Source organism: Pseudoglutamicibacter cumminsii (assembly GCF_003143995.1).
GTDB lineage: Bacteria > Actinomycetota > Actinomycetes > Actinomycetales > Micrococcaceae > Pseudoglutamicibacter > Pseudoglutamicibacter cumminsii_B.
This window is the reverse complement of sequence record NZ_QFWG01000002.1, coordinates 57672-114569: the sequence shown is the minus strand read 5'-3', so window position 1 is coordinate 114569 and position 56898 is coordinate 57672. Positions and strand designations below refer to the sequence as shown.

At 61.1% G+C, this 56898-nt stretch carries 57 protein-coding genes (2 of these 57 running past the window's edge); 23 read left to right on the top strand and 34 right to left on the bottom strand.

What is annotated here, in order from left to right:
- The 4 genes from paaB to CAY35_RS02285 form a co-directional block, all read right to left on the bottom strand.
- A protein-coding gene (gene paaB / locus CAY35_RS02300) for a 1,2-phenylacetyl-CoA epoxidase subunit PaaB (protein ID WP_101630390.1) crosses the window boundary here: on the bottom strand, positions 1-295 show its 5' portion. 35 nt of this gene lie to the left of the window's left edge; 295 of the gene's 330 nt are visible here — the first part of the coding sequence; the start codon lies at positions 293-295; its stop codon lies off the left edge, out of view.
- Entirely contained in the window at positions 295-1266 is a 972-nt protein-coding gene (gene paaA, locus CAY35_RS02295; protein ID WP_101630389.1) for a 1,2-phenylacetyl-CoA epoxidase subunit PaaA, read from the bottom strand. Before paaA ends, paaB begins: the two co-directional genes overlap by 1 nt.
- 256 nt (positions 1267-1522) lie before the next feature.
- A complete protein-coding gene (locus tag CAY35_RS02290) occupies positions 1523-2242 on the bottom strand; it encodes an amino acid ABC transporter ATP-binding protein (protein ID WP_309136520.1) in 720 nt (239 codons plus the stop codon).
- A 95-nt stretch (positions 2243-2337) separates the two neighbouring features.
- Positions 2338-3888 (bottom strand): ABC transporter substrate-binding protein/permease, encoded by a 1551-nt coding sequence (locus CAY35_RS02285; protein WP_258265593.1) that lies wholly within the window; start codon positions 3886-3888, stop codon positions 2338-2340.
- Between the two features lie 393 nt (positions 3889-4281).
- On the opposite strand from CAY35_RS02285, the gene CAY35_RS02280 reads away from it, so the two are divergent.
- From CAY35_RS02280 to CAY35_RS02250, 7 genes are all read left to right on the top strand, one after another.
- Positions 4282-5715 carry a hypothetical protein gene (locus tag CAY35_RS02280; protein WP_146191897.1) on the top strand — a complete coding sequence of 478 codons (1434 nt, stop codon included), beginning with the start codon at positions 4282-4284 and terminating at the stop codon, positions 5713-5715.
- A 119-nt stretch (positions 5716-5834) separates the two neighbouring features.
- Positions 5835-8027 carry a S9 family peptidase gene (locus CAY35_RS02275; protein ID WP_109303153.1) on the top strand — a complete coding sequence of 731 codons (2193 nt, stop codon included), beginning with the start codon at positions 5835-5837 and terminating at the stop codon, positions 8025-8027.
- A 281-nt stretch (positions 8028-8308) separates the two neighbouring features.
- Positions 8309-8773: a hotdog fold thioesterase gene (locus CAY35_RS02270; RefSeq protein WP_101630386.1), complete on the top strand. Its 465-nt coding sequence runs from the start codon at positions 8309-8311 to the stop codon at positions 8771-8773.
- A 79-nt stretch (positions 8774-8852) separates the two neighbouring features.
- Positions 8853-10166, top strand: a complete 1314-nt coding sequence (locus CAY35_RS02265; protein WP_101630385.1) for an AMP-binding protein — start codon at positions 8853-8855, stop codon at positions 10164-10166.
- A gap of 185 nt (positions 10167-10351) precedes the next feature.
- Positions 10352-10993, top strand: coding sequence for a TetR/AcrR family transcriptional regulator (locus tag CAY35_RS02260; RefSeq protein ID WP_109303152.1), 642 nt, complete (start codon positions 10352-10354; stop codon positions 10991-10993).
- A gap of 54 nt (positions 10994-11047) precedes the next feature.
- A complete protein-coding gene (locus CAY35_RS02255; protein ID WP_109303151.1) occupies positions 11048-11758 on the top strand; it encodes a hypothetical protein in 711 nt (236 codons plus the stop codon).
- Between the two features lie 186 nt (positions 11759-11944).
- Entirely contained in the window at positions 11945-13591 is a 1647-nt protein-coding gene (locus CAY35_RS02250; protein ID WP_109303150.1) for a thiamine pyrophosphate-dependent enzyme, read from the top strand.
- Positions 13592-13773: 182 nt separating this feature from the next.
- On the opposite strand, the gene paaZ is transcribed toward CAY35_RS02250, so the two are convergent.
- From paaZ to CAY35_RS02230, 4 genes are all read right to left on the bottom strand, one after another.
- Positions 13774-15897: a phenylacetic acid degradation bifunctional protein PaaZ gene (gene paaZ / locus CAY35_RS02245; RefSeq protein ID WP_109303149.1), complete on the bottom strand. Its 2124-nt coding sequence runs from the start codon at positions 15895-15897 to the stop codon at positions 13774-13776.
- Between the two features lie 233 nt (positions 15898-16130).
- Entirely contained in the window at positions 16131-16985 is an 855-nt protein-coding gene (locus CAY35_RS02240; protein WP_109303148.1) for a 3-hydroxyacyl-CoA dehydrogenase family protein, read from the bottom strand.
- Positions 16986-16999: 14 nt separating this feature from the next.
- The gene (locus CAY35_RS02235; protein ID WP_109303147.1) at positions 17000-17782 is read right to left on the bottom strand and encodes an enoyl-CoA hydratase/isomerase family protein; all 783 of its coding nucleotides are present in this window, start codon (positions 17780-17782) and stop codon (positions 17000-17002) included.
- A gap of 3 nt (positions 17783-17785) precedes the next feature.
- Entirely contained in the window at positions 17786-19015 is a 1230-nt protein-coding gene (locus CAY35_RS02230; RefSeq protein ID WP_109303146.1) for a thiolase family protein, read from the bottom strand.
- A 210-nt stretch (positions 19016-19225) separates the two neighbouring features.
- Between CAY35_RS02230 and CAY35_RS02225 the strand changes: the two genes are divergently transcribed.
- The 6 genes from CAY35_RS02225 (at position 19226) to CAY35_RS02200 (ending at position 24977) form a co-directional block, all read left to right on the top strand.
- Complete coding sequence (locus CAY35_RS02225; RefSeq protein ID WP_109303145.1) at positions 19226-20509, top strand: dicarboxylate/amino acid:cation symporter; 1284 nt, start codon at positions 19226-19228, stop codon at positions 20507-20509.
- 28 nt (positions 20510-20537) lie between these two features.
- A complete protein-coding gene (locus CAY35_RS02220; RefSeq protein ID WP_109303144.1) occupies positions 20538-21002 on the top strand; it encodes a PaaI family thioesterase in 465 nt (154 codons plus the stop codon).
- 11 nt (positions 21003-21013) lie between these two features.
- A complete protein-coding gene (locus CAY35_RS02215) occupies positions 21014-21733 on the top strand; it encodes a lysoplasmalogenase family protein (RefSeq protein WP_109303143.1) in 720 nt (239 codons plus the stop codon).
- Positions 21734-21820: 87 nt separating this feature from the next.
- Positions 21821-22780: a 1,4-dihydroxy-2-naphthoyl-CoA synthase gene (locus CAY35_RS02210; protein WP_101630374.1), complete on the top strand. Its 960-nt coding sequence runs from the start codon at positions 21821-21823 to the stop codon at positions 22778-22780.
- 4 nt (positions 22781-22784) lie between these two features.
- Positions 22785-24032 (top strand): AMP-binding protein, encoded by a 1248-nt coding sequence (locus tag CAY35_RS02205; RefSeq protein WP_258265592.1) that lies wholly within the window; start codon positions 22785-22787, stop codon positions 24030-24032.
- A gap of 51 nt (positions 24033-24083) precedes the next feature.
- Positions 24084-24977 (top strand): 1,4-dihydroxy-2-naphthoate polyprenyltransferase, encoded by an 894-nt coding sequence (locus CAY35_RS02200; RefSeq protein WP_109303142.1) that lies wholly within the window; start codon positions 24084-24086, stop codon positions 24975-24977.
- A gap of 76 nt (positions 24978-25053) precedes the next feature.
- Here CAY35_RS02200 and CAY35_RS02195 read toward each other — a convergent pair whose 3' ends face one another.
- Positions 25054-25389 carry a hypothetical protein gene (locus tag CAY35_RS02195; protein WP_146191896.1) on the bottom strand — a complete coding sequence of 112 codons (336 nt, stop codon included), beginning with the start codon at positions 25387-25389 and terminating at the stop codon, positions 25054-25056.
- Positions 25390-25450: 61 nt separating this feature from the next.
- On the opposite strand from CAY35_RS02195, the gene CAY35_RS02190 reads away from it, so the two are divergent.
- From CAY35_RS02190 to CAY35_RS02180, 3 genes are read left to right on the top strand one after another with little or no spacing between them, the layout of a single operon-like run.
- Positions 25451-25903 (top strand): PLD nuclease N-terminal domain-containing protein, encoded by a 453-nt coding sequence (locus tag CAY35_RS02190; protein WP_109303288.1) that lies wholly within the window; start codon positions 25451-25453, stop codon positions 25901-25903.
- Complete coding sequence (locus CAY35_RS02185) at positions 25903-26187, top strand: hypothetical protein (RefSeq protein WP_101630371.1); 285 nt, start codon at positions 25903-25905, stop codon at positions 26185-26187. Before CAY35_RS02190 ends, CAY35_RS02185 begins: the two co-directional genes overlap by 1 nt.
- The gene (locus CAY35_RS02180; RefSeq protein WP_101630370.1) at positions 26188-26550 is read left to right on the top strand and encodes a hypothetical protein; all 363 of its coding nucleotides are present in this window, start codon (positions 26188-26190) and stop codon (positions 26548-26550) included.
- A gap of 105 nt (positions 26551-26655) precedes the next feature.
- On the opposite strand, the gene ccsB is transcribed toward CAY35_RS02180, so the two are convergent.
- The 6 genes from ccsB to CAY35_RS02155 are packed head-to-tail and all read right to left on the bottom strand — an operon-like array spanning position 26656 to position 31615.
- Positions 26656-27801 (bottom strand): c-type cytochrome biogenesis protein CcsB, encoded by a 1146-nt coding sequence (ccsB, locus tag CAY35_RS02175; RefSeq protein ID WP_109303140.1) that lies wholly within the window; start codon positions 27799-27801, stop codon positions 26656-26658.
- Between the two features lie 24 nt (positions 27802-27825).
- Complete coding sequence (gene resB / locus CAY35_RS02170) at positions 27826-29484, bottom strand: cytochrome c biogenesis protein ResB (RefSeq protein ID WP_258265591.1); 1659 nt, start codon at positions 29482-29484, stop codon at positions 27826-27828.
- Complete coding sequence (locus tag CAY35_RS02165) at positions 29481-30296, bottom strand: cytochrome c biogenesis CcdA family protein (RefSeq protein ID WP_109303139.1); 816 nt, start codon at positions 30294-30296, stop codon at positions 29481-29483. The genes resB and CAY35_RS02165 overlap by 4 nt, the downstream gene beginning before the upstream one ends.
- Positions 30293-30928 (bottom strand): TlpA family protein disulfide reductase, encoded by a 636-nt coding sequence (locus CAY35_RS02160; RefSeq protein ID WP_239541497.1) that lies wholly within the window; start codon positions 30926-30928, stop codon positions 30293-30295. The genes CAY35_RS02165 and CAY35_RS02160 overlap by 4 nt, the downstream gene beginning before the upstream one ends.
- Positions 30929-30947: 19 nt before the next feature.
- The gene (locus CAY35_RS09920; RefSeq protein WP_309136517.1) at positions 30948-31220 is read right to left on the bottom strand and encodes a histidine phosphatase family protein; all 273 of its coding nucleotides are present in this window, start codon (positions 31218-31220) and stop codon (positions 30948-30950) included.
- The gene (locus tag CAY35_RS02155) at positions 31181-31615 is read right to left on the bottom strand and encodes a histidine phosphatase family protein (RefSeq protein WP_309136516.1); all 435 of its coding nucleotides are present in this window, start codon (positions 31613-31615) and stop codon (positions 31181-31183) included. The genes CAY35_RS09920 and CAY35_RS02155 overlap by 40 nt, the downstream gene beginning before the upstream one ends.
- 188 nt (positions 31616-31803) lie before the next feature.
- On the opposite strand from CAY35_RS02155, the gene CAY35_RS02150 reads away from it, so the two are divergent.
- The 3 genes from CAY35_RS02150 (at position 31804) to CAY35_RS02140 (ending at position 33943) form a co-directional block, all read left to right on the top strand.
- Complete coding sequence (locus tag CAY35_RS02150) at positions 31804-32355, top strand: YceI family protein (RefSeq protein WP_109303138.1); 552 nt, start codon at positions 31804-31806, stop codon at positions 32353-32355.
- A gap of 92 nt (positions 32356-32447) precedes the next feature.
- Entirely contained in the window at positions 32448-33206 is a 759-nt protein-coding gene (locus CAY35_RS02145; protein WP_109303137.1) for a hypothetical protein, read from the top strand.
- 38 nt (positions 33207-33244) lie between these two features.
- Complete coding sequence (locus tag CAY35_RS02140; protein ID WP_109303136.1) at positions 33245-33943, top strand: hypothetical protein; 699 nt, start codon at positions 33245-33247, stop codon at positions 33941-33943.
- An 89-nt stretch (positions 33944-34032) separates the two neighbouring features.
- Here the strand turns inward: CAY35_RS02140 and CAY35_RS02135 are convergent, their stop codons facing one another.
- The 8 genes from CAY35_RS02135 to CAY35_RS02100 form a co-directional block, all read right to left on the bottom strand.
- Positions 34033-36459, bottom strand: a complete 2427-nt coding sequence (locus CAY35_RS02135) for an ABC transporter permease (protein WP_146191895.1) — start codon at positions 36457-36459, stop codon at positions 34033-34035.
- A gap of 4 nt (positions 36460-36463) precedes the next feature.
- On the bottom strand, positions 36464-37153 hold the full coding sequence (locus CAY35_RS02130) for an ABC transporter ATP-binding protein (RefSeq protein ID WP_219930434.1): 690 nt from the start codon (positions 37151-37153) through the stop codon (positions 36464-36466).
- Positions 37154-37214: 61 nt separating this feature from the next.
- Positions 37215-37574 carry a peptidase inhibitor family I36 protein gene (locus CAY35_RS02125; RefSeq protein ID WP_109303134.1) on the bottom strand — a complete coding sequence of 120 codons (360 nt, stop codon included), beginning with the start codon at positions 37572-37574 and terminating at the stop codon, positions 37215-37217.
- 220 nt (positions 37575-37794) lie between these two features.
- Positions 37795-38028 (bottom strand): glutaredoxin family protein, encoded by a 234-nt coding sequence (locus tag CAY35_RS02120; RefSeq protein WP_109303133.1) that lies wholly within the window; start codon positions 38026-38028, stop codon positions 37795-37797.
- Between the two features lie 118 nt (positions 38029-38146).
- Positions 38147-38245 (bottom strand): 30S ribosomal protein bS22, encoded by a 99-nt coding sequence (locus CAY35_RS02115; RefSeq protein ID WP_009882927.1) that lies wholly within the window; start codon positions 38243-38245, stop codon positions 38147-38149.
- Positions 38246-38371: 126 nt separating this feature from the next.
- On the bottom strand, positions 38372-38599 hold the full coding sequence (locus CAY35_RS02110; protein WP_101630362.1) for a helix-turn-helix domain-containing protein: 228 nt from the start codon (positions 38597-38599) through the stop codon (positions 38372-38374).
- A 216-nt stretch (positions 38600-38815) separates the two neighbouring features.
- A complete protein-coding gene (locus tag CAY35_RS02105) occupies positions 38816-39298 on the bottom strand; it encodes an ArsR/SmtB family transcription factor (protein ID WP_181377449.1) in 483 nt (160 codons plus the stop codon).
- Between the two features lie 96 nt (positions 39299-39394).
- Entirely contained in the window at positions 39395-40582 is a 1188-nt protein-coding gene (locus CAY35_RS02100) for an acetoin utilization protein AcuC (RefSeq protein WP_375231735.1), read from the bottom strand.
- Between the two features lie 104 nt (positions 40583-40686).
- Between CAY35_RS02100 and CAY35_RS02095 the strand changes: the two genes are divergently transcribed.
- Together CAY35_RS02095 and CAY35_RS02090 are read left to right on the top strand one after the other, a co-directional pair.
- Entirely contained in the window at positions 40687-42111 is a 1425-nt protein-coding gene (locus CAY35_RS02095; RefSeq protein WP_109303131.1) for a TrkH family potassium uptake protein, read from the top strand.
- A 25-nt stretch (positions 42112-42136) separates the two neighbouring features.
- A complete protein-coding gene (locus tag CAY35_RS02090) occupies positions 42137-42775 on the top strand; it encodes a potassium channel family protein (protein WP_101630443.1) in 639 nt (212 codons plus the stop codon).
- 67 nt (positions 42776-42842) lie between these two features.
- On the opposite strand, the gene proC is transcribed toward CAY35_RS02090, so the two are convergent.
- The 6 genes from proC to CAY35_RS02060 form a co-directional block, all read right to left on the bottom strand.
- The gene (gene proC / locus CAY35_RS02085; protein ID WP_109303130.1) at positions 42843-43667 is read right to left on the bottom strand and encodes a pyrroline-5-carboxylate reductase; all 825 of its coding nucleotides are present in this window, start codon (positions 43665-43667) and stop codon (positions 42843-42845) included.
- Positions 43664-44503 (bottom strand): sugar phosphate isomerase/epimerase family protein, encoded by an 840-nt coding sequence (locus CAY35_RS02080; RefSeq protein ID WP_109303129.1) that lies wholly within the window; start codon positions 44501-44503, stop codon positions 43664-43666. Before CAY35_RS02080 ends, proC begins: the two co-directional genes overlap by 4 nt.
- Before the next feature lie 8 nt (positions 44504-44511).
- A complete protein-coding gene (locus tag CAY35_RS02075) occupies positions 44512-45528 on the bottom strand; it encodes a Ppx/GppA phosphatase family protein (protein WP_101630357.1) in 1017 nt (338 codons plus the stop codon).
- Between the two features lie 8 nt (positions 45529-45536).
- A complete protein-coding gene (gene topA / locus CAY35_RS02070) occupies positions 45537-48404 on the bottom strand; it encodes a type I DNA topoisomerase (protein WP_109303128.1) in 2868 nt (955 codons plus the stop codon).
- 197 nt (positions 48405-48601) lie between these two features.
- Positions 48602-49366 (bottom strand): winged helix-turn-helix domain-containing protein, encoded by a 765-nt coding sequence (locus CAY35_RS02065; protein ID WP_109303127.1) that lies wholly within the window; start codon positions 49364-49366, stop codon positions 48602-48604.
- 117 nt (positions 49367-49483) lie between these two features.
- Positions 49484-51181 carry a DUF7059 domain-containing protein gene (locus CAY35_RS02060; protein WP_109303126.1) on the bottom strand — a complete coding sequence of 566 codons (1698 nt, stop codon included), beginning with the start codon at positions 51179-51181 and terminating at the stop codon, positions 49484-49486.
- A 97-nt stretch (positions 51182-51278) separates the two neighbouring features.
- Here CAY35_RS02060 and CAY35_RS02055 point away from each other — a divergent pair, with 97 nt between their 5' ends.
- Together CAY35_RS02055 and CAY35_RS02050 are read left to right on the top strand one after the other, a co-directional pair.
- A complete protein-coding gene (locus CAY35_RS02055; RefSeq protein WP_109303125.1) occupies positions 51279-51977 on the top strand; it encodes a GNAT family N-acetyltransferase in 699 nt (232 codons plus the stop codon).
- Positions 51978-52131: 154 nt separating this feature from the next.
- Positions 52132-54549, top strand: a complete 2418-nt coding sequence (locus tag CAY35_RS02050) for a DEAD/DEAH box helicase (protein WP_109303124.1) — start codon at positions 52132-52134, stop codon at positions 54547-54549.
- A 15-nt stretch (positions 54550-54564) separates the two neighbouring features.
- Here the strand turns inward: CAY35_RS02050 and CAY35_RS02045 are convergent, their stop codons facing one another.
- The 5 genes from CAY35_RS02045 to CAY35_RS02025 form a co-directional block, all read right to left on the bottom strand.
- Entirely contained in the window at positions 54565-54993 is a 429-nt protein-coding gene (locus CAY35_RS02045; RefSeq protein ID WP_109303123.1) for a hypothetical protein, read from the bottom strand.
- A 10-nt stretch (positions 54994-55003) separates the two neighbouring features.
- Positions 55004-55342: a TadE family type IV pilus minor pilin gene (locus CAY35_RS02040; protein WP_180754742.1), complete on the bottom strand. Its 339-nt coding sequence runs from the start codon at positions 55340-55342 to the stop codon at positions 55004-55006.
- A gap of 160 nt (positions 55343-55502) precedes the next feature.
- Positions 55503-55688: a DUF4244 domain-containing protein gene (locus CAY35_RS02035; RefSeq protein ID WP_101630348.1), complete on the bottom strand. Its 186-nt coding sequence runs from the start codon at positions 55686-55688 to the stop codon at positions 55503-55505.
- 158 nt (positions 55689-55846) lie between these two features.
- On the bottom strand, positions 55847-56266 hold the full coding sequence (locus CAY35_RS02030) for a type II secretion system F family protein (protein ID WP_181377448.1): 420 nt from the start codon (positions 56264-56266) through the stop codon (positions 55847-55849).
- 173 nt (positions 56267-56439) lie between these two features.
- On the bottom strand, positions 56440-56898 hold the 3' portion of the coding sequence (locus CAY35_RS02025; protein ID WP_146191894.1) for a type II secretion system F family protein. It continues 240 nt past the right edge of the window; only the last 459 of its 699 coding nucleotides appear in the window; the start codon falls outside the window, past its right edge; its stop codon occupies positions 56440-56442.

The following is a 56898-nucleotide window of genomic DNA, read 5'->3' as shown; positions in this document are numbered from 1 at the left end:
ACATGGCGTGGCGGTAGTCCTTGCCCTTTGGCGATTCGAAGAATGCGCCCTTGTCCTGTGGGTCCGATGCGATGATGTCGTCGGACTGCACGACCCACAGGGACACGCCTTCGTTGCGGCGGGTGTAGAGGTCGCGTGCGTTGCGGACTGCCATTTCGGCGTCTGGCGCGTGCAGGGAGCCGGCGTGCACGTGGGACAGGCCACGGGACGAGCGGACGAAGACCTCCCACAGAGGCCATTCGTTGGTTTCTGCGAGCGATGCTCCGGTTGCGTTAGTTGGGTTCTCTGCGCTCATCAGGCTGCCTTCCTCACGTTTTCCTGCTGCTTACGTGCGTATGCTGCGGCGGCCTCACGTACCCAGGCGCCGTTTTCGTGTGCCTGGCGACGGTGTTCGAGGCGCTGAGCGTTGGCTGGGCCACCGCCCTTGACGACGCGCCAGAACTCGTCCCAGTTGAGTTCCTTGTGGATCCACTTGCCGGACTCTTCGTCGTAGCGCAGCTCTGGGTCTGGCAGGGTCAGGCCGAGGAACTTGACCTGCTCGGCGATCATGCCGACGAAGCGCTGGCGCAGGTCGTCGTTGGAGAAGCGCTTGATGTTCCAAGCCATGGACTGCTTGGAGTGCTTCGAGTCTGCATCTGGTGGGCCGAACATGCAGAGTGCTGGTTCGTAGAAGCGGTTGATGGCGTCCTGGGCCATCTGCTTCTGCTCCTCGGTGCCGCGTGCGAGTGCGAGCAGGGCTTCGAAGCCCTGGCGCTGGTGGAAGGACTCTTCCTTGCAGACGCGGACCATGGCGCGGCCGTACGGTGCGTACGAGCAGCGGCACAGTGGAACCTGGTTGGCGATCGCTGCGCCGTCAACGAGCCAGCCGATCGCGCCGATGTCGCCCCAGTACTTAGCTGGGTAGTTGAAGATCGAGGAGTACTTCGCGGTGCCGTCGAGCAGCTGCTCGACGAGCTCGTCGCGTGGAGTACCGAGGGTTTCTGCAGCCGAGTACAGGTAGAGGCCGTGGCCGGCTTCGTCCTGGACCTTGGCGATCAGGATGGACTTGCGCTTGAGGCTTGGTGCGCGGGTGATCCAGTTACCTTCCGGCTGCATTCCGATGATTTCGGAGTGTGCGTGCTGGGAGATCTGGCGCACCAGCGTCTTGCGGTATGCCTCTGGCATCCAGTCGCGTGGTTCTACGCGGCCGTCTTGTGCGATCAGGGCCTCAAACTCGGCTTGCGGATCGAAGTCCTGGCCGGTTTGCTCGGTCACGGTGGTGCTCATGATCAGCTCCTGCTTCCGATGAATAAGGTTTATGAGGGGCCAGCGCGATTTACTGACCGTTCGTTCAGGATATGTGATAACACTCTCACAAGGCAAGTTATTTCGCCTTGCTCAAGCTTCATCACTGTCTTAATGATCGCCGTGGGCCGACTCTCTTGTAAACATCATGGCGGCCGTTCAAACAACGATGCGGTGGCGGCACATTCTGTATGTGCCGGCCACCGCATCGTTATGTGGACCGCTTACAAAGGCTTTGTTAGAGCACCTTAGCGAGGAAGCTCTGCGTGCGTTCCTGTTGCGGGTTACCGAACAGCTGCTCAGGCGTGCCTTCTTCGCAGATGACGCCGTCGGAGAGGAAGAGCACGCGGTCGCAGACCTCGCGGGCGAAGCCCATCTCGTGGGTCACGAGGATCATGGTCATGCCTTCTTGAGCGAGGTCACGGATGACCTGCAGCACTTCGCCGACCATTTCAGGGTCGAGCGCGCTCGTCGCTTCGTCGAACAGCATGATCTGCGGTTCCATCGCGAGCGCTCGAGCGATCGCCACGCGCTGCTTCTGACCACCAGAGAGCTGCTGTGGGCGGGCCTGCGCCTTATCCGCCAGACCGACGCGCTCAAGCAGTGCCGCCGCTTTCTTGCGGGCTTCCTGCTTGTTGTAGCGTCCCAGCTCAACCGGGGCCAGCATCACGTTCTCTTCAACCGTCATGTTGGGGAACAGGTTGAAGTGCTGGAACACCATGCCGATGTTCTGGCGCACCTTGTTGATGTTGACCTTGGGGTCGGTGATGTCTTGGCCGAGGACCTTGACGGTTCCGCCCGTGGTTTCCTCAAGCCGGTTGAGGCAACGCAAGAACGTGGACTTACCGGAGCCCGATGGGCCGATCATCGAGATCACTTCGCCGCGCTTGACGTTGAGGTTCATCCCCTTGAGGACTTCGTTCTTGCCGAAGGCCTTGCGCAGGTCGGTGACTTCGATGACGGTCTCGGCCGCCGCATCGCCCGCCGCCTGCGCAGGTGCGTCCTGCGCAACGGTTGCGGCCTCGTTTACTTCATTGCTGTGTGGTTGGGTACTCACTTGTTCACCTTCTTATCCACGAGGTCAGCGATCCACGTGAGGATGGTGATGACCACGAAGTACATGATGCCGACGATGATGAGGGTTTCGGTCACGCGGTAGTTCGCTGCGTAAATCTGCTGTGCCTGGTAGAGCAGTTCGGCGAAGCCGATAGTCAGCAGCAGCGAGGAGTCTTTGAGCGTGATGACGAACTGGTTGATGATCGACGGCGTCGAGATCTTGACGGCCTGCGGCACGACTACGCGGCGCATCGACTTACCCCAGCCCATGCCGAGGGAGCGTGCAGCTTCCATCTGGCCTGGGTCGACGGCCTGGAGGCCACCGCGGACGATCTCAGTGAGATAGGCACCGGCGTTGAGCGACAGCGTCGCGACACCTGCCATGAAAATATCGCCTTGAACCTTCAACAGCTGCGGTACACCGAAGTAAAACAGGAATGCCCAGACCAGCAGCGGGGTTCCGCGGAAGATCGCGACGTAGGCGCGCGCGATACCGCGCAGCACGGCGCTGTTGGAGATGCGCATGAAGCCGAAGATGAGGCCCAGCGCCATAGCGATCACGAACGATACGCCGGTGATGATGAGGGTGTTGATCAGACCCTTCTGGAGTGCTGGCCAGGACTGCTTGAGCAGACCGAAGAAGTTGCCCGCGCTTTCAGCCTCTTCCGGGTCGAGGTACTTGTTCATGATCTTCTGGTATTCGCCAGAAGACTTGAGGTTTGCAAGCCCGCGGTTGAATGCCTTGAGCAGGTCCTGGTTCTCGCCCTTCTTGACGGCGAAAGCGTAGTCACCGCCAGGAATCTTAGGGGTCACAATCTTGAGGCCCGAGCCCTGGGTGATTCCGTAACGCAACACAGGGTCGTCGTCGAATACGCCGACCGCGGAGCCGTTCTTGACGGACTGGACCATTGCCGCGGACTGGTCAAGCGGCTTGATCTTGAAACCGTACTCCTTGGCAAGCTTCTTTGCGGCGCGCTCACCTTCGGAGCCGCCCTTGGCAACAACGGTCTTGCCTTTGAGGTCTTCGTAGCCCTTGACGTCGTTGTTGCTTTCGTCGATCGCCATGACTGAGCCGGACTCGTAGTACGCGTCGGAGAAGTCGAAGATCTTCTTGCGGTCATCGGTCACGCCCATGCCTGCAATCACGCCGTCGGCCTGACCCGAGGTCAGGGACGAAACTGCGGCCTGGAAGCCGAGCGATTTGAGGTTGACCTTGAAGCCCTGGTCTTCTGCGATCGCGTAGAGCAACTCCATGTCGATGCCGGTCATTTCACCGGTTCCTGGTTCGCGGAACACGAATGGAGCGAAGGTCGTATCGGTTGCGATCGTGAAGGTCTTGCCTTCTACCGACTCGTCTTTTTTCTCCGTTGAAGATACGGCGGCCGATGCGGTGGCCGGCTGGGGTGCGGGTGCTGCCTGGGCTGTTACTGCAGGCGTCAGGATCGCCGCTACTAGCGCAACAAGCATGGCCCAGATGGTCATCCGCTTGAGCGAAAGCTTGCCTTCCTGATTCCGCGTCCCGGATGCATCAGAGTGCGAGTAACTCATGTCGGGTCCGTTCTTTGGTCTCACATTTGATCCGCTGTTTGCATAACAGCGGCCCACACCCGAGGCGATGACGAACCAACGGCATTCACCCTTGGGTGAGGATGGTCACAGGTTTGTAAGCCTAACGGTTCTGATATTGCCATTCCACCTGCGATGATAGAGAAACGAGCTATTTGACCGTCTATTGATGCCAGTTTTGCCATCATACTGAGGGTTGAGGAAAGAGGTCTCATGCCTGTAAATCCGTGGGATACAGCGATGCGGGGAGGCTGGCTGCACACCCGTGATCATGGATCTTGCGTCATCGAGCCTCGTAACATTCGAGCTTCTGTGTGGCTTGCGCGTGGCTCTGCCCATTATCAGTTGCAAACCGATGCCTCTCTTTGTGACATCTTGGTCGCTATTGCTTCTCACGGCCTAGTCGGCGATGGCGCAGGTGCGGTCGATGCGCATGTTGATGTGCGCGCGACGTCCAGTTGCATCTCTTTCTCGGGCCCGTGCTCAGCTGTTGGAGCTGCTTGGGAACGGCTGGTTGGCCTGAGCTTGCATGACGCAGACCTCGACGCCGCGATCAAACCATCCCCACAGGTGTCATTGACGCACCACACCCCTCGCCACTGGCTCGCTGACGCGGCGGTCCGGACCGGCATCACTCAGTGGACGGCCGAGGCGCTTTCGCTCACGAACTCACACGATGACAACACGCTGTCACATCAGGTGCTTGCGGACCTCTTCGGGTCAGACGTTGCCCGACTCTGCAGGCTCACAGGACCCGACGCGCCCGAGGACCTCAACCTCGCAAGCCTCAGCAACGAAGCTCCCACTGACACCGATGACGGGGCATCGGCGTCTGTGCTTCGTAACACCGTTTTGGGCGCCGGCTCAGGTAAGTCCGGAAACCCTCAGCGCGCCGGAGTCTTCGCGATGAAACCTTCCAGGGTCGCGTTCACGGCCCTACTCCCCCATTCGGAAACCGGGCTCGCAGCAGCCCACGCGATCCGCACCCAGCTCGCCGCCTACTTCGCGGAGCAAGCCTCAGAGGGCGTGGAGCTTGAAGTCACGGCCCTCGGCGGCACCCTCGGCGTCACGGCACTGACCCCTCGCCCCGTATCCGACGTACAACGTGGCCAGATGGTCGCACGCGCCTTCGCGCACCCATCGGACGCCCTGCTCACCGAAGCCATCGAGGCCATCCAGCCCGCCAACGAGCACGCCACCTCCCCTGTGTTCTCCCCGGCGTTCTCCCCCGAACGGGTGTTCAGTTCCCGCCCGTTCGAGCCTGAGGTCCGCGCGGATGCTGTCGCGAAGGTTGTGGGGATGGCACGCAAGACGGTCCACTTGCCGTGGAGCGAAACCACCGCCCCTCACGGTTGGGAGTGGATTGTGTCGCCGCTGCATATCGACGCGTTCCCTACCGAATACCGCGGCTGGGACACGGATGTGCTCGCGACGATCGGCAAGGACACGTTCGCTGTGGCCCGCATGGCGCCCGGCAGCACGAACCAGGTTGAGTCTTTGCACGGTTTGTCCACCACGATCCCCTGCGTTGTGCTCGAGGACGAGGCCGGCCCGCACACGTGGGTCGATTCCGCGATGCGTTCGGTCGTGTGCGCTCCGGAGACCTTCCACGGCCAGCTGCGCGAGGACCTGGACAAAATCTTCGCGCGTGCTCCGCGTCTAAAGGCCCCATCGCCCGATGCGGTGGTTGCCGCTCGCGCGCACGCCGCTCAAGGTAGGCGGCGGCGCAAGCGCGCGCTCATCGGCGGCGGCGCGGGTGTAATCGCATTGTCGGCTGCCTGCGTGATCGGTCTGCTGACTCTGACGTAGCCGCGCTGTGCCGCGTTCAGTGGCGTCCCGCACCCCGCCACGATATGCCAGACCCGCCCCGCTATGCCGTAAGCGGAGTTTGTTGACGCTTTCGGGGATTTCTTTATTAGATAAGTCCCATGACTACGAATCCTGAATCTTCTACACCGCTGCAGCCTTCAACACCGCAGCCACCGGTAGCTGAGAAGCGCCCGGTTTCGGCGACGCATCACGGCCACACCCGCACCGATGAGTACGAATGGTTACGGAACTCGGAAGATCCTGAGGTCATCAAGCACCTCGAGGCCGAGAACGATTACGCCGACGCCGTGACCGCTGAGCAGAAGCCGTTGCGGGACGCGATCTACGAAGAGATCTCTGCACGCGTCGTACAGACGGACGTTGCGGTTCCTAAGCGTTCGCGCGGATGGTGGTACTACTCCCGCACAGTCGAGGGTTCGGCATACCCGATCCACGCACGCGTCAAGGCCGCCGACACCGGCGATCTCGCCGCCGACTGGACACCACCGGCACTCAAGCCAGGCGAGCCAGTCGAGGGCGAAGAAATCCTCGTGGATGGCAACGCTCTGGCCGAGGGCCACACGTTCTTTGCGCTCGGCGGCCTCGACGTGTCCCTCGACGGCACCAAGCTCGTCTACGCCGCGGACTTCACGGGCGACGAACGCTTCACTGTGTTCGTTAAGGACCTCACGACAGGGCAGTTGCTTTCCGACCGTATCGAGGGTGCGTTCTATGAGCCTGTTTTCACCCCGGACGGGCAGCGCATCGTCTACACGGTCGTAGATGAGACGTGGCGCCCGTATCAGCTCAAGGTCCACACGATCGGCACGGACGCATCCGAAGACACTCTCTTGTACCAAGAGGATGACGTCCAGATGTGGCTCGGTGCGGAAACGAGCGATGACGAGCAAGATCTATTGATCGTGGCTGGCAATTCCGAATACGCCGAGACCTGGATCTGGGAAGGCATGGAGGCCGGAACCGAGCCGCGTCTTCTGGTTTCGCGCGAGGAGCGCATCCTCAACAGCGTGACCCCGGTGACGGTCGATGGCCGCCGCCAGGCGCTCATTCTGCACGATGCAGACGCCCCGAACGGCCGCCTCGACATCGCGGACCTCGCCACGATCACGGACCGTTCCACGTGGCGCCCCGTGATCGCCGAGCACCCCGAGACCAAGCTCAACGATCTCGAAGCAACCAGCACCCACATCGTGCTTTCGGTTCGCGCGGAGACGACCCCGCGCGTCCGCATCTTCCCGCTGACCGCGCTCAGCGATGAAGCCCTTGCCGCCGGTGCTGAGCTGGAGTTCTGGGAGCCGCTTATTGAAGACGCGGGTGACGCCCCGGTTGCGGTCGAAGCGAGCTCGAACAGCTTCGAGGCACCTGTGATCCGCTTGCAGAAGGCCAGCGATGTCGTTCCGAATCAGGCCTACGATGCGGACCCAGTCACGCGCGAATGCCGGCTTTTGCACACCGCGCCGGTCAACAACTACAAGCCGGAGGACTATGTTGCGACCCGCGAGTGGGCTACCGCCCGCGATGGCGAGCAGATCCCGCTCACGGTGCTGCGGCGTCGTGATGTGAAAGCCGACGGCACGGCCCCGACGATCGTGTACGGGTACGGCTCCTACGAGATCTCGAACGACCCCCGCTTCGGCTACATGATCCCGAGCCTGTTGGACCGCGGCGTCGTGTTCGTGACCGCGCATATCCGTGGCGGCGGCGAGCGCGGCCGGCACTGGTACCTCGACGGCAAGAAGCTCAAGAAGGAGAACTCCTTCAACGACTTCGTGGATGCGACCCGCTGGCTCATCGAGGCCGGATGGGCTGATCCGAAGCGCATCGCAGCATTCGGCGGCTCGGCGGGCGGCCTACTCATGGGTGCCGTGCTGAATCAGGCGCCGGAGCTGTATCAGGCGGTCTTGGCGGCGGTTCCGTTCGTTGACCCGCTGACCTCGATCCTCGACCCGGACCTTCCTCTTTCGGCACTCGAATGGGAGGAGTGGGGCAACCCAATCGAGGACGAAGATGTCTACCGCTACATGCTCGGATACTCCCCTTACGAGAACATTACGAAGCAGGATTACCCGCTCATCGCGGCCCGCACATCGCTGCATGACACGCGCGTCCTCTACGTTGAACCAGCTAAGTGGGTTCAGCGTTTGCGCGAGTACACGACCTCCGGCAAGCCAGTGCTGTTCACGTGTGAAATGCACGGCGGGCACGGCGGAGCGTCCGGGCGTTACGAGATGTGGAAGGACCGCGCGTGGGAGTACGCGTTCATGCTCAGCGCGATCGGCATCGCCGAGTAGGAGCAATCGATTGCATAGACAGGGCTGAATCCCTGAATTTACTCGCTGAATTATGACTGGCCCGGCAACGTGATTTTTGACACGTTGCCGGGCCAGTCTTAAGATCGAATAACCGACCGTTCGTTCAGGCTGGGTGGTTGGACGTGCTTCAAAAGCGTCCCATAAACCCCGTCACAACACCGGCCGGTATAGCCCTACGCGCCGCTCGCCGGCGTACACCGACTGACCATGCACCGCTCACAACAGCGTGTGAATGTACACCGATGTGAAAGAGTACGTCGATGACTGAAACGAACACCGAGCTCGGCTCGCGTCTGGCTGAACACCACAAGATCCTCGAGTTCGATCACTGCACCCACTGGATGGGCATCGAACCGATCAAGGCTGAGCCCGGCTACGCAGAAATCGAGATGACCCCCCGCAAGGAGATGCTCAATGGATTCGGCATCGTCCAGGGCGGAATGCTCTTCACGTTCGCTGATGTCGCGTTCGCGATGGCCTGCAATGAACCAGCCGGCTCCGAAACCAGCTACACGGTCGCGCAGGGCGTCGACGTCAACTTCCTCAAGCCAGGCCTACCCGACCTTCCGATGCGAGCCGTTGCCCGCGTCGTCAACCAATCCGGCCGTTCCGGGCTCTACGACATCACCGTGACCCAAGAACGCGCCGACGGCAGCACCGAAACGCTCATCGAGTTCCGCGGCCGCTCGCGCACCATCAACGCGGCCCCGCCAACCGTGCGCTAAAGCCACCCGCCGCATCGCACGGCACCAGACCTTTACAGACCTTCGTACAGACGCCCCTATCTCCCCGCCAGGAGGAAACATGTCAAAGATTGTCCTATCCGATCAGGGCCAGCTCGATCCCGAAGAGAAAATGAGCGTGGACCAGATCCGCGAAATCCAGACCGAGCGCACCGCCAAGATCCTCAAGTACGCGTACGAAAACGTTCCGCTGTACACCAAGAAGTTCGACGACCAGGGCGTACACCCTGACGACTTCAAGGAACTCTCCGACCTCGCGAAGTTCCCATACACGACCAAGGAAGACCTGCGCATCACCTACCCATTCGGCATGTTCGCCGTGCCAATGGAGCAGGTCGCCCGCATCCACGCTTCCTCCGGCACCACCGGCCGCGCAACCGTGGTCGGCTACACCAAGAACGACCTCGACACGTGGGCACGCCTCGGCGCGCGCTGCTTCCGCATGGCCGGTGTCCGCCCGGGTATGAAGGTCCATAACGCCTACGGTTACGGCCTGTTCACCGGCGGCCTCGGCGCACACGCCGCGATCGAAGCGGCTGGCGCAACCGTCATCCCGATGTCCGGCGGCCAGACCGACAAGCAGATCACCCTGATCGAAGACTTCAAGCCAGACGCGATCGCAGCGACCCCTACCTACCTGCTGACCATCGGTGATGCGATGCAGAAGAAGGGCCTCGACCCACGCAAGACCTCGCTGCGCTACGCAATCCTCGGCGCCGAGCCATGGACCCAGGAAATGCGCGACGAGCTCGAGGACATGTTCGACCTCAAGGCATCCGACATCTACGGCCTCTCCGAGGTCATGGGCCCAGGCGTTGCCGGCGAAAACTACGAGTTGCAGGACGGCTCCCACATTTGGGAAGACCACTTCGCTCCAGAAATCATCGACCCATTCGATGAGCGCCGCCAGCTCGGCGACGGCGAAGAAGGCGAACTCGTCTTCACGACGCTGACCAAGGAAGCCCTCCCGATCATCCGCTACCGCACGCACGACCTCACCCGTCTGCTGCCAGGCACCGCACGCGAAGGCCACCGCCGCATCGGCCGCATCTCCGGCCGCTCCGACGACATGATCATCCTCCGCGGCGTGAACCTGTTCCCATCGCAGATCGAAGAGCTCATCTTCAAGGTTGAGGGCCTCTCGCCGCACTTCCAGCTCGAGATCACCCGTCCAAAGCGTATGGACGAGCTCACCGTCAAGGTCGAGCGCCGCGACGACTGCACGAGCGACCGCGCAGATGAGGCAGGCAAGGAACTGCAGCGCCTCATCAAGATCCACATCGGATCTTCGTGCCGCATCGACGTTGTCGAGCCAGCCACCCTGGAACGCTCGATGGGTAAGCTCAAGCGCATCTACGACCTGCGCAACAAGTAAAACCCGCCTTACCCGCAACGGTTAAGCCAGCGCGGGTAGGACAGCGCGGGAAGAACAGCGTGGAGGGGTGGATCCGTCACAACCGACGGACCCGCCCCTCCACACGCTTAAACCCGAAACGTTAATAAACCCCAACTCCAGGACTGCGCTAGAATCGAGCATTCTGCATACCAAGGACGGCACACATGACGAGCACACCCGCCACCAACCCGCGCTCCGAAGCGAGCGGGACCACTGGCGCGCGCCGCGGACGCCCCGGCTACAACACCGCGACCGTGCTCAGCATCTGCGTGGACATGTTCACCAAGCACGGCTACGACGCCACGAGCATGGGGATGCTCGCCGAACGGCTCGGCATCTCTAAGTCCGCGATCTACCACCACGTGCCGTCCAAACTCGACATCCTGCGCCAAGCCCTCGACGCCGCGCTCGACCCGCTCGAAGAAGCGTTCCGCTACCACATCGCCAACCCTGAGCCCACGGCACTGGCGACACTGCGCGCGCTCATGTCGGAAACCATCGAAGTGCTCGTGGAACGCCGCCCCTACGTCCTGTTGTTGCTGCGGCTGCGTGGCAACTCGGAGGTCGAAGTCGCGGCGATGCAGCGCCGACGCAAACTCGACCGGCTCACCGCGAGCATCGTCGAACAAGCGATCGAAGAAGGCAGCATCCGCGGCGACCTCAACCCCGGCAACGTAGCCCGCTACATGTTCGGTACCATCAACTCCCTCGTTGAGTGGCTTCGCGTGGACGATTCGATGTCGACCGAGAGCGCCAAACGCGGCGTTCTCTCGCTCCTCTTCGAAGGCCTCGAAACCTCGCGCTAACCCCGCCGCTAGCCCTACATAGCCCGACACAGCCCCCAGATAGAATGGACCCTCGTGGATCAACTGATTTCTGAGCTTTCCGGCGCACCCGCAGGTAGCGCGGCCTCCAACCTAACCCTGCTGAACATCGGCTTCTTGCTGTTCGTGGCGATCGGCAACCTTTTGCTCGCCCACCGCAACGAACTCGGTTGGTGGTTCAGCATGCTCGGAACATTCTTCGGGTTCATCGCCGTGGCCCTCTACCCGGGCAGCGCCAACTGGATGCTGTTGCTTGGCGCGCTGCCGCTCTTCGCGGTCGGCGCAGTGGGTCTCGCGTTGTGGAGCAAGCATCCGCTCGCTGGTAAGTTCACGCGAGCCGTGCCTGTCGCGAACTTCTCGATCATGGGCGCGATCATGCTGCTCGTCTACACGGGTGTTGCGGCCCTGCTCCAGTTCGGCCCTGACCTCGCACATCCGGATCTGATCTTCTCTGAGATCATGCACATCGCATGGCTCAACTTCGCCCTCAACGCGCTCATCATGGCTGGCCTGCTGGGTGTCGGTTTCGGCTCGCGATGGGCGTGGTCGCTCATCGCGATCGGCGGCATCGGCATGACAGTGGCTTCCGCGCTGTTGCCTCGCCTGACCGGCGGTCCGCAGCCTCTGCTCGCGCAGCTGTTCGGCATGATCCTGCTGACCATCAGCGCGATCTATGCGTGGCTCATGTGGTTCCGCCCCACCCCGGAGCCGCTCCCGCAGGTAGAAGACGACGAGGACGAGTTCTAAAGCCCGGCTCTCACATCCTGACCTGTTGGCAACATTTATGTCTTCATTAGAAATCTCTACAAGTTAAACCTCGTCACACTAGACACGATTTCAGCTTTTTGCGCCAAAACCTGCAAAAGTGTCTGTAACGCAAGAACCACCTGAGCCAAGTGGGCCGGTGGCAGTCACACCTAGTGGGAGGTCTCTATGTCTAAGCCGCAGGCAGTCGAACAATCTGCTGGCCACCTCATTGTTGAATCACTCAAGGCCCACGGCGTCAAGCGCACCTACGTGGTCCCGGGTGAAAGCTACCTCGACGTGCTCGATGGCCTCTACAACTCCGGCATCGAAAGCATCGTGTGCCGCCACGAAGGCGGCGCAACCTACATGGCTGAAGCCGAAGGCAAGCTGAACGACGTTCCTGGCGTAGCGATGGTGACGCGCGGCCCAGGTGCCGCTAACGCCCACGTCGGCCTGCACACCGCATGGCAGGACTCGACGCCGCTCGTGCTGTTCGTCGGTTTGATCCCGTTCCAGCACCGCGACCGCGAAGCGTTCCAGGAATTCGACCCTAAAGCGTGGTTCGGCACCGGCGCCAAGCGCGTCATGGTCCTCGACCACCCAGAGCGCGCATCCGAGATCGTAGCCGAGGCCATGTTCGCCGCGGTTTCAGGCCGACCTGGCCCCGTCGTCGTCGGCCTTCCGGAAGACGTGATCCGCGAAAAGGTCACCGTTCCAGTTCACCCGCCAATCCCGGTAGCGACCGGCGGCATGACCGTTGAAGACTGGAAGGCGCTCAAGTCCGCGCTGCTCGAGTCTGAGAAGCCACTGTTCGTGTTCGGCGGCAACGACTGGACCGACGAAGGCGCCAAGGCCTTCACCGCGTGGCTCGAAGACCACCAGCTCGCGGCCGCCGCTGAATGGCGCTGTGAGGGCCTCGTACCGTTCTCTTCCCCGTCCTACGTTGGACCGATCGGTTACGGCCGCCCACGCCCAACCTATGACCTCCTCGAAGAGACCGACCTGCTCGTGTTCGTCGGAACCGTGCCGGGCGACGTCATCACCGACGGCTTCAACATCCGGCAGAACTGGGAACAGAAGAACTTCATCGTCTCGATCGACCCATCACTGCGCGGCCGCTCCGGCCCAGTGACCCACCAGATCGTCGCGAAGCCAGACACGTTCGTGCGCGACCTCGTCCGCATGGACCTCGACGTCAAGCCAGAGTGGAAGGCCTTCACCGAGCGCATGCGCGGCGAGCAAGAGAAGTTCGCTACCCTGCCTGGAGCCTCGACCCGCAACGAGCAGGCAACGATGGACGCCCTCATGGCGCACCTCGTACCTGCCCTGCCGGAGAACTCGATGGTGACCCTCGGCGCCGGCGAGCACACCAACTGGGCGCACCGCTACTTCCCTACCGAGTTCTACACCGCGATGATCTCCGCACGTAACGGCTCGATGGGTTACTCGATCCCATCCGCTGTGGCCGCGAAGCTCGACAAGCCAGAACGCTTCGTCGTGACCATCGCAGGCGACGGCGAGTTCCTCATGAACGGCCAAGAGCTCGCAACCGCAGCCCAGTACGACGCCGCGATCCTCGTGGTCGTGATGGACAACGCTGAATACGGCACCATCCGCACCCACCAGGAACGCCAATACCCAGAGCGCGTCTCCGGAACCCAGCTCAAGAACCCGAACTTCGCGAAGATGGCGGACGCGTTCGGCGGCAAGGGCTTCCTCGTCGAAACCAACGACCAGCTTCCAGAAGCCGTCAAAGGCGCCGTAGAGACCGTTGAAGGCGGACAGTTCGCGCTGATCCACCTCAAGGTCCCACAGCGCCACAAGGCTTACTAAGCGGCGGAGCCGTCGCGGCATATTAAGCGGCGGAGCCGTCGCGCTTATTAAGCGACGCTGACGACGTGGGCCGGCCACCGTTGCTGGTGGCCGGCCCACGTATTTAATCCGCGAAGGCTTAAACGTGTGAGGGGCGTGCCAGCTATGTAGCTGGCACGCCCCTCACACGTTTCTATGGAAGATTACTTCCAGTCTTTGTAGGTCGTGTTTTCCTTTTCAACCAGGGTCAGCACGTCGTAGGTTGCTACGATCTCGCCGTTCTGGTTGTGGAGCACGGCATCCCAGGCGACCTCGCCGTATTCGTCGGTCACGCGTGGGGTGATGCGCTTAGCGGTCAGGGTCACGCGAACCGAGTCATCGATGCCCACTGGGGTGATGAAGCGCAGGTTCTCGAGGCCGTAGTTCGCCAAGACTGGGCCCGGCTTTGGCTCCACGAACAGGCCAGCAGCCCAGGAAACCAGCAGGTATCCGTGGGCGACGATGCCTGGGAAGAACGGGTTAGCCTCCGCGGCCTCGTCGTTGGTGTGTGCGTAGAAGGTGTCACCGGTCGTGTTAGCGAAGTCGGTGATCTCCTGGCGGGTAGCCTTGCGCAGGCCGGACGCGAAGCCGTCGCCCACACGCAGCTCGTTGAGCGGGATGCGGAATGGGTGGCGGTACTTATCCGAGCCACCGAACTCTGGGTCGCCAGCGAGGCGCTGCTCGGCGCCCGTGTGCCACACGCCGGTCACGGCGGTCAGCATGTCTGGGGAGCCCTGCAGTGCGGTGCGGGACATGTGGTGCTTGATAGCGCGAACGCCACCGAGCTCCTCGCCGCCACCGGCGCGGCCTGGACCACCGTGGATCAGGTGTGGAACCGGGGAGCCGTGGCCGGTCGAGGTCTTCATGGTGTCGCGGTTCAGCACGTGCACGCGGCCGTGGTGGCCCGCGATGCCCTTAGAAACTTCCGCCACGACCTCTGGGTCGTTCGAGCACACGGTCGCAACCAGGGAGCCCTCGCCCATAGCGGCCAGGCGCACAGCGGACGCGGTGTCCTCGTACTCTGCGATCGAAGAAACCGGGCCGAAAGCCTCAACCGAGTGGAGCTCAGGGGTCTCGGCGTCCTCGAAATCGAGGATGACTGGCGACATGAACGCGCCGTCCTCAACCTTGCCGCCTTCGGCAACCAACGCATCGTCAGCGCTTTCCGGCGTACCGTAAGCGACCTTAGCGCCGGCGTCGACGAGCTTCTGGACCGCGCCGCGCACGTCCTTGAGCTGATCCATCGAAACCAGCGCACCCATGCGGGTTTCCTCAACGCGTGGGTCACCGACCTTGCCGCGCTTATCCAGCTCGGCACCGAGCGCCTTCACAACAGCGCCCTTGAGGCCTTTCGGAACGAAGATGCGGCGAACCGCGGTGCACTTCTGGCCAGCCTTAGCGGTCATCTCAACCGCAACAGCCTTGACGAACGCCTCGAACTCTGGGGAGCCCTCGGCTGCGTCTGCGCCGAGGATCGCGGCGTTGAGCGAGTCGGTTTCCGCGGTGAAGCGGACACCGCCGCGGGTCACGTTCGGGTGCTCGCGCAGCGCGTGAGCCGTGCTTGCGGAACCCGTGAACGCGACGATGTCGCGGTAGTCGAGGTGATCGATCACGGTGCGCGCCGAACCCGTGATGAGCTGCAGCGAACCCTTCGGGAGCAGGCCCGAGTTGGTCATCTGGCGCACGACCTCAACGGTCAGCTGAGCCGATGGGGTTGCTGGCTTAACGATGGTCGGCATGCCCGCAACGAACGCCGGCGCGAACTTCTCGAGGAAGCCCCACACCGGGAAGTTGAACGCGTTGATCTGCACAACCACACCCGGCAGAGCCTGCATGATGTGCGTACCGAGGAACGAGCCGTCACGCGAGAGAACCTCGACTGGGCCCTCTTCGATCACGTTCGAGTTTGGCAGCTCACGGCGGCCCTTCGAAGAGAACGTGTAGAGCGTGCCGATACCGCCGTCGATATCGATCATGCCGTCACGAGCGGTAGCACCCGTCGTGAGGTTCAGGCGATCCATTTCTTCACGGTTGGCCTGGAGGTACTGGGCGAGCTGCTTCAAAATCAGTGCACGTTCGTGCAGCGTCAGCTCGGAGAGGTTCTTCTGCCCCACAGTGCGGGCATGGTTGATCATGGCGTCAAGGTCGAGGCCCTCAGCGGAAACGGAGCCAATGACCTCACCGGTCGATGCATCGTATACCGGGGTTCCCTTGGCGTCGCCAGCCGGGGTCCACCATTCGTCGCACGCGTAACTTGGCAGAACGTCGGTCACCGTGGAAGTGCTCATAAGGATGCAACATCCCTTTCCTGAACGATCGGTCAGTTTTCCTTACCAGACTACCAGCGCGCGAGGCGTACATCACTAAAAAGGCGAAACTTCTCTGCCGGCGCAAACTCGGCGCACTATCGGTGCAATAACGGCGTAAAACAACGATGCGGGCCCGATTGGTACCGGACCCGGATCGTTGTCAGTTAGCTGTCAGAAGCGGTGCTTACCGCTTGCCGCTTACTTCTTGCTGTTTACTTCTTGCTCCAGTCGTAGAAGCCCTTGCCGGACTTCATGCCGAGCTCACCGCGCTCAACCATGTCACGCATGATCTGCGGCGGAGCGAAACGCTCACCCAGCGTCTCTTCGAGGTATTCGGCGATGCCAAGGCGCACATCGAGACCCACGATGTCGGTCGTCTTGAGCGGGCCGGATGCGTGGCCGTAGCCGAGCACCATCGCGTTGTCGATGTCCTCAGCGGAAGCCACACCGGCCTCAACCATGCGCATCGCTTCGAGCGCCAAAGCGACGCCGAGGCGCGAGGAAGCGAAGCCCGGGGCATCCTTGACCACGACCGCGGTCTTGCCGAGGCCCTCAGTCCAGCCGCGCGCAGCACCCACGAGCTCTTCGTCGGTCTGCTGGCCAACAACGACCTCGATCAGCTTGGACGCTGGAACCGGGTTGAAGAAGTGCAGGCCGAGGAAGCGGCCCGGGCGGGACAGCTCCTTAGCGAGACCATCGATCGAAAGCGAGGACGTGTTCGACGCCAACACGGCCGTTTCGTCCATGTTCTTCTCAGCGTCCTGGAGGGTCTGGACCTTGAGGTCCCAGATCTCTGGAACAGCCTCAACCACAAGCTCGCGGCCTGCAAGATCAGCCTTGTCAGTGGAGACGCTGAACTTGCCCATCCAGTCCTCAACACTGCCCTCGAGGCCGCGGTCGATCGACTTCTGCACCGAGGTAGCGACGCGCTCGGTCGCCGCCTTGGCCGCATCGTCATTCGCTTCGATAACGATGACCTCGCTACCCGAGGTCAAGAAACCGTGCGCGATGCCGGCGCCCATGCGGCCGCCACCGATCACGCCAACCTTTGCTGGAAAATCGCTCATCTACGTTTCAACCTCTACTTCTTTTTCTTGCGATCAAGGAACGCTTGCATGCGGTCGAATTTCACCTGTGACTCGAACAGGATCGCCTGCGCGAGCTCGTCGACGGCCGGGTGTGCGTCACGCGGCATCGAGAACACACGCTTGGAGATCCGAACCGCGAGCGGGTCTTGCTTGCCGATGCGGTCGGCGAGCGCGTGGGCGCCCGCCATGAGCTCGGATGGTTCGTGCAGTTCCGTCACGAGCTTGAGTTCGAGGGCTTCCTCAGCGTTGAGGATGCGGCCCGCGAGGATCAGCTCGAGCGCGGTTGGTTCACCCACGAGCTCCTTGAGGCGCCACAGGGCACCCGCCGCAGCCGAGATGCCGAGGTTGGTTTCAGGCTGCCCCATCTTGACCTTAGGGGTCGCGATGCGGAAGTCGGCCGCGTAGGCGAGTTCGGCGCCGCCGCCGAGGGCGAAGCCATCGATCGCCGCGATGACCGGCATCGGGAGGCGGTGGATACGCGAGAAGATCTGCGAGTTGATGCCCGCGAGCGCGTCTTCGCGGCGTCGTTCGCGCAACTGCGCGATGTCGGCCCCGGATGCGAAGATGCCCCGCTGGCCGGCTTCCTCGTTCGCCTCAACACCGGTGATGATGAGGATCTTCGGGGTGCTCTCGAGGTATCCGCACAGGGCGTGGAACTCGTCGACCATGGTTTGGTCGATCGCGTTGAGAACCTCTGGGCGGTTCATGCGTGCTACGACGCGGTCTTCGCTTTCGGTGATCTCAAGGGCTGTGAAGCCCGATGCGTCGAAGGCCATGGTTTAGACGGCCTCCACGATGATCGCCTGGCCCTGGCCTACGCCGATGCACAGGGTCGCGAGGCCGAGCTTGCGGCCTTCGGTTTCGCCGAGTTCGCGGTCCATGCGGCCCAGGAGGGTGATGACGATGCGCGCACCCGAGGAGCCGAGTGGGTGGCCAAGCGCGATCGCGCCGCCGTCGCGGTTGACGATCTCTGGGTCGAGTCCGAGCTCGCGGACAGAAGCGAGCGACTGGCTTGCGAACGCTTCGTTGATCTCTACGGCCTTGATGTCGGAGATGTCGAGGCCGGCCTTCTCAAGCGCCTTGCGGGTCGATGGGACCGGACCCATACCCATGATTTCTGGGGCGAGACCTGCAGCAGCGTTGGAGACAACGCGTGCGCGTGCCTTGAGGCCGTACTTCTTGACGGCTTCTTCCGAGGCCACGATGATCGCGGACGCACCGTCGTTGAGGGAGGATGCGTTACCTGCGGTCACGACTTCGCCGCCCTTGACGACTGGACGCAACTTGGCCAAAACCTCTGGGGTCGAGCCTGGGCGTGGGCCCTCGTCAGTGTCAACGATGGTTTCGTTGCCCTTGCGGTCAAACACGGAGACCGGAACGATCTCGTCCTTGAAGCGGCCAGCTTCGATAGCGGCGAGGGCCTTTTCGTGGGAGGACGCCGCGAAAGCGTCGGCGTCTTCGCGGGAGATGTTGTACTGACGTGCAACTTCTTCCGCCGTTTCTGGCATCGAGTAGGTGAACTTGCCGTCGCGGGAGAGCTCACCGGAGAGGAACTTAGGGTTCGGGAAACGCCAACCGATCGAGGTGTCGTGAACCTTACCTGGGTTTGCGAATGCCTTGGCTGGCTTCTCCATGACCCATGGCGCGCGGGACATCGACTCAACGCCACCGGCAACCACGATCTCGGCGTCGCCGGCCTTGATCATCTGAGTTGCCATCGCGATCGCGGACATGCCCGATGCGCACAGACGATTGACGGTGATGCCTGGCACGGAGTCTGGGTAGCCGTTGAGCAGCCACGCCATGCGTGCGACGTTGCGGTTTTCTTCGCCTGCACCGTTAGCGTTGCCGAGGATGACTTCATCGACTACTTCTGGGTCGATGCCTGCACGTTCGATTGCTTCCTTGATGACAAGGGCCGCCAGGTCGTCTGGACGGACAGAGGACAGTGCGCCTCCGTAGCGTCCAACTGGAGTACGTACACCGCCGACCAGCATCGCTTCAGTCATGGTTCTCCTTTAGTAGAGGTTCGCACCGGGGCGCGCGGATTCGCGGCCACGAAGCATATGGGTGTTTATCCCAGTGTTTCATGTGCCGCGGTGCAGCGGGAGATCTGTGACACATACCCCTAAATGTGAGTAGTCTTACTTTCAGTTATTACCGTCTTGCAATGAGTCATTACCTCTGAGTCATTTCGCCCCGATTATTGAGAAGGAATCATGTCTTTCTTCCGCCGTCTCCCCCTGCTTGCCTGGGTGCTGATCGCCATTGTCGCCAGCATCGCGCTGACGTTGCCTACCTACGGCGAGGGGGCCGACAAGGCCTCGATCATGCCGGGCTGGCTCGCTCGCGTTTTCATGACCTATAACTCTCTGTTCTCCGGGATCTTGACGTTTGCGATCCCGCTGATCATTTTGGGCTTGGTTTTGCCGGCTATCGCTGAGTTGGGTCGTGGCGCCGGCAAGCTTTTGGGTATGACGGCCGGAATTGCCTACGGTTCCACGATCGCTGCTGGCGTGTTGGCTTATGTCGTGGCGTATTCAGTGTTCCCGTCGTTCTTGAATGGACACGCGCCAAACATCGGTGAGGCGAGCGCGGGCATTAACCCGTATTTCGCGATTGTTCAGGAGGCCTCTGAGGAGCCTGTTGTTCCGGAGATCGTGTTGCCTCCGGCAATCGAGGTTTTGCCGGCGCTGGTTTTGGCGTTCATTTTGGGCCTGGGGCTCACTGCGATCAAGTCGAACGCACTGTTCGATGCGGCGGTTGATTTCCGCAAGATCGTTGACAAGCTGATCCGCAACATCATCATCCCTGGTCTCCCGCTGTTCATTTTCGGCATCTTCATGGACCTGACGCTTTCGGGTGCTGTGGGCGACGTGGTCAGCAACTTCCTGCTGGTCGCTTTGGTTGCGCTGTTGTTGACGTTGACTGTGTTGGTACTTCAGTACCTGATCGCTGGCGCTGTTGCGGGCCGCCGCCCGTTGAAGTCGCTGTGGAACATGCGTTCGGCGTATGTCACGGCGTTGGGTACCGCTTCGAGCGCCGCGACCATTCCGGTCACGATCGAGGCGGCTAAGAAGAACAAAGTTTCGGATCCGGTTCGAAACTTCGTGATTCCGCTGTGCGCGACCATCCACCTTTCGGGTTCGATGGTGAAGATCGTTCTGTTCTCGCTTGCGGTCATGATGCTGTCCGGCACGGATATTGCGTTTGGCCACTACTTGCCGTTCATCCTGATGCTGGGCGTCATGATGATTGCGGCACCGGGCGTTCCGGGTGGTGCGATCGCTGCGGCTTCGGGCCTGTTGGGTTCGATGTTGGGCTTCAATGAGGCTCAGATTGGCCTGATGTTCGCGACCTACATCGCGCTGGATTCCTTCGGTACTGCCGCGAATGTTACGGGTGACGGCGCTATTGCGATGGTCGTTGACCGTTTGGCTCGCAACCGCAAGGACGTGGAACCAGAGGCTTTGGAGGAGCCGGAGTTCGTCGAGGAAAGCTAAGGCGTCTGCGCGGCCTAAACTAGGTTGCATGGCCTTGGAAGATTCTAAACACCGCAATTTGCACATCGACCGCACGGGTCTTGAGGTGTTACACACCCAGATCAACGGCGAGATTGCGCCGGCACCGTTTAACAAGCTGCTGGGTGTCCGCCTGGTTGATGCCCGCGAGGGCGCGGTGGAACTGACGTGCCAGATGAAGCCGGAGTTCCTGAACAAGATCGGTTCGGGGCATGGAGGTTTCGTTTCTACCCTTCTGGATAACGCGTGCGGCATGGCCGCGGATACGATGTCGCGGCCGGGCCACGCGTTCACGACGATGGACCTGCACGTTCGGATGCTTCGCCCCGTAACGCTTGCGTCTGGCCTGATGCGTGTTGTGGGCGAGGTCGAGAAGTCGGGCCGCTCTGTCACGGTGACGACTGGCAAGTTGTATGCCGAGGACGGCACGTTGTTGGCTAGCGCGACGTCGAGCTTGTTCTCGTTGGACGTCTAGGAGCTGTTCCCATGCCGGTTGTCGCCGTAGTGTGTTTGATCCTTGCCGGGGTTGCCGCGATCGCGGACTGGATTCTGACTCCGCGCACCGAGGGCACGTGGCGTTGGGTCACGAAGGCGTCGGTTCCCGCGTTGTTGACGGCGAGCGTGGTGCTGACGGGCCTGACGCGTCCGCATCCTGCCTGGGCATCGACGCTCGTTGCGGGTGCTTTGTGTTTCGCGTTGCTGGGCGATCTTCTGCTGTTGGACCGCGGGCGCTTCATGTATGGGGCGTTGGCGTTTGGGGGCGCGCAGGCGGTCTTGACGGTGACGTTGACGTGGCGCGCCTGGGCCGGGCCGGTTCAACGAGGTGCTGAGCCGGGTATGCCCGAGGGCGGCTGGATCGGCTTGCTCGTCGCCGGCATCGTGGTGGTGGCCGGCTTCTTTGCCGTGGGTTTGCGGCTGATTCGGGCCGCGCATCGTGATCACCTGAGCCTGGTGACCACGGTCTATATTGCTTTGATTTCGACGATGGTGTTGGCTGCGTCGTTGCATGTTCGCCAGCCTGGTGGCTGGTGGGTTATTGGTGCGGCTTTGCTCTTTTATGCTTCGGACGCGTTGCTGGGGTGGAAGCAGTTTGTGAGCCGGGACCAGGCTCATTCGGTTGCCGTGATGGTCACGTATCACTTGGCATTGTTCGGCTTTACGTGGTGGGCGTTGTTGCAGTCCGGGGTCACGTCCGCGGTCATGTGACTCGGCCTCAGCACTGTAATGCCCGCCCAGTGACGCTGGCCCAGTAACGCCCGGCTTGGCGTGTGCCGTGTCAACTAGACTGGGCGTGTGACTGCTCAAGATTCTGTTTTGCCTGAGAAGGTTTCTGACGTTTTCGACCCCACCGCGTGGCGCGTTGTTGAGGGTTTTGATTTCCAGGACATCACCTACCACCGCCAGGTTGAGCGGGACGCCAGCGGCGCCGTTGTGCGCGATCTGGGTGCGGTCCGCATCGCGTTCGACCGCCCGGAGGTGCGTAACGCGTTCCGCCCTGGGACGGTCGACGAGTTGTACCGGGCGTTGGATCACGCCCGCATGACTGGCGATGTGGGCACTGTGATCCTCACGGGTAACGGCCCGTCCCCTAAGGACGGCGGGCATTCGTTCTGCTCGGGTGGGGACCAGCGTATTCGCGGCCGTGATGGCTACCGTTATGCCGCGGGCGAGACGCGCGAGACGATCGACCCTGCCCGCGCCGGTCGTCTGCACATTCTTGAGGTTCAGCGCCTGATCCGCACGATGCCTAAGGTCGTGATCGCGGTCGTGAACGGTTGGGCTGCCGGTGGCGGGCACTCGCTGCATGTGGTCGCGGACCTGACGATCGCTTCGGCTGAGCACGGTAAGTTCAAACAGACTGACGCCACAGTTGGCTCCTTCGACGCCGGTTACGGTTCGGCGCTGTTGGCTCGCCAGATTGGTCAGAAGAAGGCGCGTGAGATTTTCTTCTTGGCTCGCGAGTATTCGGCTCAGGACATGGTGGATGCTGGCGCGGTCAACGCCGCGGTTCCGCATGCCGAGCTTGAGAAGGTCGCGCTGGAGTACGCGGCGGATATCGCTCGCCAGTCGCCTCAGGCAATCCGCATGTTGAAGTTCGCGTTCAACGCTGTCGATGACGGTATTGCGGGCCAGCAGGTTTTCGCCGGCGAGGCTACGCGCCTGGCCTACATGACGGACGAGGCCGTTGAGGGCCGGGACGCGTTCCTTGAGAAGCGCGATCCGGACTGGTCGGCCCACCCGTACTACTTCTGATTCAGTGTCTGTTTTGCGTAACGATGCGGGGTCTGACGATGCGGCGCACGCGTTCGCTTCTGCTGTTGCGGATGTGCGTGCCCGGCTTGCCGCCGCGCTAGAGGGCGCGGGCCCTGCGGTTGAGATCGTTGAGGCGCCCGCTGACTCCGCTGACACAAGCACGGAAGCCGGTATCCCGTTCGTGGTCGAGCATCCGGAAGATGCTCCGGAGGGTACCGCGGCGGTGATCCGCACATCGGGGTCTACCGGGATGCCTAAGCGCACAGCCTTGCCGGCTGATGCTCTCAAGGCTTCCGCGGCCGCGACCGCTCAGCGGATCGGTGCCGGCCATTGGCTGCTTGCGTTGCCACTGCATTATGTTGCTGGGCTCGCGGTGGTTTCGCGGACTGTGCTCGCGGGCACCACGCTCGTAACGATGGATCTGCGTTCGCGGTTCACTGCTGAAGCCTTTGCCGCCGCGACTGACGAACTCGCCAACAGCGCACGCCACGGTACTGATTCTCCGCAGCCGCCGCGTCTGCTGACCTCCCTGGTCCCGACCCAGCTGACACGCCTCCTGGAATCACCCCAAGGCATCAACGCGCTCAAGCGTTACGCCGCCGTTCTGGTGGGTGGCGGCGCCACCCCGCCGGCCACACTCGAACGCGCACGCGAACTCGGCATCCCAGTCGTGTTGACCTACGGTTCCGCCGAGACCTGCGGCGGGTGCGTGTACGACGGCGAGCCGCTGCCGGGTGTTTCGATCTCGATCGATTCCGACGGCCGTGTCAGCTTGGGCGGCCCGCAGGTCGCGGCTGGGTATATCGGCGACCCGGAACGCACCGAGCAGCACTTCGTGACGCACTCCCCCGATCCGCGTATGAGCCACGCACACCCGACCCGCTGGTATGTCACGGACGACCTCGGCACTCTCCTGCCCAACGGCGTGCTTCAGATCCGCGGCCGCATCGATGACGTCATCAACACCGGCGGCGTCAAGGTTTCCGCGGCCCGCATCCTGGCGGCCATCGAGTCGATGCCGTCGGTCCGCGAAGCCGTCGTGGTTCCGGTCCCGCACCCCGAGTGGGGGCAGACGGTCGGCCTCATCTATGCGGGGGACGCAACCGAGACCGACATTGCCGCTACAGTGAAGGCGAACGTTTCAGCGGCAGCCGTACCCCGCGTCGTGATCCGGGCCGACGCGATCCCGCGGCTCAGCAACCACAAACCTGACCGGCAAGCCGCGGTTACTCGCTTGAGCACGCTAATCTAACTAGCGGGTTCATTTACCCGTTACGTCTTTTTAGAAAGGACCTCGTTCTTCGTGGCCACTGCCTCACAATGGATTTCTGGCGCTCGCCTGCGCACGCTCCCGATGGCCGTCTCACCCGTGGTGGTGGGTGTTGCGGCGGGTTACGCGGCGTCGGGTTCGGTCAAGTGGATTCCGGCGTTGCTTGCTCTGGTGGTGTCGCTGTTGCTGCAGATCGGGGTCAACTACGCGAACGACTATTCCGATGGCGTGCGCGGCACCGATGACAACCGTGTGGGTCCGTTCCGGCTCACTGGGTCCGGGGCGGCGAGCCCGCGGGCGGTCAAGTTTGCCTCGTTCTTGTGCTTCGGGTTGGCGGCGGCCGCTGGCCTGGGTCTCGTTTGGATGACGCAGACGTGGGTCTTGCTGATCGTGGGTGCGCTCGCGATCGCTGCGGCGTGGGGTTACACGGGCGGTAAGAACCCGTACGGTTACCTCGGTTTGGGCGAGCTGTTCGTGTTCATTTTCTTTGGCCTCGTTGCCACGGTCGGCACGACCTACACCCAGTTGGGGCGTTTGACGGGGCATTCGTGGCTCGGTGCGATCTCCGTAGGGTTGATCGCTACTGCTTTGTTGATGGTCAACAACATTCGTGACGTGCCGACCGACCGTGCCGCGGGCAAGCGCACGCTCGCGGTGCGTGTTGGGGACCGTCCGGCGCGCCTGATCTATGTTCTGATGATCGTCGTTGCGATCTTGGGGCCGGTGAGCCTCGGGTTTGTCACGAACACGTGGCTTTTCGTGGTGTTGTTGACGTTCGTTGTTGCGTTCAAGCCGTGCGCCGCGGTGTTGACGGCGCAGGACCGCCGCGACCTCATTCCGGCGCTCGCAACCACGAGCCTGATTCAAGTGGTTTTCGCTGTGCTGTTCTCGTTCGCTGTCGTGATCAATAAGCTTCTGATGGCCTAGCGGTCCTCAAAGAGCGGCCGCCGCATCAACCGGGATGGTTGATGCGGCGGCCGTATCCGTTTAAGTGTGTGCCGTTCTAGCGGTCCGCGAGGTCGTCTTGCGCGCTGCTGTCTTGCGCGTCGAGGTAGGCGTCTTCGACGTCTTCGTCGCTCGGCGCTTCCGTCTTAGGGGCCTTCGTGGCTTCGGTTTCGTCTTTGCGGCGGTTGAGTGCGCGGCGGAACTGCTGGCTAGCCTCAGCTTGGGCTTTGTTCATGAACAGGAACGTGACCGCGAACGAGACAACCGCACCCACAATCACTGACGCGATAGCGCCGCCGACTGGCCAACGGTTGAACGCGAAAAAGTAGTACACGAGCATCGCGACGCCAATCAGAATCACGCCGCGGATCAAACCCATCCAAAAAACCTTCACCGCACCAGTCTAACGGTGACCTGTGGAGGGGCCGTGCTGGCCGCAAACTAGAATGGACCGTATGCGTTGGCTCGTATTCATCGTTCCACTGGTTCTTGTTTTTATCCTGTACGCGTTGTTCAACGCGATCGGGACGCCTCAGCATCGCGTGCGTTCTCTCCCGAAGGGTGTGTGGATCGCCGCGATCATCGTGTTGCCGGTGGTTGGCGCGGTGCTGTGGTTGACCCTGGGTTCGGATAAGACTGCGCCGGCTGCCGCTCCCCGCGGCAAGGGCCCAGATGACGATGCGGCGTTCCTTGAACGCTTGAACCTTGAGCGGGACCGGAAGAAGATGCAGCAGGACGCGTTGCGCCGCGAAAAGGAACTTGAGGCGCGGGAAGCCGCGTTGCGTGAGCGTGAACAGGCCGCGGACCAGGACCGGCGAACCGAACGGGACGAATCAGCAGAGCGCGATGGCGATGACAGCGCCGAGAACGACTCCGAAGGCGGCTCGACTGGCGGTGGCCGACTGTGATGCATCTGCTGACGGTACTGCCGTTGAATCCGACGCATTACGATGGCCCGGTCACGGATAGTCAGCCGACGTGGCTTCCGGTGATCCTGGGAACGGTGGGCGTTTTCGTTTTGATCGCGATTTTCGCGACGTTCATTGTGTGGCTCATGCGTGGTGATCGCCGCGATAAGGAAGCCGGGATGCACCTCGAAGAGTCCCCGTTTTTCGAAACTCGTGAGAACCCCTACGAAGAACAGTTCCGCCGTAAAAACCAGGGAAACCAAAGCCCTCAGGATGGTGACTAAGTGAACCGCAAATCGATCTGCGTGCTTCTTTTCGCGCCGGCTGTGTATCACGTGTTCTTGCTCGTTCTCATCGTGAGTTCGGCGCTTCCGCCGCGCGGCCTGGTACTCACCGTGTGGGGCGTCTCGCTGATTATCCCGCTGATCGCGGCAGCGCTCATGGCCCGCGATAAGACCACCTACGCCCCTGGCCTCGTAGCTACCGTCGCAGTCCTCGCGATTCTGCGGTGCGCGCTTTTCACCGCCGAGCAGTTCCTCTACGACGCCTACTTCGTGACCCCTGCAGACCTCGTCCTCGCGGTAACGCTAGCGCTCATCGGCATCGTGATGGTGCGCAAGCGCGAATCCATCCCCCACGCCGCATAAACAGCGGAACACATAGCAGTTAAACGTGGGTGGCCGGGACTCCGACAAGGAGCCCCGGCCACCCACGTTAACGGCCACACTAGCGGCCGCCGCGCCCGTCAGCCGCTAGATGCCTGCGTATGAGTGCAGGCCCGCGAACACGGTGTTGACGACGGTGAAGTTGAAGATGATGCAGCCGTAACCGATGATGCTCAGCCATGCGGAGCGGTCGCCGGTCCAGCCGCGGGTTGCCCTAGCGTGCAAGTAGCCTGCGTAGACAACCCAGATGATGAAGGTCCAGACTTCCTTGGTGTCCCAGCCCCACGGGCGACCCCATGCTTCGTTCGCCCACACGGCACCCAAGATCAGCGTCAGCGTCCAGGCGACGAATGCGACCGCGTTGATGCGGTAAGCGACGTTCTCAAGCGTCACCGCGGACGGCACCAAACGCAGCCACGGCAGTTTGTCCTCGCGGCCAGCCAGTAGCGCGGCCTGGCGGCGTGACTGAATGAGTTGCAGGACAGCCATCGCGAACGTCAACGTGAACAGCGCGCAAGCCAATACCGCGATCGAAACGTGAATGATCAACCACGGCGACTGCAGCGCCGGCTGCAAGTGCTGAACGGGAGTTGGGAACGCCATGGTGGCCGAGCACATCATCGCTACGACCAAGCCAGAGACGAACACACCCATGAAACGGATGTCCTTGACCATGAGCGCGACCAAGTACACCGCAACAACCACGAGCGCACCCGTGGTCATGAACTCGTACATGTTGCCCCACGGAACGCGCTGCGCGGCGATCGAACGGGTCACCACGGCAGCGGCGTGGATCGCGAAGGACAACCACATCAAAGCGATCGCAACCCGAGCCAAGCGGCGCGTCGGTGCCTTTTCGTCGTAGTCCATGTCGTCATCGACCAGCTGACCATCCACCGTCGCGTTCCGGTGACGCACCCGCTCGGTATCCCGCTCAGTCTCCGACACATCACGCTCAGCAACCGCAACCGAACCCGGAGTGACATTGCCGGCCGTGCCCTTACCGGCCGCAGCGGCAGCCAGCGCACGTTTCTCTTCCTTCACGAGCGACTTCTCGATGTCGCGAATCGTCTGAGAAGAACGCACCAAGTCGTATGCGAACACCACGAACGTCACCGAGTACGCCATCGCCGCCAACAGCATCAGCAGCTCGGAGGTCGAACCCAAGGAAAGGTTCAAATCCCCCTTAGGGGTGTACGCGGGGAGATAAGAAAACACAGTCGTCACAGTCATCCGTTCTCTCGGTGATCAGCACCATCACTCAGCCACTGCATAGCGGCCGGAAACTTTCGTCACCAGCGCTTCCGCCTCAGTCTGCAAACGCGGGTCCTCACCGCGGGCAAGAAGTGCATATTCAATTCTACGCTTGCCGTCCTCAGACGGCTCTGAAACCTTGAACCATACGCGGCGGCGAGGAATGAACAGCGACGCCAACAAACCAGCCACAGCGAGCATCGAGAACCCGAGCAGCCACGGCTTACCCGGATCGTGGTGAATCTCGATGCCGATGAACCGCTTCAAGCCATCGAAACGGATGGTGCCCTTACCCTCCGGCAGCTCGTATTCGCGGTTCTGAGGGTTCAGACCCAGGACGATGCCGCCCGCATCGAGCTTGCGCGAGTTCAGCTGCGTCATCTTGTCCGTCTTGAGCACGTACACGTTCTGCGGCGCACCCGTCTCAAGGCCAAGGTCGCCGTAGTAGGAGTCCAGGTTCAACGATGGCGCGAGCGCCTCCGGGTCACCCGAATACGAGACCCCGTCGTCGCCCACAACCGTGGTAGGGAGGAAGAAACCCTGGAAACCAAGCTGGCTCGGCTTCGCGTCAGGCACCTTCAGGACCACCAGAGACATATAGGACGGGTCCTGTGGCCGAGCGACAACCGGGCCAGAGAAAGCAACGTTGCCTTCCCCGTCCGTCACCGTGATCATCGGGGCGTAGCCGTTACCAAGCAAGTAGATATCCGTGCCGGCAACTCGCAACGGCTCATTCACTTTGAGCTTTTCGCTCGTCCACTCGGCGTCCGGGCTGCGGCGTACCTCGAGGTTCGCTTCGTAGTCGATCGGCTGGCCGTACTTGCCGTCCGCACGTTCTTGGCGGTCGAACTGGATCTTGAAATCTTTGAGCTTAAGCTGGAACGGTTGCAAGTTCTCAGCCTTGAACCGCTGGCCTGGCGAGATCTGGTCGTAAGCGATGAGCGTGTTGGTGAACCCTTCGCCCTGAACGATGATGCGCTGGCCGTTGTACCCGAACAAGCCACCCAGCGCGACGGCGACCAGCACGCCGATCAGAGAAACGTGGAATGTGAGGTTTCCCCATTCACGCAGGTAGCCACGTTCCGCGGCAACCGAGAGCTGCCCGTCGCGCTCCTCGATCGCGGTGCGGTAGCGGCGCTTGCGCAAGATGGTGCGCAGGCTCTGCGCGATCTCCTCGCTATCACCCTGGTCCGCTTCGAGCTCGATCACGCCGTTGACCGGCATCCGGTTGAGCCGCGCCGGGGTTCGCGCCGGCGGGCGTACAGTTGCTCGCGCGTGCTGGCGGGCACGCGGAATCACACACCCAATGAGCGAAACAAACAACAGCAGGTAGATCGCCGAGAACCATACGGACGTGAAGACGTCGAACAGTTGCAGCTTGTCCAGGATCGGGCCAGCGACCTTGTGCTCTGCGATGTACTGCGCCACACCTTGCGGATCCTGATTGCGCTGCGGGAACAAGGAGCCCGGAACGGCAGCCACCGCGAGTAGCATCAGCAACACCATCGCGGTGCGCATGGTTGTCAGCTGGGTCCACGCCCACCGCAGCATGCCTAGCGGGCCGAGAGCAGGCGCCAGCTGCTTCTGCTGTGGCTTCTTTGCGGGCTTCTTCGTTGCAGCCGGTGCGGTTCCCGCTTTCTTCGCGGCGTCCTTCTTGGTCACAGCGGCAACCTCACTTCGTTAGCGAACCAGTTCTGTAGCTCGGCAATCCAGGTGTTCCACAAGCCGGAAGCCATCACAATCCCCAAGAGAATCAGAATCACGCCGCCTGTGCGCATCACGGCGAGCTGATGTTTACGGAAGAACGAAACCGCGCGCGTGACCTTGGAAAGCCCCAGCGCGACCAGCAAGAACGGAATTCCTAGACCCAGGCAGTACACGAACGTAATCAGGGCACCTCGTGGAACGTTCGCGTTCGGGCCGGTCGTCAGAGCGAGAGCCGCCGCCAGCGTCGGCCCCATGCATGGTGCCCAGCCGAGCGCGAATGTCATGCCCAGCAGCGGCGCGCCCCACAGCCCGGCGGGTGGGCGTTTGCTGATCCGGCGTTCGCGTTGCATGAAGCCGAAGCCGCCCATGAAAACCACACCAAGCAACGCGACGACAACGCCGAGCGCCTGGGTGACCCATTGGCCTTCGTTGAGCATCCAAATGTAGGCGCGCGTGAACACAACGCCGATCAGCACGAAGACCACGGAGAAGCCCAGAACAAACAAGCCGATGCCCGCGAACACTCGGCCGCGCTTGTGCTGGTTGAGCTCCATGCCGGTCAGCCCGGTGACGTACCCCATGTAGCCCGGCAGTAGCGGCAGTACGCACGGGGACAAGAAGGAGATGAGCCCGGCGAGCGCGGCGATGGGCAACGCGACCAGCAGTGAGCCGTCAGCAATCGATGCGGCGGCCTGGTTACCTGCTGTACCTGCCGCCGATGCAGTGGCCGCGGCCGCTGTTGCCGCCGCGAGTGCGGTGCTGATCATTTGGTGTCAGCGGGGGTCTCTTGCGCGGTTTTGATGAGAGCGCGCAGGGTGGACTCTTCAACAACGCCCAGTACTCGTGCCGATACGCGGCGGTTCGGGTCCAACACGAGTGTTGTAGGCACGGCCTGTGGCGGCACGTATTGGGACAGCGCGAGCAGGACCCCGCCTTCGAGGTCGCGGACGGATTCGTACGGGATCTTGAAGGTTTTATCGAAGGCTTCTGCTGCGGCTTTTTCATCGCGCACGTTGACGCCCAGGAACGTTACGCCTTTGTCTTTGAACTCGTCTGCGACTGCCTTGAGCGCTGGCGCTTCCACTCGGCACGGCGAGCACGCGGCGTACCAGAAGTTCAGGACCAGCACATCGCCCGCCGCGTAGCTTGCGGCGTCGATCTTGGTTCCGCTGAACGTTTCACCTGTGAATTCGACGGGTTCGCCGCGGTCTTCGGGGGCGTATTCGCTCACGGAGCCGTCGCCGGCTACGTAGCCTTTTCCGCTGCCCTCTTTGTTTTGGTTGGCGAGGTTGCTGGATTCGGTGGAGCATGCGGCGAGCCCTGCGGCTGCTGTTGCGAGCATGAATCCGAGCACGGCGCGGCGTCCGTAGCGTGGGTTTGGGGTGATTGAGGCGTTCATTCCGGTGTGATCCATGTACCTATGCCCCTGGGACGTTGACCGTTCCAGGGAGGAGTTCTGCTGCTGGTTCTGAGTAGGTGAGGTCTACGGCGTTGCCGTTGCGGTCAAAGGAGATCGAGGTGACCGAGGCGAGCGTGCATTCGCGGCGGAATGCGTTGAGCGCCAGGGAGCGGCCTTCGGTTGCTAGGCGGGTGACCCAGATGGGTAGCTGGTGGGATACAACGACGATGTTGGCGCCTGGGCCATGTTCCTCTACGGCTTGGTCGCGGTGTCGGCTGATGGCCTGTGCCATGCGGGTTGCCTGGTGGGCGTAGGGCTCTCCCCACGATGGGGTGAGGGGTTACGTACGAGCGGCCAGAGGCGTGGCGTGCTCAGCAGGGTGTCCTTGATGTTGCTGTAGCCCTCGAGTTTGGATTCGGCTTCGATCACGCCGGGCTCGGTTGTGATCGGGAGTTCGAGCGCCTGTGCGATGGGGTCTGCGGTTTGTTGTGCGCGGATCAGCGGGGAGCTGATGAGCGACACGAACTTGGTTCCGTGTTCTTTTTGTTCCGCGAAGTGTTTGGCAACCAGGCGGGCCATTGCGTGGCCGCGTTCTGAGAGCTCGTAGCCGGGCAGGCGACCATACAGCACGCGGTGAGGGTTTTCGACTTCACCGTGGCGAACAAGATGGACAACAGCATGGGACATGGTGCCTATTCTCTCAGAGGGAGCGCACGGGTGGAGATTCAGTGAACGTTCAGGTTGTTTTTCGCATCCTTTGAGCCCGCAGTTCACTTGGCTGGGTAGACAAATAGTTGCCCCTCAACTAAAGTAGTTGATACATCAACCATTGACCCGTCAATCTTATGACTCAACCCTATGAAGGAGAGGCCGCGATGAGCGTACTTCCATTGAACTTGACCCCAGGCACCTGGAACCTGGATGCCGCACACACTGAGATCGGCTTCTCGGTTCGCCACGCAGCGATCGCCCGCACCCGCGGACGCTTCACCGCTGACTCCGGCGTACTGACCGTGGGCGAAACGCTCGAAGACTCCAAGCTCGAGGTAACCATCGACGTCGCTTCCGTGGACACCTCCAACGAAGGCCGCGATGAGCACCTGCGTTCTGCAGATTTCTTTGACACGGAGACCTACCCGAAGGCCCACTTCGTCTCCACCAAGATCACCGGCGAAGGCAGCGACCTAACCGTTGAGGGTGAGTTCACGCTCCGAGGCACCACCAAGCCGCTGACCCTCAACATTGACTTCGCTGGCGTTGTCGACGACCCAATGGGCGCAACCCGCACCGGTGGCGAAGCAACGGCAGACTTCAGCCGCAAGGAGTTCGGCTTGACCTGGAACGCTGCGCTCGAGGCCGGCGGCGTTCTGGTTGCTGACAAGGTCAACCTGCAGATCGACGCGGAGTTCGTCAAGGCCGACGCATAAGGCGCGTCCCTTGCTTTCGTGACCTCTCGAGGTTCACATCTTTCTTGTTTCTACACATTCAGAGGTTTCGCTCGTGCCAGTACGATGGAGGCATGAGCGAAACCTCTGACTTTAACCGTGACCGCGACCCCCAGTGGGGTGACAGCGCTTCCTCTGATGAGCCGCGTTATGGAGTCCGGCGCGAAGACCTGCCGCCGGGCAGTTACCCGCCACCGGTCAATCAGCAGGGGCCAACGCCGGATACGCACCAGACCAGCTACAACACTATGAGCGGCTGGGATTCGCAACCGGGGCCAGGTTGGGGAGAACCTCATTTCGCTTACGACCAGAACGGGTGGCCGGTCAACAACCCGTGGCAACAGCAGCCTGCACGCCGCCCCGGGCTCATGATTGCTGGATGCGTACTCGCGTGGGTCTTTTCCGCTTTCGGCTTTCTTTCAAGCTTCGGCCTTCTGATGGCTTCGAACTTCACCCCGCAGGAACTTGAACGCATCATCACCGAGGAAATGCCTCCGGAGTTTCTAGAGTCTTTCTATACGGGCTTGGATCAGATCGGCGGTTACGAAGCCCTTCTAGGGTTCATGCGGAACACGGGTATCGCGATCCTCGTGTTCTGCGCCTTGTTCTCGGTTGCCGCAATTTTCGTCATCACCGGCTCCCGCGCATGGCGGTTCATCGGCGTCATTCTGGCCGCTCTGGCTAGTGTCGTGGCGCTCTTCAGCATCGTCAGCAACCCGTTGGTGGCCGTCGTGTGGCTTGCATGCATGGCGATCATCATTGTTGGATGGACGATGCCGGCAACAAACGCGTGGCTTCGGCAACAAGCACAGCTCAAGCGTGCCCGCCGCTAAGCAGGCTATTTCCCTCCATAACCGACGATTGAGGAAACATGACGAACACCCCTCACCCGCCTAACGCACCGGAACCGTACGGCCAGAATCAGCCAAGCACGCCACCACCGGCCTCTCAGCAATCGCCTGCGCAGGAGCCGCAGAGCTTCGGCTGGGACGGCCCTATGCCGCAGCCTCCTCAGGCCGCTCCGAACCCTTATGGCGCGCAGGCTCCTGGCTGGGGTAACTATTCGGGCGACTCGATTCCGACGACCCCACCCAAGCGGCCAGCGAGCGTTGTGTTCGGTTCGATCGCGGCCTGGTTGTGGGCTGCCCTCACGATCGTTGGCGCGATCGTCGTCATTGCGGCTTTCGGCGCAGTAAGCGACCAGGAGCTACGGCAGGTGCTGGGGCCTGAAGTGTTTGTGGAGGCAGCGAAGCAGGGCGTTAGCGAAGAACAGCTCATCAGCTCTGTCAAAGCCATGGTGCCTCTCATTGGTGTGTTCCTGGTTGTTGTGGGTGTTTTCGCTCTGATCGCGGGCATCCTGGCGTTCAGGGGCAGCAACGGCTGGCGCATTTTCGGTATCGTCGGGGCCTCGATAACTTTGGCTTTGACGATCATCGGCTCGCTGAGCGCACCGTCCTGGGGCATGCTGACGGCTGTTCTGCCGCTCATCTCGATCATCTGCTGGGCCGTAGCTGGCGGCTGGTACCGGGCAGTCCGGGACTACAAGCGAATGAGCCTCTACCGCCGGTAGAACCACGCCACAATAAACGCGCCACAATAAATGGGCTGGCGGACACCCTGAAAGGGGGTGTCCGCCAGCCCATTTTAGATTCCTCTTTTCTAGGCGTGAGCGTTGTTCTTCCGACTTGATAGCCCCACAATAAGTAGGCCCATAATCGACCCTAGAACGAGTGCCGCCGCAGCATACAGGATGGTCATCCAGTCAATGGTGAAAGGCAACACATCACCCATGAGTTGTGAGACCAGAGCTGCGGTCCCAAGGCCCGTAATCAGCCCCAGCACGAACGCTTTGACCGCAATGCTACCGATGCTCCACCTGAGCACCCAGCGTTGCCACGAGGCCGGCAGGCCCAGCGTCCAGAACGTTGAACTCAATGCTTCCAAGCTCTTCGCGTTAGTGCGGCTCACCATGATCACGATCACACAGGAGCCGATCAACGCGGACGCCAAGCTGAAATACACGTTGCTTGGCGTACTCGCTTCTTGCTTGAGAGGAACCTGCAAGAGATCGCGGGAAATCCGGCTCTCTAGCGCCCCGGCCAGGAGCTCTTTCTGCTGCGAGTCAGACAGATCAGTGAAGACCCACCTCAATCCTTCAAGCGATAGCCGATGCTCTTTAGCTGTCTTAGTAAGCATGAATGCAGCTGCGTTTGCTTCCCAGTGCTCGCCGAAATCTGCCTGAGCTGCGGGGAGTAGCTCACCATCTGGAAGGCTCTCAGAAAAAACACGAGCTTCAGATCCGTCTAGAAACGCCGAATCACGCACAAGCAGACCGCCCTTGTCTAAGGTGGCAGCCTCCTCGCTGCTTAGCGCGCGACCAAGAATCCTCCCGAGATCGTCCGCATCATCAACAGCGCTGATACCGTACGACCCATCGACGCCCTCTATGATGTCGAACTGGCCTCTTGTGTTTGTCACTGCCACCGGCTCCTTGAGCCCGAGCTTATGCGCGAGGTCGTTGACTGTCTTCTCGCTAGCTTTAAGCCCGTTCGCATGTTCCTGTTCAACACCGAATTGATCATCAGGCAACGGTGAGATCAATGACTTGTTCTGGGCGGCCGTGATGCTTTGAGCAAAAGTCGAGCTGAACATGAGATTACCGATAGCAATACTGAGCAGAGCGATAGCAAAAACTGTCAAGGCTCGATGGTACGTAGATAGTCGCTGCGCGAGCGGCCGTGGTTTGATGGGAGATTTTCGGCTCATATAACCAGTAATTGCCAACGACAAGAACAAAGACCACACAGCTACCGGCAGCGGCGCCCACGTTTCGAGGACATCAATTCCCAGTTGCCCCGATGCGACACCCACGCCTACCAGTGTGAGAACTGCTGCGACACCCGTACCCCAGAGCAATTTCTTGGAAGAAAATGCTCGCTGGGCTCTGTCCGCGGAGGTGCCCACGGCAACGGAGCGGCTTACTCGCGGACGCGTGATAATGCCACCCGCTACGAAACTGACGATCACCCCAACTGCGATGACGGCCAACCACTTGGTTGGGATCTGCGGCCCTGGGCCTTGAATACCTACGAGATCAGCCAGCGCCGGAGCTAGCAACCAAGCAACACCAACCCCCAACGCCATGCCCAGGACAGATGCAAGGGCGACAGCAAGCCCGATCTTTCTGAATGCGGTTTTCCACAAAGGCGCTGGATTCACACCCAACCCATACAACTGATTATTTACTGGCGCTAGAAGTTTCTTAGACCAGGCCCATAAGAAAGCGACTAGGGACATCGGTAATAGAAGTGCGAATACACCAAACACAAAGGAGTATTGATCGGCTATCCCACGGTGAGGGCGGTCTTCAACAAAAGAACGTTCTAGGAACCCGGCCCCCAACGCGTCACCGTCAAGTGACTCGAGTTGCGCCGCCGTTTTCTCATCAAGATGCGAATAAACATACTCCTCCAGCGCCTCGCGGTTAGTGATAGCGCTGGAATACAACGTTGTCGATATGGCTGCAGCACTGATCTCCGATGCCGCGGAGTCGATCGTGTTCCACGTGCCAGGGAATGCCAGAAGCCTTTCTAATCCGGGAAGGAATCTATACTCGGCTTTACCCACAACCGTCAGCTTTACATTTCCTTCTAACCCAGTTACCGTTTCACCCTCTGAGAGATCAGATTCTCCGGCAACTACGACCTCGCCAGGCTTATCAGCCCACCGCCCAGAAGTGAGGGTATACCCAAACTCCTGACCAATGTGTGGCCAATCCCCCTCGCTCATGGCCCTACGATGCTCTTGATCAGTATCCAAATACAGGTCAGTACCGGTGGCTACAGCGATCACGCCGTCCCCTGGCCGGTTCAACACCGAGCGCACAGATTCCTTCTCGCCGGCATTTGCATAAAGAGGCATCTGTAGCCGCGCCGCCCTGTCTCCAAACTGCATCTGAGCGTTATCGGCAGGTTTCATTGACATTTGTCTGTCAGCTGTGGCCACCCAGCTCAGCATGCCTACCACAACGGCTAGCACCACAAGCACGAAGCGATATCGGCCCTTTTTACCGAGGATCTTCTCCACATACCTACCCACCACGAACCTCACCTGCCTCTATACGCCCGTCAACCAAGGCATAGCCGGTATGGCAGTACTCGTTCATGATCGGGTCATGGCTCGTAGCGATCACCGTGCTACCAGCTTCCGCTAGGTCACGGAACAATCCGAACATCGCATGAGAGTTCTCAGTGTCCAACGCAGCTGATGGCTCATCGGCAAGCAGCACGCGCCGCTCGCCGCTCAGCGCGCGCGCGATACCGACGCGTTGGCATTGGCCGCGGGAAAGCTCAGCTGGGTATCGGTCCAGCAACTCTCCCAAGCCCACGCGAGTCAACGACTCCTTAGCCATAGCTTCAGCATCGAGCTGTGAAACACCCGCTGCAGACAACACGAGCATCACGTTCTCAGCAGCCGTCAGTTCCTGGATCAACAGGTCATCCTGGTGCACGAAACCGACCACGTTACGCCGCAGGTCCAGAACCTGCGCCTCACTGGCCTGACCTACATCTATACCAAGAACATCAATTCGGCCCTTATCCACAGGAATCAAGCCAGCAATGGCACGTAAAAGGGTCGTTTTACCTGAACCGCTCTTACCTGCTAATCCAACAAACTCTCCGGCCGAAGCCTGAAGATCAATACCTCGCAAAACGTGCGTGCGCTGCGCGCCTACACCCAAATATTTGTGGACGTTTTCCACCGTCACAGTAGTCATCATGCCTCTTTAAAAAGGCCGGGGTGCAGCTTGCTAACTGCACCCCGGAAACCAGTAAAAACAGTTAGCAGCCGCGATCCGTCCGCCAGGACGAAGCGGTATCATTAGCGAACCATCCGATAGAGTTTTGAATCGAATTTTGCCGCATGGTGTAACACTTCCCTAAACCATTCGCATGCTCATACCAAGCAGCGTTCCGGCTAGTGCGGTTCATCCATGAACTCATCTTGTCATTCGCTCGGTCCGAGAGGTTCATCACCTTTAACCCCGCTCTGCGGGATCCTAGAAGTCCTCCGAAGTCCTTATGTTCGAACAAGCAAACTAGATTCGTGCCGCAGTCTTTAGCTGCGGCTTGCGCGGGTTGAGCGAAACCGATTCCGGCTGCAACCACGGCTAGAGCGGCACAAAGCTTTTTCATCTTCATGACGTCATCCTTTTGAGCATGGCCTCACGAGGAGGCAGTAACTTTATAAAAAGCACCACGCGGTGCTAGAGAAAGATATATACGTGATTTACCTCACGGTCAATTACTCTCCATATAACGTTTCAATAACGCCGAGGCTCTCGCGCGCTGATTGGTCTTTAAACGGCACAGCCCTCGAAGTTTTCACTCCAAGGGCCCTGCTATTTTTCTTGTGGCTTTACTATCCCGCGAGGATCCTGCGGAGCCTTTCCGGGTCGATATGCCAGAAATCCCGTTGGACTCCATCCACCATGAGAACCGGGATCTCCTCCGCGAATCGGTCCATAAGATCCGCATCGACAGAAATGTCCACATCGTCCCAAGCCATCCCGAATTCTGCAGTGACCTCATCCATCGTGGCGCGGGCCGCCGCGCACAAATGACATCCCGGCTTGGTGTACAACTCAAGCTTCATACTCGCTCACCCTCCGCTGGAACAGCCGTTTCAACACTGACCGTTAAACATACCGCCTGTTAAACACAACGTGGGCCGCACCCACAGGGTGGACCCACGTAGAAAGCTCGAAAGCTGCTTACTTCTTGTTGCGACGCTGGTGGCGCGTCTTGCGCAGCTGCTTGCGGTGCTTCTTCTTCGACATACGCTTACGGCGCTTCTTAATGACGGAACCCATCGATGCTCCTTTCCGTCCCACATCGGCCTGACAAAAATCGTGGCACCCGCGGGCACCATTCACCCCAGTTTACAGGAAGTTCACCACGGCGCGATTCGAGGCCTCAGCGCCGCACCTTCACAACGATCAGGCGGTACCCGTCTGACGGTTCTGCTGAACGTTCTGCGTCATGGCCTGACCAAGGTAGTGCTGCACCGCAGACTCCGGGACACGGTAAGAGCGACCAAACTGAACCGCAGGCAACTCGCCAGAATGAACCAGGCGATACACGGTCATCTTAGATACACGCATTACGTCCGCGACCTCTGCGACGGTCATGAAACGCGCATCAGAGAAGTTGCTGGGTTCATTCATGAAGTGGACCTCTGCTTCCTAGTGAAGTGACAAAGCCGCGCCCCGCAACAAAACCGGAACGGAAACACACCATTCCGCCTACGTCAGGCCGACTCTGAATGACAGTTTACGTTGCAGAAGTGCCAAGTGTGAATTCGGGTGCCTGGTGTGTCGGATGAGAATAAACGCAGATAGAGGCGTCAGGCCGCCGAAACCCGTGGAAATACAGGGAAGAATCTATTTTCGGCGTCCGAAACGCTGGAAAAACGTCTGCGCCTTCTCCGTCACAGATTCAATCTGCCGGCCCACGTTCTGAACGATCCGGTGCGCCGCATCCTCCGGTGCATCTTCAGCTTCTTTAACAACAACCTGCTCAACAGCGGTCTTGTCATCGGTGGCCGCGACATCAGCGGCGGCAGTCGCACCGGAGGCTTCAGCCTCCCCGGTGGAACCCGCCGCAGCATCGTGAACCTGGGCGACCCACTCCAACGCACCCACCAGCGCATCCGGCACCAACGAATACAAACGTCGCTGGCCGTCCGCCCGCGTCTCCACAACACCGCCATCGCGCAAGACCTTCAAGTGCTTCGAGACCGTTGGCTGGCTCGCATCAACTGAAGCCACCAAATCAGACACGCTCAACTCATCTGACGCCGCCAACAACTCCACGAGCTGGCGGCGAGTCGGATCACTCAAAACATGGAAAATATCCTGCGCCACACAACCAGCATATGCCCCAAAAGGCATGAAAAAGGGAGGGCGACACGCACGCCGCCCTCCCAAAGTTGTGAATCAAGGTCTAGTCGAACCAAGGAACTAGTCGAACCAAGGGTCTAGCCCCAAACCGGGGAACGCTTCCTTACGAGTAGCCATGATCGCGCGGTCAACCGGGTCCGCAGGGTCATAGCCCATCTCCCAGCCGCGCCACCACAGCTCGGCCTCGTCGCCCATCTTCTCCGGAGCATCAACGCCATAACGCTCCGAAATGTAGTCACGGAACTTCTGCGGCACCGGCGTCTGAACATCCAACGGCTTACCAGCCGCAACCGCAACCAGATGCGTCCAGGCCCTCGGAACCGTCCGCGCAATGTCATAACCGCCGCCACCCGTGGCGAGCCAACGGTTCTCCGTCAGCTCCTGCGCGAGGTAAGCGATCTCGATCGCAGTCTGCCGCTGACCATCAATGCTCAAACGCAAGTTCGTCAACGGATCCAGCTCATGGCCGTCACAACCGTGCTGAGAAACAATCACCTCAGGCTCAAACGCCCGCGCAACGGCCGGAACAATCGCCGTAAACGCTCGCAGCCACCCGTTATCCCGAATACCCGCAGGCAACGCGACATTCACCGCCGAATTTGGCGCGTTCGGGCCACCCGTCTCATTCGGGAAACCCGTCCCCGGGAACAACGAACGCCCCGACTCATGCAACGAAACCGTCATCACACGCGGGTCATCATAGAAAATATCCTGCACACCATCGCCATGGTGAGCATCCACATCGATATACATCACCTTCTTCACACCCGAAGAAAGCAAACGCAAAATAGCTGCCGCCGCATCGTTATAAATACAGAAACCGCTCGCGTTACCCGAATGCGCGTGGTGCATACCGCCACCGAAGTTCACCACCGGAACGCCAGCATCGCCCAAAACCAGGGCGGCACCCATCAGCGAAGCCCCATACAAGCGCGCAGCCGCATCATGGATATCCGGGAAAATCGGGTTATCTTCCGTACCCAACCCGAAAGCCTCATCCGCGTGCCCCTCACCAGCACGCTTCACCGCCGCAACATACTCCGGCGTGTGAATCTGAAACAGCTCATCATCCGAGGCCGAATACGACGACGAAAAACGGCCACCCACCTGCTCCATCACATCCAACTGCTCCAACAAATCAGCAGTCATACGCATGCGTTCAGGATTCATGGGGTGGTTGTCAGAAAACCGGTACGCACTCATGTGCCGGTCATAAACAACAGTCACCGAAGGGTTAGCTGAAGACATCACACTCATCACCTTAGCCGTCACAGTCCCGAGGTGGTTCAATGGAACCGGTAAGCACGCCTATATGACGCGCGCGAGCGAACCGCACCCCTCAGAAGGCTTCCATGACTCCACGCTACATCCGCAACCCCCAGGACGGGCAACGCAACGTCCTGTTACGCGGCATGCACCAAGCGCGGAACCACACCAACCGGCTCATCGCGAGCTCCCCCGCACGGCTCACGATCCTCGTGTTCGCCGTCGGCATCGCCTTCTTCACAACTCTGCTCTCGCTACCCATCGCATCACGCACCGGCGAACCAACCCCGCTCGCAGACGCGATGTTCACCGCGGTCTCCGCGTTCTGCGTCACCGGCCTCACGACCGTCTCAACCGCCGGACACTGGACCTTCTTCGGCCAACTCGTCATGATCATCGCGGTGTTCGTGGGCGGCCTCGGAATCATGACGCTCGCCTCGTTGCTTTCGATGGCTGTGTCCCGCAAACTCGGTGTGCGCGGCAAACTCATGGCGCAACAGGCCATGTCCCAAACTGCGTCCTCAAAACTCGGCGAAGTCGGCTCGCTGCTGCGCGTTGTCATCACAACGGCGGTCACCATCCAATTTGTGGTCGCCCTCTGGCTGACCGTCCGCTTCTGGATCCGCGGCGAAGATTTCGCCCACGGGCTCTGGCATGGAACCTTCTATGCCGTCTCCGCCTTTAACAACGCCGGCTTCACCGCCCACATCGACGACCTCGCCAACTTCAGCCACGACCTGTGGATCCTGTTCCCCCTCATGATCGCCGTGTTCACCGGCGCGCTTGGCTTCCCCGTCATATTCGTGTTGCTACGCCACCACTTCCATGCCCGCAAGTGGAACCTCCACACCAAGCTCACCGTCACGACCGCGCTCATCCTCGTGGTCGTCGGCTGGGTCATCTGGGGCGGCATCGAATGGAACAACAAAGCCACCATCGGCGACCTGCCAGTCGGCGACAAGATCGTCTATGCCCTCTTCGCCTCCATCATGACCCGCTCAGGCGGCATGGCGTTGGTCAACCAAACCGACCTCCACCCCGCAACCATGGTCGTGACCGACGCGCTCATGTTCGTCGGTGGCGGCTCCGCATCCACAGCGGGCGGCATCAAACTCACGACGCTCGCAATCCTGTTCCTGGCGATCCTCGCCGAAGCCCGCGGTACAGAACACGTCCACGTGTTCGGCCGCCGCCTCCCCGAAGCCGCGCTCCGCATCGCGATCGCCGTGACCGCACTCGCCGCAAGCATCATTACGCTCGGGATCATCCTCATCCTCTTCGCGAAACCCGATGCACCGCTCGAACACGTCGTGCTCGAATCGATCTCCGCGTTCGCTACCGTAGGACTATCAACCAACCTCTCCGCCGAACTCCCCGACTTCGGCAAATACGTCCTCTGCGGACTCATGTTCACCGGGCGCCTCGGCACCGTAACCTTCGCGACCGCACTGACCCTGCGGCAACGCCGCCAGCTCTACCAACTGCCAGAAGAAAGGCCGATCATTGGCTGATCAACAAACACCCAAGCACTCCCCCGTGCTCGTGATCGGGCTCGGCCGGTTCGGCGCCGCCGTCGCAGAACAACTCGTGAGCATGGGCCGCGAAGTCCTCGCAGTAGAACGCAGCCCCGAACTCGTCCAAAACTTCGCCGACCGCGTGACCCACGCCGTCGCAGCCGACGCGACCAACATCGAAGCCCTCCGCCAACTCGGCGCAAGCGATTTCAGCTCCGCCGTGGTCGGCGTCGGAACCTCGATCGAATCCTCCGTGCTCACCACCGTGAACCTCGTCGACCTCGGCGTTGAACACATCTGGGCGAAAGCCATCACCCCAGCCCACGGGAAAATCCTCTCCCGCATCGGCGCAACCAACGTCATCTACCCAGAAGCCGACGCCGGCGTACGCACCGCACACCTCGTGGGCGGCCGCATGGTCGACTTCATCGAATTCGAAGACGACTTCGCGATCGTGAAAATGCAGCCGCCGAAAGAAACCCAGGGGTTCACGCTCGCGCAGTCACGCGTGCGCGAAAAGTACGGGGTCACCGTTCTTGGCGTGAAATCCCCCGGCGAAGAATTCGCTTACGCCCAAGCCGACACCCTCATCACGCCGCGCGACATGCTCATCGTGTCCGGGCACGTCGACCTCATCGAACGGTTCGCCGGGCGCCCATAAGGGTTGGGCCTTCGGGCCGGCGAGGTTGCGTGGCTGTGCCTCAGCCGGCCATCTCGGCGGCGCGAGCTTAGCCAGCCATTTCGGCGGCGCGGTCAGCGCACGCCTTCTGGCCAGCCACAACGGCTTCGCTGAAGCCCTCGGCTGCCATCGTGTTGATCGCGGCCTCAGTGGTGCCGCCCGGGGACGTCACAGCGCGACGCAACTCGGCGGGCTCGCGCTCGTCCTGAGCCAACATCGCGCCCGCGCCAGCAACGGTTGCGGCCGCAAGCTCGCGAGCGAACTCAGGATCCAGCCCCAGCTCAACGCCACCCTTAGCCATGGCCTCAGCCAAGAAGAACGCGTAGGCCGGGCCCGAACCCGAAACCGCCGTCAACGCATCAATCTGCGACTCCGGGATCTCAAACACCCGGCCGGCACCCTCGAAAATCTGTGAAACCGCGCGGACGTGCTCGTCCGTCGCGTTCGTGCCACGCACCAAGCCCACAACGCCAGAACCATACTGAAGCGGAGTATTCGGCATCGTGCGCACCACCGGCTGGCCAGCGGACACCGCCGCCTCAAGCTGCTCAACACTCACCGCAGCCGCAATCGAGACGACCACCGCATCGGGCTTGAGCTCCGGGGCAAGCTCCGTCAAAACCTCAACCATCATGTGCGGCTTGACGCCCATCAACACGACATCAGCGCCGGAAACCGCCCGCAGGTTCGCGCGCTCATCCTCCTGCTGCGACAACGCCTCAATACCCTGATTCTTGCTCCACGCCTCAGCGCTCTCCGCGCTGCGGGTCGTGACCACCACCGAATCCTTCGAAACGCCTGCCTTGAGCGCGCCCTCGAGGATCGCGCCGTTCATGTTTCCAGTTCCGATAAAAGCAATCCGCATATCAGTCATGGGGCCAGTATTTCATTCGACGGCGTACCTTGCAGGTGGGTGCGCGTGAAGTCGAGGCATTCGGCCAGGATCCGTTCAACGCCATCGGGTTCTTTGCGCCACCGCCGCGTTGTAACCTCAACCGTCGCGGAGCCTTGCCAGCCCGAATCCCCGAGGTACTGCAGCGTTTCGGCGACAGGCTGCGTCCCCATCCCCGGCGGGAGGTGCTCGTCCTTACCGCTGTCTGTCCCATCGCACACATGCAGGTGCGTCAAACGGGAACCCAGCGCCTTGACCGACGCCAGCGAATCCGCCCGGGCGATCGCCGCGTGCGAAAAATCCCACGTCACAAAGTCATAGTCCAACGGCACCGGATCATAGTGAGGGCGGTACATCTTGCTGTTCTTCTGCCCCGCGGCACGCCACGGATACATGTTCTCGACGGCGATCACCACGCCGTACTCCTCGTTCGAGCGGCGCACACCCTCAGCGAAACCCGTCGCATACTTGCCCTGCCAACGGAACGGCGGATGCACCACGATGGTGCGGACCCCCATCTCGTGCGCGAGCAAAACGGAACGCTGGATCTTCTTCCACGCGCCACCCCACACCTGCTGCGTAAACAACAGCGTGGGCGCATGAATCGCGGCAACCGGAACCTGATACCTCTGGACCAGCGCATATAGTTCGTCGCCCGTGCGGGTCGTGGCGTTACCCGTTACCAAGACCTCGATGCCGTCGTAACCCAAGTCCCGAGCCAACTGGAACGCCCGCTCAGGGCCCTTCGGGAACGCGCACGTCGTCGAAAGATAGACGGGGACACCCTCAGAAGCAGACGACGATGGGTCAACAGACAACGTAGCTCCTAGCGTGCCGGCGGAACCAGGTGGAGATTCTCCTTGAGGGCATCAACATCCCCAACACCAGCGTACTCGTCATCGATCACATCGTAATCACGCAACAGCCGATCAAAGCGGTGCATCAGAAGGCCCTCGCGCAAAGCCCACGGACAAATGCGGACCTCCTTGACCCCCAGCTTCTCCATGACCATCTCCGCGGCAACCGCCCCGGCCAGCAACTGAGGGGCACGAATAGGCGACACACCATCCAACTCAGCCCGCTCATCGAACGACAACGAAACCAACTTCTGAGCCCACTTGCGGACGTCCTTCAACGACAGCGTCCGCACCAAGAACGGGCCGTCAGCCTCCGATGCGGCACCACTCATGCGCGCCAACGTGCGGAACGTCTTGGACGTCGCGACCACAAGGTCAGGCTCGACCTCGTTCGCGAACCTGTTCAACGGCTCCTCGATGACGCCCGCAATGTAGTCACGCAGACGCCCCACCAAAGCCTTCTTCGGTGGGTCACCCGGCAAGAAATCCTTAGTCAAACGGGCAGCGCCCAACGGCATGGACACCGCGAGGTCAGGGAACTCGTTCCGGCCAATCGCTACCTCGAACGAGCCGCCACCGATGTCCAAAACCATGAGGTCACGCACGCCCCAGCCGAACCAGCGGCGGGCAGCGAAGAACGTCATCGCCGACTCTTCTTCGCCCGTGAGCTCCTGAAGCTTAACTCCAGACAACCGTTCAACCTCGCGAATGATGTCCGGCCCGTTCAGCGCCTCACGCAACGCGGAGGTACAGAACGCGAGCAGGTCCTCCGCCCGGTGACGGCGAGCGAAATCCACGGCCTCATCCACGAAAGACAACAGCGCCTGCCGGCCCTCATCCGTCACCGCACCACGCGGATCAAGATAGCGAACCAGCGAAAGCTGCTGCTTATACGACGCGAACGCCGTAGGGCGAGCGCCCGGGAACGCATCCACGAGCAACAAATGCACCGTGTTCGAGCCGATATCCAAAACACCTAGACGCACGGCGGGGCCTACTCGCTCTTCTTCTTAGCGGTAGACGTCCGCTTGGTCGCGGTCGTCTTCGCGGCTGTCGTCTTCTTAGCAGCGGTTGTTTTGGCTGCCGTGGTTTTCTTGGCGGCTGTGGTCTTGGTAGCTGTGGTCTTGCGAGTGGTGGTCTTTCGAGACGTCGTCTTCTTTGCGGTCGATCCGCCCTTCGCGGCGACCTTGGCGCGCTTCTCCATGAGCAAGTCGATCGCTTGCTCCTTGGTCAGCTGCTCAACGGTTGTGCCGCGAGGGATCGTGACGTTCGTCTTGCCGTCAGTGATGTAATCACCGAAACGGCCCGACTTCACAACGATCTTGCCACCCGAGTTCGGGTCCTCACCGAACTCAGCCAACGGCGGCTTAGCTGCACCGCGGCCACGCTGCTTAGGCTGCGCATAAATCTCACGGGCCTGCTCCTCAGTGACCGTGAAAATCTCTTCCTCGGTCTGCAGCGAGCGGTAGTCCATGCCCTTCTTGAGGTACGGACCAAAGCGACCATTCGCCGCCACAATCTCCGTACCGTCGGCATCCGTGCCCACGTGCCGCGGAAGCGACATGAGCTTCACGGCCTCTTCGAACGTAACCGTCGCAGGGCTCATACCCTTGAACAGGCTCGCGGTCTTAGGCTTCTGCTTAGCCGGCTTCTTCTTCGGCTTCGGGTTCCCGTTCTTGTAGTACTCGGTCGGGATCGAATCGTAATAAGCCTGAAGCTCTTCCTCCGTCATCTCAGGAATAACCTCAGTCACGTACGGACCGTAACGGCCGTCCTTAGCCACAATCATGTGGCCAGTCTCCGGGTGGCGGCCCAGCTCGCGGTCACCCTCAACAGCGGCATCCATGAGCTCCTGAGCCTTCTGCGGCGTCAACTCATCCGGAGCCAAGTCCTCCGGAACATTCGCACGCAACGGCTCCTTGCCCGGCTCCGCATCCTCAGGGAGTGCCTTCTCAAGATACGGGCCAAACTTACCCACGCGCAGCGTGATGTCATCCGTGATCTTGATCGAGTTGATCGCGCGGGCATCGATCTCGCCCAACTGATCCACGACGTTCTTCAAACCCTCGGCGGCGCTGTCACCGAAATAGAACGAAGACAACCAGTCCTCATTTTTGAGCTGGCCAGCGGCGATCTTATCCAGGTCGTCTTCAAGACGAGCCGTGAAATCGTAATCCACGTACTGGCCGAAGTGCTCCTCGAGCAGGCGGATCACCGAAAACGCGGTCCACGACGGAACCAACGCGCCACCACGCTTGGTGACATAACCGCGGTCCATGATCGTAGAAATCGTCGGAGCGTACGTCGACGGGCGGCCGATCTCACGCTTCTCAAGCTCAGCAACAATCGAGGCTTCCGTGTAGCGGGCCGGAGGCGTCGTCTTGTGACCCTCCGCCTCGACGTCCTGGCTCGTCAACGCATCACCCTGCGCCAACTTAGGCAACCGAACCTGCTGGCCCTTCTCCTTAGCTTCCTCGCTCTTACCTTCCTCATAAGTAGCAAGGAAACCAGGGAACGTGATGACCGTACCCGAGGCCGAGAACTCAGCCACGCGACCATCCGCGGCCTCACCCTGAACCTTGACCGTGGCCGTCGAACCTTTCGCATCAGCCATCTGCGAGGCCACAGTGCGCTTCCAGATCAGCTCATACAAACGGAACTCATCAGGGCTCAAAACATTCTTGACCTGCGCCGGGGTGCGGAACGAGTCCCCCGCCGGGCGGATCGCCTCGTGAGCCTCCTGCGCGGCAGCATTCTTGGAGGAATACACGCGCGGCTTCGGAGCCACATGATCCGCGCCATACAGCTCGGTGATCTGGCGGCGAGCAGCGTTGATCGCCTCACCCGAAAGGCTCACCGAGTCGGTACGCATATAGGTGATGAAACCGTTCTCATACAGACGCTGCGCAACCTGCATCGTGACCCGCGACGAGAAACGCAGCTTCCGCGAAGCATCCTGCTGCAAAGTCGAGGTCGTAAACGGAGCAAAAGGACGACGCGTGTACGGCTTCTCCTCAACCGAAACCACAGAGCACGACGCCCCAGCCAGCCCATCAGCCAACGACGACGCATCGGCTTCCTTCAGGACCACCACATCGGCCTTCTGAGCCGCTGGACGCAACTGGCCTTCATCGTTGAAGTCGCGGCCCGTAGCAACGCGGCGGCCGTCAACCTGCGTCAAGCGCGCACGGAACGCCTCGCCCGAGCCCGCAACGAACTCGCCAGAAACATCCCAATACTCCGCCGGAACGAACGCCATGCGCTCACGCTCACGCTCAACCACCAAACGCGTAGCAACAGACTGCACGCGGCCAGCCGAAAGCCCAGGGCCCACCTTGCGCCACAAAACCGGGGAAATCTCGTAACCGTAAATACGGTCCAAAATACGGCGGGTCTCCTGCGCATCGACCAGATCCATATCCAGATCACGCAGGTTCTCAAGAGCGCGCTGAACCGATTCCTTGGTGATCTCCGTGAAGGTCATCCGGTACACCGGCACCTTAGGCTTCAAAACCTCCAAAAGGTGCCACGAGATCGCCTCACCTTCACGGTCGGCATCGGTCGCGAGATACAAAGCGTCAGCATCCTTGAGCTCACGCTTCAGATCCGTGACCCGCTTCTTCTTATCCGGGTACACCACGTAATACGGCTCGAAACCGTGATCCACGTCCACCGCGAACTTACCCACGGACGTCTTCTTCAACTCCGCAGGCAGCTCTTTAGGCTGCGGCAGGTCACGAATGTGGCCCACCGACGCGTCCACGACGAAACCATCACCCAAGTACTTGGCAATGGACTTACTCTTCGCCGGGGACTCGACGATCACGAGCTTCTTACCGGTTTTATTCTTAGTGGCGGGCACAGCACTCCTCGAAACCCGACAGGTGAGACACACCGGACGGCATGCCCCTCATCAGTTCCTAACCCTAGCGTGCCAAACGTATCGCACGCTTGTCACCACGAGTTAATCTGCGCCACGCGTTACACCGCGTGTGTTCTGTTCGGCCTGCTGGGGTCCGGGTGCGGGGGCGGGGGTTGTGGCCGCGAGGATGGATCTACCTACGGCGTGTACGGAATCGGGCTGATCCCCTTCTCGCCAGGGAACGGACGCGCACGGTCCGGAAGCCCCGAAAGCAAGTAATAGGTACGACGACGCGGAACATCCGGATCCTCAGCTTCACGCGAGCGGGCCGTGAACTCCTCCTCGAGCTCACTCAGCCGCTGCAGAAATTCTTTCTCGGTTTCTTCATCCAAGAAGAGCGAACCGAAATACATGTACGCCGGGGCGGGCGCTTCAGAATCAGCGCGACGGTTCTGCTCGCGGTATTCGATCTCCGCGATCAGCTTTTCGCGGTACGCATCCAGCCGCGTCTGCGCGTAATCCGTCAACTGAGTCGGCTGGCCACCACTCGAGGCCGTCATGACGGAATCGCCCGTGGCCCGCCAGTGCCGCTCGCGGCCGTCACTCGTAGCGCCTTTCGGGGTTGGAACCCGCTTCACGAGGCCGAAACGTTCCAACTCACGCAAGTGATAACTCATCGCCGACGGCGTCAACCCCGTCAGCTCCGCGAGCTCAGTAGCCGTGCGCGTGGAGCGCGAACCGAACAACTCATCGATCGCTAGAACCCGAGCACGGTGCGTCAACGCCTTGATCGCCTTCGGATCCGTCACCACAATCTGGCGCCCATCGCCCGCATCGATCGTCGCCGTTGCATCCGCAGCCGGGCCAGCAAGGACATCAACCTTCGCCGACGCGGCCGAAGCGGCGGAAGTCCGGCGACGGCCGGTCACCTTTGAATCATTCGGATCGGAAACAGGCGACATACAACACCCCCGAGCAAGCCAGGACACCCTAGCGCAACGACAACCCACAGACAATAACTGCAGACCCTTTAATTATCCCACAATGTGGAGTAAATCACATCGCCCGCCAAGGCAGTATTACTCCAGAACAAGCAAACCCTGCCTCAACAAAACAGCAGCGAAATCAACCAAGCCGCTCACCTGCTGCGCTGTGTTTTCTTGGGTTGCTGTGCTCTCTTGATCTGCGGCGCTTTCCTGAACTGCGCTGCCCTGAACTGAGCCGTCCTGGTCTGCCGCGCCGCCGGACGTCAGCTCCACGACCGCCGCCGCCAACGCACCCACCGGAACATCACCATCGCACGCCGAAACCAACCCAGCCTGCTCGGTCGTCAACGCATGCGTGCGACGCAGCCCGGACCCCTGCCGCAGGATCAGCATCTGCGGATGCGGATCCAACGGCTTGCCATACGACTCAACCGTCACATCATCCGCAACAACAGCGCGCACTGACGCCACATCGACGCCCACCAACGCATCGGCCGCTGTGATCTCGCGCTCAAGCCACGGACCCAAAGGAGAATCCACCTCACGCAGAATCTCCTCGAACACGCGCCCCACACCATGCACGCGGCCCGGTTCCGGGCGCCTCAGCCACACGTAACCGAAGCCAACACCCTCGACATCGCGCGAGGCGAAATCCTCAAGATACTCGCCGAAACGACGCTGGGCGGCCGCCGGGTCACGGTCCTCCGATGCATCCCGCAACCACATCTGCGCGTAATCAGCGGGCGACTCAACATCGCGCTGGATGACCCACGCCTCGAGGTCTTCCGGCGTCCACTCATCCAAACGTTCGGCCCAGTGGGCGCCGGACGGGATCTCCCAGTTCGCCAACATCTGAGCCGTACCGCCCGGGGCCAAAACATCGCCCAGGCCGCGCCACAAAGTTTCCACCAACTGGTCGCCCGGAAGGCCGCCGTCCCGGTACGTGAAACGATCCTCCTCAGTCTCGCCCGCAGTGCGAGGCGTGATCACAAACGGCGGATTCGAGACCACCAGATCAAACTGTTGCCCCGCGACCGGTTCCAACAGCGAGCCCTGCAGCAAGGTCAGCCGGGCATCCACATCGGCGGGATCGATACCCAACTGTTCATGATTCAGCAGCGCGTTGAAGCGCGTGAACGCCAGCGCACGTTCGGAAAGATCTGTCGCCGTCACGTGCTTGGCATGCCGCAACAAATGGAACGTCTGAATACCGCAGCCAACACCCACATCCAACGCCGTATCAACCTCGCGGCGCACCGTATTCGCCGCCAACGTCAACGACGCTTGGCCAATCCCCAACACATGGTCCTTGCGCAAAACACCCTCACGATGATGCGCACCAACATCCGAAGCCACCCACAGCTCCAAGCCATCATCAGCCGCGTGCGGGCGCAGATCCACCGCGGCACGAACCCCACCACCCGGGGCCGGCTCGACCAAACCCAGCCGCATCAGGCCACCGACGCCAACCCCCGGCATCGCCGCGGCCAACTCAGCGGCGCCAACCACACCGCCCAAAACGAAAACCTCAACCAGCGACGCCAGTCCGGCATCCGAACCGACCGTCGCCGCTGGGCCATCGGCCGCTTCCGAGCCGCCCGTTCCAGCGGCACGGGCCTGCGCAACAGCCCACCGCGCCGCCGCCGGCTGCTCCCGGACCAACGCATCCATCGCGTCCTCGCCCACCAACGCAACAACCGCATCAAACGTGAAACGAGCCGCCGCAAGATCAGCCCGCAACACAGCGACATCCTCAGGCGAAGAAAACACAGGAAAATCCGGAGAAACCATGACATCAGTCTAAATAGATGCTGTGAAACAGGTCGCGGGACGAGACATATTTTCACCAGACGCCCCGTTACTTCCCAGTAGGTTGTAGGCTTCAAGCATGAACGGTATTGCAAGCGATGAGCTCATCGGCACCTGGGTCAAAGGCTGGGCCGAAGCCCGAGGCTTCGACACCTACCACGAAGGACCAGTCCACGCCTACCGCCGAACAGGTCAAGACGAAGCCCACTGGGAATACGTCGTCCACGAACCCGACAACGAACTGCTGCAAAAACTCGCACACATGATGCGAGAACACAGCGGCCAACGCCTCACCGTCTTCACCGAAGACCCCGACAGCATGCCCGAAAAGGTCCACGAGGTTGGTCTCCGCGTTGTCGCCAACCGCGAAGTCATGATGACCAGCCCGATAGCCGCGCACGACGTCGAGGCACCCCTCACCGAGGACAGCCTCGTCTGGCAAGAAAAGCGCGACGGAGCCCACACCTGGGTCTCCCTCCACCGCCGCGAAGACGGAGCCGTACTCGCATCCGGACACATGGCATCGATTGGCGACTACGCAGTGTTTGACCGGATCGTCACCGCGCCAGACCAGCGCCGCAAGGGCTACGGGACGCTCGTGACCCGCTACCTCGCATCCGTCGCGACCGAAACCGACGCCGAATACGGCCTCCTCGTCGCATCAACCGACGGCTACGAGCTCTACCACCACCTCGGCTGGACCCTGCTCGGCGCAATGCTCGCGATCGAAACCCCAGAAGAAGCCGACGACACCGCCCGCATCGACCACACAAGCTAACGTTGGGTCAGTGCTAGCGAGCACGATCACAAGCCCCCGGCGTCGCCCCTCACCATTGAGCGGCGGCGCCGGAGCTTTTAACGATAACGACCCAGGCCGCGGGAAGGCGCCAATCCTGTGGGAAGATGCAGGGGACACTAGAGATGTAGGAGTCATGAAAGATTTCCGGACACTGGTCCCCCTGCTGGGCCGCGGCGATGAACCCGAGACACTGCGGCACGTCCGCGTGTTCCCCTCCCGCGAAGCCGAGTACGCGGCCTGGCCTGAATGGCTCCACTCCGACGCCCGCGTTGCATGGGGGAACGCCGGCATCCCCCAGCCCTACCGGCACCAAGTCGACGCCGCCAACCTCATCCACGCCGGAAACGACACGATCATCGCGACCGGAACCGCCTCCGGTAAATCACTCGCCTACCTCATGCCGGTACTCGACGCGCTGACCCGCGGGGCACGCGTAGCCAGCACGCCACACGACGCGACCGACCCGGCCGACCGGGCCGCTGGCGCTGAAGCTGACGCGGATGTTGATGCTGAAGCCACCGTGCTGTCGGGCGGGCGCGGCGAAGCAACCGCCCTCTACATCGCACCAACCAAAGCGCTAGCCGGGGACCAGCTCACCGGCATCCTGGAACTCGACGTACCCGGAGTTAGAGCCACAACCTACGACGGCGACACCCCACCCGAGGAGCGACGCTGGGTACGGGACCACGCCAACCTCGTACTCACCAACCCGGACATGTTGCACTACGGGATCCTGCCGAACCACACACGGTGGGCGCCGTTCATGCGGAAGCTGACCCACATCGTCGTGGATGAGGCGCACTTTTACCGAGGGGTTTTCGGTTCCCACGTCGCGGTACTGCTGCGGCGCCTGCTGCGGATCGCCGAGCATTACGGTGCTCGCGTGCGGGTTGTGGGCGCGAGCGCGACAAGCGCTGAACCTGCCGAAACGTTCAGCCGTTTGACGGGTCGGGACACGCAGGCGGTCACGCACGACACCTCTGCAACTGGTGAGACCACCGTGGTGTTGTGGGAGCCACCGCTCACGGACAGGCGTGGTGAGAACGGCGTGTTTTTGCGCCGATCCTTGGTCGCCGAGACCGCCGATTTGATGGCAAACCTGGTTTCGGGGCATGTTCGGACGTTGGCGTTCATCCGTTCGCGGCGGGGCGCTGAAGCGATTTCGGATTCCGCCCGGCGGCTGCTGGAAGAGGTCGACGAGTCTTTGCCACGGCGGATCGCGGCATATAGGTCGGGCTATTTGCCGCAGGAGCGCCGGGCTTTGGAGGATGCTCTGCGAGCGGGTGAGCTGCTGGGTGTGGCATCGACCTCCGCGCTTGAGTTGGGTATTGATATCTCCGGTTTGGATGCCGTGCTTGTTGCGGGGTGGCCGGGTACGCGTGCCTCGTTTTTCCAGCAGATTGGGCGCGCTGGTCGTGGTGGGCAGGATTCTTTGGCGACGTTCATTGCCGGGGATGATCCGCTGGATGCGTTCTTGGTGCATAACCCGGAAACGATGCTGGATTCGGGTGTTGAGGCGAGTGTTTTTGACCCGGCGAATCCGTACGTTTTACAGCCGCATTTGGCGGCGGCTGCGGCCGAGCTTCCCTTGACCGTGGCCGATGTTGGGCTGTTTGGAGATACCGCTCTAGGGCTCGTCGAGGACTTGGAGGAGCGCGGTATTTTGCGTCGCCGCCCTTCGGGATGGTTTTGGGTTCATGCGGAGTCGGCTCACGAGTTCGTGGATTTGCGTTCGGTGGGTGGCGGCCCGATGCAGGTCATCGACTCTGAGACGGGCGCTGTGATTGCGACGATGGATTCTTCGCAGGCGCATTATCAGGCTCACGAGGGTGCCGTTTATCTGCATCAGGGTCGCCGCTATGTGGTTGATGTTTTGGATGAAGAGAACCATGTTGTGGTCGCTACCGCGGCTGAACCTGACTTCTATACGCAGGCTCGGGATGTCACGAGTGTCAAGGTTTTGGACGTCACGCATCAGGAGAAGTGGGGCGAGATCGGCGTTCATTACGGGGATCTGTTGGTGACGACGCGGGTGGTTTCTTTCCAGCGGAAGGCGCTGGTTTCTAACGAGATTCTGAGCGAAGAACCGCTTGAGCTTGAGCCTCGTGAACTGTTCACGAAGGGTGTGTGGTTCACGATTCCTGAGACGCGCCTGCATTCTGCTGGCGTGGAGGCTGGTGCCATCCCTGGTTCTCTGCATGCCGCGGAGCATGCCGCGATTGGCTTGTTGCCGTTGCTGGTAACGAGTGACCGCTGGGATATCGGCGGTGTTTCGACTGCGATGCATGTTGACACTGAGTCGCCCACGATTTTTGTTTATGACGGTCACGCCGGTGGGGCTGGTTTTACTGAGCGTGCTCATGCGATGGCTCCGTTTTGGTTGGAGGCGACGCGTGAAGCGATCCGCACGTGCGAGTGTTCCTCGGGGTGCCCGTCGTGTGTTCAGTCGCCGAAGTGCGGCAATAAGAACAACCCACTCGATAAGGCCGGGGCTGTCGCCCTACTGAGCGAGATCCTGCGGCTCGTTCCCGCACAACGCAAGCGCCGCTAAAAGTAGCTGTCTCCGTCACTCTTCTGCCGTGATGGTTGGCGGCCCGGCGTAGGACTCGGCTTTCACAGCGGGCAGTGGCCAGCCTTTGAGCCATCCGGTTCTGTTGGCTTTCGTGGTGATGTGCACCGTTGCTCGCTGAGCTGTATCCCCGCCACCACCAGCAGCCCCGCCACCAGTCAGGAGCGTGCATCGGGTGATTCCGGCGTCGTGTTTGGCCGCGATTTCCGCGGCGAGCGCACACGGGTTTCCAGCGGAGATGACTCCGCGGTGTGCGTCAGCTGCGGCGAGGGCTGCGAGGTCTGCCGCGGTTTTTGCTCGTGCTTGGTCGGCCGTGGATACGGCCCACATTGCAACTCCGAGTGCCGCGATGAGGCCGAGGCACAGGAGCCCTATGACCAGCCCGGTTGCGCCGCCGCGGTCCTCCGACCAGTTCGTGGTTTTCATGACGCCATCCTTATTGCTGGCCTGAAGCCGCGGACTCTTCAACGCGTGCTGTGGCAGTTGCGTGCACTGTGATGCCGGGACCGAGGAAGGTCCAGAGTTTGACGTTGTTGCGCACCTCAACAGTGACCCATTCGCCGCTGCGATCCACGCGTTGAGTTGCGCCGTCGCCCGCAACCTTCGCTACCTCGATGTGAGATCCTCGTGCTTCTTCGCGTGCTGACATTCCTGCCGCGTGTTGGGAACGAACTTGCGCTGCCCCTACTGTTGCGATGGCGCCTATGAAGGCCAGCAACAATACGAGAGCAGGCAGGAGGACCGCGAACTCAGCCGTGACTGACCCACGCGTCACACTCTCTTTGGAACGAGGAACCCCTGTGTGCGGATGGGGCGGTTCCACACGTCGTGCCGAAGGTTCCATGTCTCGTTGCGAGTGTTCCGTTGAAGCGTGAGCGGCGGTGTGTTGTGTCGCTGTGTTCATCGTGTCCTCCTGCCTGCTGGTTTTCGTATCGCTAGAGGCCCAGCGCTTTGGAGATGAGGCCCATCAGCATGCCTTTGACCTGGCCTCCGCTCAAGATGGTGACCAAGAGCCCAGCGAAGCCGACTGCGGCGAGTGTGACGATCGAGAACTCTGCGGTTGCGATGCCGGCTTCCGGGTCGTCGATCGTAGAGGTTGGGCGTGAAGTAGTGGTTTCCATGTGGTTCTCCTGACCTTTCTATTGCTGTGTTTAGGTACCGGGTTGTTCCCGATGATTTGAGTCTTCCGGCTGAGGGATTGCCGGTGTGCCTCGGAGAAGAATCTGTGGATAGCTGAGTGTCGGATTCGTGCTGGTGGATAACGAAACCGTGGAAGGAATTACTGGTTCCACGGTTGGAGCGCCAGTGCGACCGGAACGACGCCGAGACATATAAACGCAGGAAGCGCGCATAACCCGAGTGGGATGACGACGCGCACGCCGAGGCGCTCGGTTTGCGCCTTGGCACGGTCCTCGTTCGCCGCGCGCTGGTGTTTACCGGATTGCCTGAGTAGCTCCGCCACTGGTGCCCCCGTAGCTTTAGAGACCTGGATGAAAGAGCTCATGCGATCCGTATTCGGAGCGTAACTGAACGCTTTTTGTGTTTCGACGCCCCAGCTCAGGGCGGTAGCGACCCGGCTGAACCCGAGAGCGTTCCCGGTGGATTCGTCGATCTCGGTGAGTGCATGCTCAATCGACATGCCCGCTTCGATGCACAACGCGAGAGCATCTGCGATGAGCGGCTCATATTCGGCGCCCATATAGCTCTCACCCGAGGCGCTATCTTCCCGCGGCTGCGGCGGTTGCTGAGTTCGCGTTTGCGTGGAACGCGGTTGAGCGGAGCGTGGTTGAGTGGAACGCGGTTGCCATGACATGACCGCGATAGCCAGCATTCCTGCGAAGATCCAACCTGCCAGCACTGTGAAGGCCAGTGTCATACCGCGGCCTCGCTATCGCCATGTGACATCTTGCTGATGAGCCTCCGAGACCAGACCAACGATGCACACCACAGAAGGCAACCAGCGAACAGGCACACACGCCCGGCGGTAGTTGTGAACAAGATTCCCAGCGGATCGGCACCCAACAGTTGCGCCATCACGATCCCGCCCAACGGCAAGAGCGCAAGGATGCGGCGAGTGGTCTGTGCCGCCGCGATACCCGTGACCTGGCCTCTAATGGCAGCGGCTCGAGCTTTCGCGTGGGCAGCGACGGCATCAAGCAAGTCAGCGTAGGCGATCCCTGTTTTCTCGGCGAGGCCCTGAGCCCAGTACACGTCTCGTAGCATTCGCGGAAATCTGTCGGGCTCGCAGCCGGCATCCGGCGCAGCCGCCATCGTGACAGGCGCGCCCAAAGCGATCCTCGATGTGGTGAGCGATGCCGCGTTTCGCCATGA

What these genes read in the sequence shown, in the direction of transcription:
- paaA (WP_101630389.1), bottom strand. Translation starts at nt 1,266, where the DNA reads ATGAGCACCACCGTGACCGAGCAAACCGGCCAGGACTTCGATCCGCAA.
- CAY35_RS02285 (WP_258265593.1), bottom strand. Translation starts at nt 3,888, where the DNA reads ATGAGTTACTCGCACTCTGATGCATCCGGGACGCGGAATCAGGAAGGC.
- CAY35_RS02275 (WP_109303153.1), top strand. Translation starts at nt 5,835, where the DNA reads ATGACTACGAATCCTGAATCTTCTACACCGCTGCAGCCTTCAACACCG.
- CAY35_RS02270 (WP_101630386.1), top strand. Translation starts at nt 8,309, where the DNA reads ATGACTGAAACGAACACCGAGCTCGGCTCGCGTCTGGCTGAACACCAC.
- CAY35_RS02265 (WP_101630385.1), top strand. Translation starts at nt 8,853, where the DNA reads ATGTCAAAGATTGTCCTATCCGATCAGGGCCAGCTCGATCCCGAAGAG.
- CAY35_RS02260 (WP_109303152.1), top strand. Translation starts at nt 10,352, where the DNA reads ATGACGAGCACACCCGCCACCAACCCGCGCTCCGAAGCGAGCGGGACC.
- CAY35_RS02250 (WP_109303150.1), top strand. Translation starts at nt 11,945, where the DNA reads ATGTCTAAGCCGCAGGCAGTCGAACAATCTGCTGGCCACCTCATTGTT.
- paaZ (WP_109303149.1), bottom strand. Translation starts at nt 15,897, where the DNA reads ATGAGCACTTCCACGGTGACCGACGTTCTGCCAAGTTACGCGTGCGAC.
- CAY35_RS02240 (WP_109303148.1), bottom strand. Translation starts at nt 16,985, where the DNA reads ATGAGCGATTTTCCAGCAAAGGTTGGCGTGATCGGTGGCGGCCGCATG.
- CAY35_RS02235 (WP_109303147.1), bottom strand. Translation starts at nt 17,782, where the DNA reads ATGGCCTTCGACGCATCGGGCTTCACAGCCCTTGAGATCACCGAAAGC.
- CAY35_RS02230 (WP_109303146.1), bottom strand. Translation starts at nt 19,015, where the DNA reads ATGACTGAAGCGATGCTGGTCGGCGGTGTACGTACTCCAGTTGGACGC.
- CAY35_RS02225 (WP_109303145.1), top strand. Translation starts at nt 19,226, where the DNA reads ATGTCTTTCTTCCGCCGTCTCCCCCTGCTTGCCTGGGTGCTGATCGCC.
- CAY35_RS02220 (WP_109303144.1), top strand. Translation starts at nt 20,538, where the DNA reads ATGGCCTTGGAAGATTCTAAACACCGCAATTTGCACATCGACCGCACG.
- CAY35_RS02215 (WP_109303143.1), top strand. Translation starts at nt 21,014, where the DNA reads ATGCCGGTTGTCGCCGTAGTGTGTTTGATCCTTGCCGGGGTTGCCGCG.
- CAY35_RS02190 (WP_109303288.1), top strand. Translation starts at nt 25,451, where the DNA reads ATGCGTTGGCTCGTATTCATCGTTCCACTGGTTCTTGTTTTTATCCTG.
- CAY35_RS02185 (WP_101630371.1), top strand. Translation starts at nt 25,903, where the DNA reads ATGCATCTGCTGACGGTACTGCCGTTGAATCCGACGCATTACGATGGC.
- ccsB (WP_109303140.1), bottom strand. Translation starts at nt 27,801, where the DNA reads ATGACTGTGACGACTGTGTTTTCTTATCTCCCCGCGTACACCCCTAAG.
- CAY35_RS02165 (WP_109303139.1), bottom strand. Translation starts at nt 30,296, where the DNA reads ATGATCAGCACCGCACTCGCGGCGGCAACAGCGGCCGCGGCCACTGCA.
- CAY35_RS02160 (WP_239541497.1), bottom strand. Translation starts at nt 30,928, where the DNA reads ATGAACGCCTCAATCACCCCAAACCCACGCTACGGACGCCGCGCCGTG.
- CAY35_RS09920 (WP_309136517.1), bottom strand. Translation starts at nt 31,220, where the DNA reads ATGGCACAGGCCATCAGCCGACACCGCGACCAAGCCGTAGAGGAACAT.
- CAY35_RS02155 (WP_309136516.1), bottom strand. Translation starts at nt 31,615, where the DNA reads ATGTCCCATGCTGTTGTCCATCTTGTTCGCCACGGTGAAGTCGAAAAC.
- CAY35_RS02150 (WP_109303138.1), top strand. Translation starts at nt 31,804, where the DNA reads ATGAGCGTACTTCCATTGAACTTGACCCCAGGCACCTGGAACCTGGAT.
- CAY35_RS02145 (WP_109303137.1), top strand. Translation starts at nt 32,448, where the DNA reads ATGAGCGAAACCTCTGACTTTAACCGTGACCGCGACCCCCAGTGGGGT.
- CAY35_RS02140 (WP_109303136.1), top strand. Translation starts at nt 33,245, where the DNA reads ATGACGAACACCCCTCACCCGCCTAACGCACCGGAACCGTACGGCCAG.
- CAY35_RS02130 (WP_219930434.1), bottom strand. Translation starts at nt 37,153, where the DNA reads ATGATGACTACTGTGACGGTGGAAAACGTCCACAAATATTTGGGTGTA.
- CAY35_RS02125 (WP_109303134.1), bottom strand. Translation starts at nt 37,574, where the DNA reads ATGAAGATGAAAAAGCTTTGTGCCGCTCTAGCCGTGGTTGCAGCCGGA.
- CAY35_RS02120 (WP_109303133.1), bottom strand. Translation starts at nt 38,028, where the DNA reads ATGAAGCTTGAGTTGTACACCAAGCCGGGATGTCATTTGTGCGCGGCG.
- CAY35_RS02115 (WP_009882927.1), bottom strand. Translation starts at nt 38,245, where the DNA reads ATGGGTTCCGTCATTAAGAAGCGCCGTAAGCGTATGTCGAAGAAGAAG.
- CAY35_RS02110 (WP_101630362.1), bottom strand. Translation starts at nt 38,599, where the DNA reads ATGAATGAACCCAGCAACTTCTCTGATGCGCGTTTCATGACCGTCGCA.
- CAY35_RS02100 (WP_375231735.1), bottom strand. Translation starts at nt 40,582, where the DNA reads ATGTCTTCAGCTAACCCTTCGGTGACTGTTGTTTATGACCGGCACATG.
- CAY35_RS02095 (WP_109303131.1), top strand. Translation starts at nt 40,687, where the DNA reads ATGACTCCACGCTACATCCGCAACCCCCAGGACGGGCAACGCAACGTC.
- proC (WP_109303130.1), bottom strand. Translation starts at nt 43,667, where the DNA reads ATGACTGATATGCGGATTGCTTTTATCGGAACTGGAAACATGAACGGC.
- CAY35_RS02065 (WP_109303127.1), bottom strand. Translation starts at nt 49,366, where the DNA reads ATGTCGCCTGTTTCCGATCCGAATGATTCAAAGGTGACCGGCCGTCGC.
- CAY35_RS02060 (WP_109303126.1), bottom strand. Translation starts at nt 51,181, where the DNA reads ATGGTTTCTCCGGATTTTCCTGTGTTTTCTTCGCCTGAGGATGTCGCT.
- CAY35_RS02055 (WP_109303125.1), top strand. Translation starts at nt 51,279, where the DNA reads ATGAACGGTATTGCAAGCGATGAGCTCATCGGCACCTGGGTCAAAGGC.
- CAY35_RS02050 (WP_109303124.1), top strand. Translation starts at nt 52,132, where the DNA reads ATGAAAGATTTCCGGACACTGGTCCCCCTGCTGGGCCGCGGCGATGAA.
- CAY35_RS02045 (WP_109303123.1), bottom strand. Translation starts at nt 54,993, where the DNA reads ATGAAAACCACGAACTGGTCGGAGGACCGCGGCGGCGCAACCGGGCTG.
- CAY35_RS02035 (WP_101630348.1), bottom strand. Translation starts at nt 55,688, where the DNA reads ATGGAAACCACTACTTCACGCCCAACCTCTACGATCGACGACCCGGAA.
- CAY35_RS02030 (WP_181377448.1), bottom strand. Translation starts at nt 56,266, where the DNA reads ATGGGCGCCGAATATGAGCCGCTCATCGCAGATGCTCTCGCGTTGTGC.